Raw genomic sequence first — 57,671 nt, 5'->3', positions numbered from 1 at the left:
TGGAAGGTCGCGACCCGTCCGAGGTCGAGAAGATCTGGGACCAGATGTATTTCTCGACACAGTACTAAGGCCGCAAGGGGTTGGTCGTGAACGCCATTTCCGGCGTCGATCTGGCGCTGTGGGACCTGCTCGGTCGTCTGCGTCAGGAGCCGGTCTTCGCCATGCTGGGCGGGGCGGTGCGAGACGAGCTGACCTTCTACGCCACAGGCGCGCGGCCCGACAAAGCCAAGGAACTGGGCTTCATCGGCGGCAAGATGCCGCTGCACCACGGCCCGGCCGAGGGCGAAGAAGGCCTGCACAAGAACATCGCTGAACTTGAAGCCATGCGGAACGCCTGCGGCGACGACTTCTGGCTGATGTTCGACTGCTGGATGGCGCTGGACCTCAACTACGCCACGCGGCTGGCCCACGAAGCCCACGAACTGGGTCTGAAATGGATCGAGGAGGCGCTCAGCCCCGACGACTACTGGGGCTATGAGGCGCTGAAGAAGAACGCCCCCAAGGGGATGCTGGTCACGACCGGCGAGCATGAGGCCACCCGCTGGGGCTTCCGCATGCTGCTGGAAATGGAATGCTGCGACATCATCCAGCCGGACGTGGGCTGGTGCGGCGGCGTCACCGAACTGCAGAAGATTTCGGCCTTGGCGGACGCGAAGGGCGTGCTGATGATCCCTCACGGCTCGTCGGTCTATTCCTACCACTTCGTGGTGACGCGCCATAACAGCCCGTTCGCCGAATTCCTGATGATGGCCCCCGGCGCCGACGAGGTCGTGCCGATGTTCCATCCGCAACTGATCGGCGAACCTGTCCCCGTAAACGGCCGCCTGAAGGTTCCAGATACGCCCGGCTTCGGCGTCGAGCTGAACCGCGACATCGCCCTGCATCGCCCCTACGCGCGTTAAGACGAAAGCCCTTCCTCCACCATGAAACTGCTGCGTTACGGCCCCAAGGGCCAGGAAAAGCCGGGCACGCTGGACGCCGAGGGCCGCATCCGCGATCTGTCGGGCGTTATCGCCGACATTACGCCGGACCAACTGCATGGCCCGGCGCTCGACGCGCTGAAGGCCGTCGACCCGACCACCCTCCCTTTGGTCGAGGGCCAGCCCCGCTACGGCGTGCCGGTCAAGGGCAGCCGCAAGTTCATCGCCATCGGCCTGAACTTCGCCGACCACGCGGCGGAATCGAACCTGCCGATCCCGGCCGAGCCGGTTCTGTTCACCAAGGCCATCACCTGTCTGAACGGACCGAACGACGACGTGGTCATCCCGCGCGGCTCGGAAAAGACCGACTGGGAGGTCGAGCTGGGCATCGTCATCGGCAAGCCCGCCTCTTACGTCTCCAAGGCCGAGGCCCTGGATCACGTCGCCGGCTACGTGCTGATCAACGACGTGTCCGAGCGCGCCTATCAGACCGAGCGGGGCGGCACTTGGGACAAGGGCAAGGGCTGCGACACCTTCGGCCCCGTCGGCCCCTGGATCGTCACCACCGACGAGGTCGGCGACGTGCAGAACCTGGACATGTGGCTGGATCTGAACGGCAAGCGGATGCAGACCGGGAACACCCGGACCATGATCTTCGGGGTCGCCGAAATCGTCTCCTATCTGTCCGAGTTCATGACGCTGGAGCCGGGCGACCTGATCACCACCGGCACCCCGCCCGGTGTGGGTCTTGGCCAGAAGCCGCCCCTCTATCTCAAACCGGGCGACACGGTCCGTCTGGGCATCCAGAAGCTGGGCGAACAGGGTCAGACCTTCGTGGAGTGGACGCAATGAGCGCCTATCAGGGCCGCTTTTCGGGCCGCACCGCCGTCGTCACCGGCGGCGCGTCGGGTCTGGGTAAGGCCGCCGCCGCCCGCATCGTCGCCGAGGGCGGCAAGGTCGTGCTGTGGGACCTCAACGCCGAGGCGCTGACGGCCGCGGCCGCCGAGGTCGGGGCCGCCCATGTGATGGCCCTGGACGTCGCCGACCCCGACGCCGTCGCTGCTGCGGCCGAGGCCTCGGCCCAGGCGCTGGACGGCCGCATCGACATCCTGGTCGCCTCGGCCGGCATCACCGGCGCCACCGTCCCGGTGCAGGAGTTTCCGATCGATAGTTGGAAGAGGGTCGTCGACATCAATCTGAACGGCGTCTTCTACTGCTGTCGCGCCGTCGTGCCCTACATGCTGGAGGGCGGCTATGGCCGCATCGTCAACGTGGCCTCGGTCGCGGGCAAGGAGGGCAATCCGAACGCAAGCGCCTATTCCGCCTCCAAGGCCGGCGTCATCGGCTTCACCAAATCACTGGGCAAGGAATTGGCCGGCAAGGGCGTCATCGCCAACAGCCTGACCCCCGCCATCTTCGACAGCCCGATCCTGGAGCAACTGCCCCGGAGCCAGGTTGACTACATGCGCTCCAAGATCCCCATGGGCCGCCTGGGCGAAGTCGAGGAGAGCGCCGCCATGGTCTGCTTCATGGCCTCCGAAGAATGCAGCTTCACCACCGCCTCGACGTTCGACACGTCGGGCGGCAGAACGACCTATTAGGACGCACGCGTGGCTTCGGACCTTCGCATTGTCGACAGCCACGTCCACCTGTGGGACCTATCGCGTGCGCGCTATGGCTGGCTTCAGGACGATCCCCTGCCGAACAATCCGGCGGGAGATATGTCGCCCATCGCCAACGCAAACTATCTGCTGGAGGACTACCTGACGGACACGGCCGACTGGCGCGTGGACAAGATCGTCCATGTCGAGGCCGGTCAGCCCGTCGGTCAACAACTGGCCGAAACCGACTGGCTTCAGTCGCTTGCCGATAACAGTGGTTATCCGCACGCCATCGTCGCCGGCGCCGATATGCTGGATCCCGACCTGGACGCCCTGCTGGAGGCCCACGCCGCCAGGCCGAACGTACGCGGCGTGCGCCAGATCGTCTGCTGGCATGAAGACCCGCTGAAGACCTACACGATCCGCGATCTGTTGCGTGATCCGAAATGGGTCGAGGGCTTCGCCAAGCTGGCGCGCCACGGTCTGTCGTTCGACCTCCAGCTCTATCCGGCACAGATGGCGACCGCCGCCATCATCGCCGCGCGCCATCCCGACATCCCGATCATCGTCAACCACGCCGGCCTGCCGACCGACCGGGACGCGGCAGGGATGGAGCGCTGGCGAACCGGTCTGCGCTTGCTGGCCGCCCAGCCTCAGGTCTCGATCAAGATCTCGGGCCTGGGCATCACCGACCGCGCCTGGACGCCCGACAGCATACGCCCCATCGTTCTGCCGTGCATTGAGGCCTTTGGAACCGAGCGCGCCATGTTCGCCTCCGACTTCCCGGTCGAGAGCGTCCACGGCACCTTCCACGCCTTCTATTCCGCCTTCGACGCGATCACGACCGACTTCTCGGTCGACGAACGCGACCGCCTGTTCGCCGCCAACGCCGAGGCGATCTACCGTATCTGACCCATCCGCCTAAGTCGCATCAAGACGGCGAGGCCCGAGGAACACCAGGAGAATACCCCATGGTCATCGAGACCGACGCCGCCCACACTCCCGGAGGCTTGGCGCAGCCCGCCGGGTCGTTGAAGGGCCCGCTGGCCTTCGCCATCGCCTGCTTCCTGATCTGGGGCCTGGCCTACGGCCTGCTGGACGTGCTGAACAAGCATTTCCAGGAGACGCTGAGCATCAGCCAGGCCGACAGCGCCTGGCTGCAGATCGCCTATTTCGGAGCCTATCTGCTGCTGTCAATTCCGGCGGGCATGCTGCTGCATGCGCGGGGATACAAGTTCGGCATCGTGTCGGGCCTGGCGGTCACCGCCATCGGCACCTTGCTGTTTATCCCGGCGGCGGGCGCAGGCGCCTTCCTGCCCTTCGTCGGATCGATGTTCGTTCTTGCCGCCGGTCTGTGCATCCTGGAGACCAGCGCCGACACCTACGTCAATGTCCTGGGCGATCCGGCCAAGGCCTCACAGCGGCTGAACCTGGCCCAGTCGTTCAACGCCCTGGGCGTCTTCTTCGGCCCCCTGATCGGCGGCGCGGTCTTTTTCAGCCCGACGACGACAGAAGCCCTGGGCGGCGCGACCCGTTCGATCCAGATCGTCTATGGACTGATCGCCGTCGGCGTGGTCCTGTTCGCCCTCGCCGTCTGGCGCGCCCGTCTGCCGGAGACCGGCCTGTCCGACCACGGCGGCGCGGTGGAAGGCGACGCCCCCGCCCTGCCCCTGTCCAAACAGCCTCACTTCGTCGCCGGCGTGATCACCCAGGCCCTCTACATCGGCGCCCAGGTCGGCATCGGCGCCTATTTCATCAATCTGGTGACGCACAACTGGGAGGGCCTGACCTCGCAGCAGGGCGCCTTCATGCTGTCGCTGGCGGCCATCGGCTATCTGGTGGGCCGTTTCTTCGCCACCGCCCTGCTGTTGAAGATCAAGCCACGCGTGCTTCTGACGACCTATGGCATCATCAATGTCATGCTGACGCTGATTGTCGCCGCCGGTATCGACAAGGTCTCGCCCATCGCCCTGCTGGCCGTCTTCTTCTTCATGTCCACCATGTTCGCGACCATCTTCGCCCTGGGCACCGCCGGCCTGGGCGCCGGCACCAAGAAGGCCTCGTCCCTCATGGTCATGGCCATTGGCGGGGGGGTTCTGCTGCCTTGGCCGATGGGCCGGATCGCCGATCTGTACGGCGCCAATGTCGCCTTCTTCCTGCCTGCCGCCTGCTTCGCCGTCGTCGCCTGGTACGGCTGGAAAGGTGCGGGACTGGGGCGGAAGGCGGAGGCGAAGTGATGCGTCTTCGCACCGCCCTCCTCGGCTTCACGCTCTTGGCCGTTTCCACGACCGCTTGCGCCCAAACGGTCGCGCCCACCGCCGCCGTGGCGCCCGCCGCGCCGATCGACCGCCACGCCTTGGTCACGCACCACAACGTGACCCTGACCGCCATCGACCGCCATGCCCCGATCATGCTGGGCAACGGCGACCTAGGCTTCACCGCCGACATTACCGGGCTTCAAACCTTCCCGGAACAGTATTCGGAATTGGCGCCCCTGCTGACCATGGCCCAATGGGCCTGGCACAGCTTTCCTAACCCGCACGGCTATACTGAACAGGACGGCCTGATCGATGTTCACGTGCCGGGCCGGGGCGAACAGCCCTATGCCTGGATGAAATCGTGGACCGTCACCGAGACCCAGCCCGCCTACACCTGGCTGCGGGCCAATCCGCATCGGTTCTCGCTGAGTCGCATCGGCCTGAGCTTCGCCGACGGCAAGGCGCTGGACTTCGCCAAGATCGCTGACACACGCCAGACGCTGGACTTGTGGTCCGGCGCCCTGACCAGCCGCTTCACCTACGACGGCCAGTCGGTCGAGATCGTGACCCGCGTCCACCCGACCGTGGATATGCTGATGGTCGAGATCGCCTCATCTCTCGTTTCATCTCAGGGCCTCGGCGTCCAGGTCCGCTATCCGGGCGTGAACCCCGCCATCAATCCCGACCCGACGATGTTCCAGAGCGATGGCGACCAGAGCCTGAATATCGTCGCCTCCGACACAGGCGACGTCCACATTCGCCGCATCCTGGACGACACCACCTATTATTCCGGCATTACCGCATCCGGTAAGATCGAACAAAGCGGCCCCGACGCCTTCCGCGTGGCCGCTGCTGGTCGCGACCGGCTGACCGTCATGGTCCGCTTCGATCAGCAAGAGCCCGTTGAGAAGACGCCTGCTTACTCCGCCAGCGTCCAGGCAACGACTGGACACTGGAACAGTTTCTGGACCCAGGGCGGCGCCGTTGATTTTACGGGCTCTACCGATCCGCGAGCGGCAGAACTCGAACGTCGCGTCGTCCTGTCGCAGTACCTGTCAGCGGTGAACGGCGCCGGCGAACTGCCGCCGCAAGAAGAAGGCCTGTTCTCCAACAGCTGGTACGGCAAGTTCCACCTCGAAATGCACCCCTGGCACGCTGGCTGGCAGGCCATGTGGGGCCACCCCGACATGCTTGAACGCAGCCTGCCTTGGTACGTCGGCAATCTGGACAACGCGCGCGCCGAGGCCGCCCGTCACCACGTCAAGGGCGCCTGGTGGCCCAAGATGGTCGGACCCGAGGGCCGCAACAGCCCCAGCCTCGTCTCGCCCTTCATCATGTGGCAACAGCCGCATCCGATCCTTTTGGCCGAACTGGTCTGGCGCGCCGAGAAGGACCCGGCCGTGCTGGATCGATACGGCGAGGTGGTCGAGGCCACCGCCGACCCGTTGGCCTCCTGGCCCATCGAACACGACGGCCGCCTGAACCTGGGCACGCCGATGATCCCGGCCCAGGAGAACTACGATCCCCTGACTACGGCGAACCCGACCTTCGAGGTCGAATATTTCCGCTGGGCCCTGGAAACCGCCCAACAGTGGCGCGAACGCAAGGGTCAGGCCCGCCGCATCGACTGGGATCAGGCCTTGGCCAAGATCGCGCCGCCGCCAATGAGGGACGACCTGTATCTGCCTGTCGAGAGCGTGCCGGACTTCTGGGAGACGGCCATGTCCGACGCCTGTCGCCGACACGCGGCGGCGGCTCAGTGCAAGAATCGCGACCATCCCTCCTTCCTGATGGCCTATGGCTTCATTCCGGGCGCGCGGATCGATCCCGCCACCATGCGCCGCACGTTTGAAGCGGTGGAGCAGAACTGGGACGTCCGCCAGACCTGGGGTTGGGACTTCCCGATGATGGCGATGACGGCGGCTCGCCTTGGCGAACCGGACAAGGCGGTGAACTGGCTGTTCGCCGACCTGAAGAACAATCAGTGGGGCGTTACCGGCATGACGCCTCGCGTTCACCTGGACGAACACGCCGACGAACTGGTGCCCGTTTCGGCCGGCGCCGGCGGCGTGACGATGGCGGTCAATCCCGACGGTCCCGGCTATCGCCGCGCAGCCGAGACCTATTTCCCGTCCAACGGATCCCTGCTTATGGCCGTCGGTCTGATGGCGGCGGGTTGGGACGGGTCCAGCGGCCACGCGCCCGGCTTCCCAAAGGAAGGCTGGACCGTTCGCGTCGAAGGCCTGACGCCCGCGCCCTAATCCAGACAACCCGAGAGGACCGCCCCAATGACGACCTCGAGACGCACCGCCCTGAAGGCCCTGCTCAGCGCCCCCGCCGCAGGGGCCTTCGCCACGACGACCGCTCAGGCGCAGGCTACGCCGGCCATCCCGCCAACGTTGGGACAGACCCCCGTCTGGCCCGCGCCCAACACAGCCCCGCCCTCGACTCAAGAGACGCCGATCGAGCGGGCGCACTGGAACGGCCCCGTGCCGACCGAGTGGATCGATCCCAAGACCGGCCATCGCATCCGCCGCGTCTCGCCCGATGGCGGGGGCGGAAAGCCCTATTTCTACAAGAACATGTTCTTGCCCAAGAAGGTTGGGGCGCCCGACCTAATGGTCATCTCGACGCCTCAGGGCATCTCGACCGTCAATCTGGCGACCTGGGCCGTCGATGTTCTGATCCCCGACCATGACGCCGACCTGATGTTCACGGGCCGCAAGGGGCGCAACGTCTATTATTCGGTGACCGCGCCTGGCGAAGGCCAGTTGATGGACCGCGCCAAGACCCTGTTCGTCATCGACGTCGACACCAAGCAGCGTCGCGAGATCGGCCGGATACCGAACGGTCAGATCAATTCGGTCAATGCCGATGAGAGCCTGCTCCTGGGCTTCGTGGCCTATGACAGCCAACCGCTCCAGCCGACCGTGCCCGATCCGCGCAACCGCCGCTTCGATCAGGCCGAATACGAAGCTGATGGGCCGGACGGAAAGCCGCTGAACTTCGCCCGCGCCAAGGGCGTGCGGATGCTTCAACGCTGGGCCGCGCGCTATCCGATGGAAATCTTCGTCATCGACCTGACGACGGGCGAGCGACGCGTGATCCACAAGACCAACGAATGGATCGGCCACACGCAGTTCTCGCCCACCGACCCCCAGCAGATCATCTTTTGCCATGAAGGGCCTTGGCACCGCGTGGATCGAATGTGGGCTATCCGCGCAGATGGCACGGGCCTGAGAAAGACCCATCAGCGGACGATGAACTTCGAGATCTTCGGCCACGAATGGTTCAGCCCGGACGGCAAACAGGTGCTCTATGACCTGCAAACCCCGCGCGGCCAGGTCTTCTGGGTCGCCTCGGTCGATCTGGAGACGGGCCGCCGGGTCTATCGTCGGGTCGAGCAGAATGACTGGTCGGTCCATTACAACGTCTCGCCGGACGGCCGTCTGTTCGCTGGCGACGGCGGCGACGGCGACATGGTCGCTCATGCGCCCGACGGTAAATGGCTCGTCCTGCTGCGCCCCGAACCGATCGTCGATGAAGATCCGTCCAGCGACAAGGACAACCAGATCTTCGTCGAATATCTGCGCTCCGAGCGGCTCGTGGATCTGTCCAACCACGACTACCGGCTTGAGCCGAATCTGACTTTCACGCCGGACGCAAAATGGATCGTCTTCGTGTCGAACATGCATGGCGCCAACCACGTCTATGCTGTTGAGATCGACCGTGGCGCTTAGAAACACCGCCAATCGCTCGGACCCTAAAGCCTGAGATGTCGAGGACTTATCGACGTACTCAGCGGAATCTCTCGTCCCAACATCACCTTGTTGCAAAATGCGGGAAGCTGTTGCAATAAGCGACACGTCGCCAATCCGAATATACGCGACAGCATGCCACAAAATGACACCGGTGCCAGATGGACGCCGGGATGGGGAGAGAACGAATGCGACGGATCAACACCCGGACTCTGTGCGCGGTTGGCGTATCCTTGGCGGCCCTGATGGGTGCGTCGGCGGCTGCGGCTCAAGCGGTTCCTGCCTCAGAACCCGTCACGCAAGACGCCGCCCAAGATGCAACCGTGGTCGATGAAATCGTCGTCACCGGCTTCCGGTCCAGTCTGCAACAGGCGCTGAACATCAAGCGCCGCGAAGCCGGAGCGGTGGACGCCATCCTGGCTGAAGACATGGCCGACTTCCCCGATCAGAACCTGGCCGAAGCGATCCAGCGCCTGCCCGGCGTGACCATCGACCGCGTCAACGGCCAGGGCACCACCATCTCGGTGCGTGGTTTGGGTTCCGACTTCACCCGCACCCGGATCAACGGCCTGGAAGCCCAGGCTGCGTCTGGCGGCAACCGCAACCGCAGCTTCGACTTCTCGATGTTCGCGTCCGAATTGTTCAACAGCATCAAGGTTCGCAAGACGCAATCGGCCGAGATCGAGGAGGGCTCGCTGGGCGCCACGGTCGATCTGCAGACGGGTCGCCCGCTGGACTTCGGCGGCAGCGGCCTAAACTCCGCCCTGTCTGTTTAGGGCTCGTACAATGATCTGTCTGAGAAGACGGTGCCGCGGCTCGCGGGTCTGCTCAGCTGGTCGAACGAGAACCGAACTTTCGGCGCCCTGGTGTCAATCGCCTATTCCGAGCGGTCGCCAATCCTGGGCAGCTTCAACACGACGCGTTGGCAAAAGGGCGACCCGTCAAACGTCAACGCCGCCGGCAATCCCTATGGGCGCGGCCAGAACTTCGGCGGCTGCATTCCCTGCACCACGACGGCGCAACGTGACGCCGTCCTGAACGCCTTCTATCCCCGCATCCCGCGCTACACCTTGGGCAATACTCAGGAAGACCGCCTGGGCATGACGGGCGCGCTGCAATGGCGGCCGAGCGACCGCACCGAGGCGGTGCTGGACGTCCTGTGGTCGCGCTTTAACTCGGAACTGGAAAGCCCAAACATCGAAGCCTGGTCGTTCAGTCGCGCCAACGTCAACAGCGTCGTCGTGCGCGATTATGCGATCGACGCCGACAAGAACATCCTGTCCTACGGCGTCTTCGACAACATGCTGGTTCGCGCCGAAAACGGCTTCACCCGCAACGAAAGCAACTTCTACCAAGCCTCTCTGAACGTCCGCCACGATTTCAGCGACCGCTTGCATGGCAATCTGAAGGTCGGCGCCAACCGATCCGAAGCCCGCACGCCGCTCAATGTCGCCTATGCTTTCGAGGCCGCGGGCGTAAACGGCTATACCTTCGACTTCCGTGAGGATGATCGACGGCCGCGCATCAACTACGGTTTTGACGTCACTTCGGGTCAACGCTTCACATTGGTCAATGCGACGCGCAGCAACGCCGGCGGCAACTTTGACAATAAGGTCGGCGCCGGCTCCTTGGCCTACGACTGGTCCGACTCCCTGACCTTCAAGATCGGCGGCGAGTATCGCACCTATGGGTTCGAAACCTTCGGCCTGACGCGGACCAAGACGTCTCCGACCGGCGCCGATCGGCTTACCGGGGTCGACAGCATCGGACGCGTCGTCAGCATCGGGGACGGTGTAAGCGCCGGCGCAGGTTCGGACCTCAGCTTCATCGTTCCGGACATTTCCAAGATTGCTGACTTCCTCAGCTTCTATGACGATCCCCTTGTCCCTAATCGCAGCGAGCGTGAAGTCGACGAAACGGATAAGGGCGTCTTCTTCCAGGCCGACTTCAATACGACTGTTGGAGGTATGGTCCTGCGCGGCAATGCGGGCATCCGCTATGCCCAGACTGAGGTCACGGCCAAAGGCTGGCAAACCATCGCCGTGGGGACGCCGCCGGTCACGACCTATGACTATGTCACGACCGATAACGACTACGAGGACGTCTTGCCATCCTTCAATCTGGCGCTGGAGCCGCGTGACGACGTCGTGATTCGCCTGGGCGCCGCCAAGGTGATGTCGCGTCCGACCCTCGGCGATCTGACCCCGGGCGGCAGCGTCTCACCGACAACCCGCACCGTCTCCTACGGAAACCCGCTTCTCGACCCGTTCCGCGCCACCAACTACGATTTCTCGGTCGAGTGGTATTTCCAGAATGAGGGTCTTTTGGCCGCCGCCGTCTTCTACAAGGACATCGACAGCTTCATCACATCGGAAACCGTCGGCACCCCCTACAACCAGCTGGGCCTGCCCAACGAACTGCTTCAGGGGGCTGCAAGCCCGACCGACATCTTCCAGGTCACGCGCCGCCTGAACGGCGAAGGCGGCGCGCTGAAGGGAATCGAAATCCAATATCAGCAACCCTTCTTCTTCCTGCCTGGCCTTTGGTCCAACTTCGGCTTCACCGGCAACGTCACCTGGGTTGATTCGGAAGTCAGCTACGGCACGGCCGGCAAGAACCGCCTGACGGGCCAGTCGAAGAACACCGCCAACGCGACCCTGTATTATGAGGATGGCCCGTTCCAGGCCCGCGTCTCGGTCGCACACCGCAGCCAGTATCTGCTGTCCTTCCCCGGCGCGAACGGCAACTCCGAAGAAGGCGTCAACGACACCACCAATGTCGATGCCTCCATGTCCTACGAGTTCACGCCGAACCTGACCTTCTCGCTTGAAGGCATCAATCTGACGGACGCCTATACCGACCGTTATGTCGACGTGACCAACCGCGTGTCCGACTACCGTCACACCGGCCGAGAGATCGCCGTGGGATTGCGCTGGAAGTATTGAGCTTCCCTCCCTGACGCCTCCAGCGTGACAAACTAAAGGCCCGGAGCGAACGGCTCCGGGCCTTCTTTTTACTCAGGCAAAAAGCGACGATTGAGGTTTTCGGATCCCTCGCCGCCTCTACAAATACGCTCCCACCTGCCAGGGCACGAACTCGTTGTCGCCGATGCCGAGGGCCTCGGATTTGGACGGCTCGCCTGACGCGACATCGAGCATTTTGCGGAAGATGACCTCGCCGACCTCGGCCAAGCTGGTCCCGGTCAGGACGGGCGAGGCGTCGATGTCCATGTCCTCATCCATCCAGTTCGCCAGCCTGGCGTTGGAGGCGACCTTGATCGACGGGGCGGGCTTGGCGCCGAAGACCGAGCCCCGGCCGGTGGTGAAGACGATCAGATTGGCGCCCGAGGCGATCTGGCCCGTGGCCGAGCACGGGTCGTAACCGGGGCTGTCCATGAAGCTGAGGCCCTTGGCCTGGATCGGTTCGGCGTATCCGATCACGTCGTTCAGCGGGCTCGAACCGGACTTGGCCACCGCACCTAGCGATTTCTCAAGAATGGTCGTCAGGCCGCCCTTCAGATTGCCGGGCGACGGATTGTTGTTCAGCTCCATCTGATGGCGGTCCGCATAGTCGCGCCACCATTCCAGGCGCGCGTTCAGCTTATCCGCCACATCCTGAGACGCCGCACGCCGCAGCAGCAGATGTTCCGCGCCCCAGATTTCAGGCGTTTCCGACAGCATGGCCGAGCCGCCGTGCGCGACCAGCACATCGACAGCCGCCCCAAGCGCCGGATTGGCGGTCACGCCGGACCAGCCGTCCGAACCCCCGCATTGCAGACCGACAGTCAGGTGAGATGCGGAAGCAGGTTGGCGCTGGACCTGCGCCGCCTCGGCGAGCAGATCGCGAACGATCTCGATCCCGGCGTCGATCGCACGAGCCGTGCCTCCGGCCTCCTGGATCGTCAGGGCGCGCAGTCGCGGGCCGGATTGAAGGCCTTCATTGGCGAGCCAGGCGGGAATCTGATTGGCTTCGCAACCCAGACCCACGATCAGGATGGAGTGGAAGTTCGGATGCTTTGCATAGCCCGCTAAAGTCCGCTGCAGCAGCGTCACGTCGCTGCTCAGCGACGAGCCGCCGCAACCTCCCTGATGGGTGAATGCGACCACGCCATCGACGCCCGCAGGCAGGCTGGAGTCCGGGAAGGCGTCGGCGATGCGGCGCGCCACGGTGGCTGAACAGTTCACGCTGGTCAGGACGCCGATATAGTTGCGTGTGCCGACGCGGCCGTCCGGGCGAACGATGCCGTTGAACGTCGCGCCAGACAACGGCGCCGGCGGACGCAAGTCGGCCCCGACCTCGGCTTCACGCCCATCCTCGGCCATGGCCAGATTATGAACGTGGACGTGATCGCCGGCCGCGATGGCGACCTTCGCGCGCCCAATCACCTGACCGTAGCGCCGGATTAGACCGCCCTTATCCACCGCATGACGGGCGATCTTGTGGCCGGTGGGGATGTCGGCGCACGCCGGCGCGTTCAGACCATCGGGCGTATCGCCGCTGGCGATGTCGTCCAAGGCGATGGCGACGTCGTCGGCGGGGTTCAGGATCAGGACGCGAGACATGGATTCACTCCGCGACCAGACGCGCGGCCTCGACGGCGCCGTTCCGGCTGAGCGACAGATAGGCTGACGTGACCGCTGCGGCGAACCGGTCGTCAGCGGCCAACGCGGGCGGGAAGACGGCCGACAGGCTCAGCAAGGCCGAAACGCGCGACTGATCAGTGTCGGCGCCGGCCAACAGTTCGGAGGTCTTGGCCGCCAGAGGATCGTCGACGACGACCTGCTCACCTGTTTCGGTTACGCCCGACTGCCACTTCATCCAGGCGGCGACGCCCAAGGCCATGGCCGGAATGTCCTGCCCGGCCGCCAAACGTTCGGCGGCGCCTGCCAGCAGGCGCTGAGGCAGTTTCTGCGAGCCGTCCATGGCGATCTGGCGCGTGCGGTGCATCAGGGCCGCATTGGAGAATCGGGCCATCAGCGCCTCGCGATAGGCGGGGATGTCCAGACCCGGCGGCGGATTCAGCGTGGTTTCGGCCTCGTCCCACAGAGCCTCGACATAGGCGCGGAAGCCGGGAACGGCCACGACTTCGTGGACATGCTCATAACCCGACAAAGCGCCCAGATAGGCGATGGCCGAGTGTGCGCCGTTCAGCAGGCGCAGCTTGGCGTCCTCCCACGGTTCGACCGCGTCGGTCAGTTGCACGCCGAGGGCGGCGAAGTCTGGCCGCTCGCCGGCGAACCAGTCCTCGATCACCCACTGGGTGAAGGGTTCGGCCTTGACCATGCCCCGGTCCTCGACTCCGAGACGCGCGGTCAGGCGGACGATGTCGTCGGAGGTGGTCGCCGGGACAATTCGATCGATCATCGTCTGGGGGAAGGCACCCTCGGCCTCGATCCAGTCCGCCAGCGACGGATCGATCCGGCGCGCCATGGCGATGACCCCGGCAAGGATACGCTTGCCGTTGTGGGGAAGGTTGTCGCAACTGATGACGGTGAAGGGCTTCCGCCCCGCCGCCCTTCGCGCCTGCAACGCCGCGACGATGAATCCAGGCGCGGTACGGGGCGCGGCGATATCAACCAGATCGGCCGCGACATCAGCGTCGCTCAAAAGCAGGTCGCCGGTCGCCGGATCGAGGCGATAGCCCTTTTCCGTCACGGTCAGGGTGACGATATGGACATCGGCGTCGGCCATGGCGGCGACCAGAGCGGCGGGATCATCCGGCCCGACCATCACGCCGGCGCAGGCGCCGATCACCCGCAGATGCTCGTCCGATCCGTCACGCACGACCAGGGTGTACAACCCGTCCTGCGGGTTCAGCTGATCGCGCACGCCGGGCGATCGCAGCGAGGCGCCCAGCACGCCCCAGCGCGGATCGCCTCGCCTGATCGCATCGTCGAACACGACCGCCTGGTGGGCGCGGTGGAAGGCGCCGATGCCCAGATGGACGACACCGGTCTTCACTTCGTCGCGGTCGTAGCCGGGGACGGCGACGTCGGCGGGCAGTCCCTTCAGGGCGGCTGGATTCAGTCTGCTCACAGCTTGTACGCCGCCTTGACCAGGCCATAGGTCAGGGCGTGGGCCAATTCGTGCGCCTCGTCCTCCTCCATCCGGTGCTCGACCACCAGCTTGGCCAGGAAGCCGCAATCCATGCGCCGCGCCACGTCGTGACGCGCGGGAATGGACAGGAAGGCGCGGGTGTCGTCGTTGAAGCCGACCGTATTGTAGAAGCCGGCCGTTTCGGTGACCTGTTCGCGGAAGCGACGCATCCCCTCGGGGCTGTCGTGGAACCACCAGCTGGGCCCCAACTTCAGCGCCGGATAGTGGCCGGCGAGCGGCGCAAGTTCGCGGCTATATGTGGTCTCGTCCAAGGTGAACAGGATCAAAGACAGACGGCTGTCCGAGCCGAACCGATCCAGCAACGGCTTCAGCGCCCGGACGTAATCGGTCGGGGTCGGGATATCGCAGCCCTTGTCACGGCCGAAGCGGTTGAAGACGGTGGCGGAATGGTTGCGGAAGCTGCCGGGGTGAAGCTGCATCACCAGACCATCCTCGACCGACATGGCGGCCATTTCGGTCAGCATCTGGCCGCGGAACAGTTCGGCGTCGGCGGCGCTGGCGGCGGCGGTCGAGACACGCCGGAACAGGGCCTCGGCTTCGGCCTTGGGCAGATCGGCGGTAAAGGCGGTCGGATGGCCGTGATCGGTCGAGGTGGCGCCCATTTCGATGAAGAAGGCCCGGCGATCGCGCAGGGCCTGCAGGTATCCGTCCCAGTTCAGCGTATCGCGGCCGGTCTGCTCGGCCAGGATTTTCAGATTGTCGCGGAAGCCCTCATAGCCGGGATCCAGAACCGGATCCGGGCGATAGGCGGTCAGCACCCTTCCCTTCCAGCCCGAGGCCGCAATGGTCCTGTGATGCTCCAGCGTGTCCAGCGGGCTCTCGGTCGTGGTCAGGACTTCGATATTGTAGCGGTCGAACAGGGCGCGCGGCCTGAAGGCGTCGGTCTTCAGGGCCGCATCGATCACGTCGTAATAGTGATCCGCCGTCTCGGCCGACAGCCGCACGTCGATGCCGAAGGCCTCGGCATAGACCCAGTCGTGCCACATCCGCGAAGGCGTCCCTCGGAACAGGTGATAGTTCTCGGCGAAGCGCCGCCAGATCTTGCGCGGATCGGTCTCGACCGGCCCGCCATCGGCGCGCGGCACGCCCAGATCCTCCATCGCCATGCCCTGCGAGTGCAGCATGCGGAAGACGTAGTGGTCGGGCGTGATCAGAAGTTCGGCCGGATTGGCGAAGGGTTCATTCAACGCAAACCAGCTCGGGTCCGTATGACCATGCGGGCTGATGATCGGCAGCCCCTTGATCTCACCATACAGACGACGCGCGATCGCCCGGGTGTCGGCTTCCGCCGGAAACAGGCGATCGGGGTTCAGTTTGAGCGGATGAACCATAGCGTTCCTCATGGCCTCGTGGCGGAGGCTTGGTTCGCCTCTCGATCTTGATCCAACAAACCTACAACATGCGCCGCAAAAAGACACCGGTTACCTTCATCGAGCCTCAGCTTGTTATTGGGCGTCGTACGTCGGATTTTTCGCAAGCCTGCGCTGGCGCCTTGCGTCCGGGCGCGAGGCTGGACATAAGGGCCGCTCACCGCCCGTGCGGGCCGGCTTAGCTCAGTTGGTAGAGCGCCAGTTTTGTAAACTGGATGTCGCGGGTTCGATTCCTGCAGCCGGCACCACGCCTTTCGACCATCGGGGACATGGCCGACACCACCAACAAGCTGGGCCACAAGATCGGTGCGCGAGGCGGCAGAACCCGCCAGGCGATCCTCGACGCAACCCAACGCCTGTTGAACGAGCGGCATTACGGGGAAATCCGCGTCGCCGATCTGGCCTTGGCCGCCGGTGTATCGCCTTCCAACTTCTACACCTATTTCAAGACGGTCGAAGAACCTGTTCTGGCGTTGTGCAAGGTCGCCGCGACGGATTTCCAGGGGCTGGCGGCGCATTTCCAGGCCGACTGGCCGGGCGACAAGGCCTTCGTCATCGCGCGCGCCTTCATTCTGGACGTGATGGCCATCTGGCGCAGCCACGGTCAGGTGCTGCGTGTCGAACATATGCTGGCCGACAATGGCGACGCCGCCTTCGTCGAAAGCCGGGTGCGCCGTTTGCGGCGGTTGCACCTGTCGATCGAACGGCGCGTGGCCCAGGCCCACGCCAGCGGCCTGCATCCCAAGGATTACAATCCGCGTCTGGCGTCCTACCAGATCGCCTCCATCGCCGAATCGACGGCGGCCAGTTTCGATCTGTTGCGGCGGGCCGATACGCCAGAGGCCATTCTGGACACGGCGGCCATCATTATCGTGAAGCTGACGACCGGACGTTAGAGGCCCAACGGTCCATAAAGCCACGTCAACCAGATCCCGACGGCCAGGAAGACGCCGAAGGGCAGCTTCTCCGATCCGCTGACGCTGCGCCGGACCACCAAAATACCGAAGACGAGACTGAGCCCGACCGCGCAGGCCCACAGCAGTACGCTGGGCAGGCCCATCCAGCCGACCCAGGCCCCTGCCCCTGCGAACAGGAAGGGGTCGCCTCCCCCAAGCCCCTGGCGCTTACGGACGAGTTGGTAGAACCAGCCGACCACCCAAAGTCCGCCAAAACCGACCGCCGCGCCAATCAGATGGGAAAAGCCGAGGCCCCAATCCAGAATCAGCGCGACCGTGACGCCGGTCGAGATCAAGGGCAGCGTCAGACTATCCGGCAGCCAGAAGTGTTTACCATCGACGATGGCGATCAGCAACAGCTGCCAACCCAGAACGGCCGTGGCGGCGATCATGAATGACGAGGCGGCGCCTGTCGCGCCCCACACCCCGGCCCAGATGCCGACGCCGGCCGAAGCTAACTCGATCAGCGGATAACGCGGCGAAATCCGCGTGTGGCATCGCGCGCACCGCCCGCGCAAACCAAGCCAGCTGAAGACCGGCACAAGCTCCCAGGAACGTAGTGTCTGATCGCAGCCCCGGCATCGCGAGCGGGCGACGACGATATCCTCGTCACGCGGCAGGCGAACGCTGACGGCGGCGATGAAACTGCCGACGATCAGGCCCAGCCCGCCCATGACGGCGGCGGCGAGTACAGGATTCATCAGGACGTCCCGAAGGCGGCGAACCGGCTTGGCTTAGCCGCCTCCGAGCGCCACCGCCACATGATAGGTCACCAGCGACGCCAGATAGGCCAGACCGAACATGTAGCCGATCATGATCCAGGTCCATTTCAGCGAGTTGGTCTCGCGCCGCACGACGCCCAGGGTCGCCACGCACTGGGGCGCAAAGATGTACCAGGCCAGGAAGGACAGGGCCGTCGCCAGCGACCAGTGCGACGCCAGGGTCGAGGCCAGAAGGCCCGTCGCATTCTCTGCGTCTGCTATGGCGTAGGTCGTGCCCAGCGCCGCCACCGCGACCTCGCGCGCCGCCATGCCGGGGATCAGAGCGATCACCATCTGCCAGTTGAAGCCGATGGGCGCGAAAATGGGCTCCAGCGCCCGGCCGATCATGCCCGCGAACGAATAGTCGATGGCCGGCAGGGTCGCGTTCTCCGGCGGATAGGGGAAGGTCGCCAGCACCCACAAGATGATCACGAGCGGCAGGATGATACGGCCCGCGCGGTTCAGGAAGATCTTGGCCCGGAGCCACAGGTTGAAGCCCACGCTGCGAAGGTCCGGCGTCTTGTAGGCCGGAAGCTCCATCATGAAGGGCTCGACCGCACCGCGCCAGAACACCTTGCGGATCAGCAGGGACACGATCAGGGCGCTGACGATGCCGGCGGCGTAGAGGCCGAACATCACAAGGCCTTGCAGGTTGGCGAAGCCCCAGACCGTCTCGTTCGGAATGAAGGCGGCGATGATCAGCGTATAGACCGGGATGCGCGCCGAACAGGTCATCAGCGGGGCGACCAGGATGGTGGTCAGGCGATCGCGTCGCGAATCGATCACCCGCGCCGCCATGACGCCGGGAATGGCGCAGGCGAAACTGGACAGCAGGGGTATGAAGGCCCGGCCGTGAAGCCCCGCTCCACCCATGATCTTGTCCATCAGGAAGGCCGCGCGAGCCATATAGCCGAAGTCTTCCAGCGCGATGATGAACAGGAAGAGGATCAGAATCTGCGGCAGGAACACCAGCACGCTGCCGACGCCGGAAATGATCCCGTCCACGATCAGGCTTTGCAGCAGACCGTCGGGCAGGACGTTGGCGACCAAGCCGCCCAACCAGGCGATGCCGGCCTCAATCCCGTCCATTAAGGGCGCGGCCCAGCTGAACACGGCCTGGAACATCACGAACAGCAGGGCGAACAGGATCAGCAGCCCGCCGACCGGATGCAGCAGCACTGAGTCGATCCTGCCGGTCAGGGTGTCGGGCCGCTCGGGAGGTCGGACGCAGACCTTCATGATACGCTCGGCCTCGCGGGCGGCGGCTCGTAGCTCGGCGGCGTCCGGACTGCGCCATTGGCTTTCCGTCACGGCGGCGACGGCAGCCTGGTCCTCGATGGCGGCGACCAGATCGTCGATCCCGCGCTTGCGCGTGGCCACTGTGGTGATGATCGGCACGCCCAGTTCGGCGCGCAGTCGCTCTAGGTCGATGCGCAGGCCCTGGCGCTGGGCGATGTCGTACATGTTCAACGCCAAAACCATCGGCCGACCGACGGCCTTCAGCTCCAGAATCAGGCGCAGGACCAGGCGCAGATTGGTGGCGTCGGCGACGCAGACCACCACGTCGGGCGGCGTCTCGCCGACCAATCGCCCCAGAACGGCGTCGCGCGTGACCTCCTCATCCGGGCTGCGGGCGCGCAGGGAATAGGTGCCGGGCAGGTCCAGCACCGACATCGTGCGGCCCGAGGCGGCGCGGATCAGGCCTTCCTTACGCTCCACCGTCACGCCGGCGTAGTTGGCGACCTTCTGGTGGGCGCCGGTCAGGGCGTTGAACAGAGCCGTCTTGCCACTATTGGGATTGCCGACCAGCGCGACACGAGCCGTCTTCAGCGCAATGTCCATCAGGCGGCGCCCAGCCGGATCGACAGACTTTCCGCCTCATGACGACGCAGGGCTACGCGCATGTCGTCCACCTTCATGGCGATCGGGTCGCGTCCGAACAGACCTTCGTGCAGCAGTTCGATCTGCGCGCCTTCGACAAAGCCCAGTTCCAGCAGGCGGCGTTCCAGCTCGACCGCCTCGCTCTGATGGTGACAATGGGCGCCCACCTTAACGATGACGCCGCGATTGCCGCGTCGGGCCTGGCTCAACTTGATGGTGTCGGTCAATTCTACGCTCGCACGGGCGAGGCCGCTCCCCCACGGCTCCGCGTTTCTTTGACACTGATTATCAGGTGCGAGGGGGCTACGTCCAGCAGGACAGCTTGACCAATTGCCGCGCCGATGCGTTGCGCTATCACAAGGCAAACAGGAAGCCGCAATGACACGCCACGCCCTCGTCGCCCCCCTTCTTCTGGCCCCGCTTTTGACCCTGGCAGCCTGTGGTCAGGACGAGCCGTCCGCAACCACGCCTGCCGCGCCGGCTCATGTACTGACGGATGCGGAAAAGGCGACCCTGCTGGCATCCCTGCCCGCCCCCTACAATGCGGGCGATCTCGAGAACGGGCGTCGGGCGTTTGCGCGCTGTCGCGCCTGCCACACCATCGGCGAAAGCGGCCCCGACATGGCGGGGCCGAACTTGTACGGGGTGTTCGGCCGCAAGGCGGGCGATCGCCCGCGCTACAACTATTCAAACGCCATGCGTACGGCGACCTTCACCTGGGACGCCGAGAAGCTGGATCACTGGTTGGAAAACCCGCGCACCTTCCTGCCCGGCAACAAGATGACCTTCCCCGGTCTGCCCGACGCCACGGATCGCCGCGACGTCATCGCCTTCCTGAAGGTGGAGACGGGCTACAAGCCGGAGCCTGCGCCCGCCGCCTGATCGGTCAGGCCTCGGGCAGTTCCCTGGGGCCGCCTTCGCGCAGTTCCTGGGCTTCCCACTCCTCGATCTTGCGGGCGGTCCATTCCGGCGACTTGGTGAAGCGCGCCAGGACGCCATAGATCACTGGGACCACGAACAGGGTCAGGACGGTGGCGAAGATGGCGCCGGTGAAGATCACCACGCCGATCGTCTGACGGCTGCCGGCGCCTGCGCCTTGCCACAGCACCAGCGGCAGTGCGCCGAAGGCGGTTGCGATCGAGGTCATGATGATCGGACGTAGACGCAAGGATGACGACTCGATGATCGCCTCCCGGATCGACCGCCCCTGGTCGCGCAGCTGATTGGCGAACTCGACGATCAGAATGCCGTTCTTGGCCGCCACCCCGATCAGGATGATCAGGCCAATCTGGCTGTAGATGTTCAGGCTGGAGCCCGCCATCAGCAGGCCGAACAGACCGCCCGCCGCCGCCAGCGGCACCGTCAGCATGATGACCGCAGGCGTGATCCAGCTTTCGAACTGGGCCGCCAGAACCAGGAAGACGAGCAACAGCGCCAGACCGAACGCCGCGAACACCGCCCCGCCCGCCTCCTGCTGATCGCGCGCCGCCCCGCCCCACTGGGTGACAACGGCCCCTTGCGGCTGCTTGGCCGCCTCGGCGGTTAGGAACTGCACGGCATCGTCGATCGTGGTGCCGGGGTTGAGGTCGGCCTGAAGGGAGATCGCGCGCTGTCGATCCAGACGGCGACGGTCCGGCGTGTCGCCGCTGGTCTTGGTCGTGACCACGGCCGACAGCGGCACCAGTTGGCCGCCCCCGGTTGCAACATACAGGGCTTCCAGGTCGGCGACCTCGCGACGGTTGTCGCGCTCGGTCTGCAGGATGACATCGTATTCCTGACCGCCCTTGATGTAGGTCGTGGCGCGGCGAGAGCCGAACATGGTCTCCAGAGTGCGGCCAATGGACTGAGACGAAACGCCCAGCGCGGCGGCCTTCTGTGGATCGACATCGACCAGCAGACGCGGGGAGTTCGGCTCATAGTTCAGGCGTGGACGCGAGAAGCCGGGATTGGCCTGGGCCGCGGCCAGCATAGGCTGAAGCCAGGCGTAGATCTGCTGATAGTCGCTGCCGGTCGCGATCAGCTCGATGGAGTTGGAGTTGCCGCCGCCGCGCTGGAAGGCGCCGGGGGTCGAGGCATTGACCTGGGCGCCGGTCTGGCCGCGCAGCTTGCCGTTCAATTCCTGAGCGATCTCGGCCGCCGAGCGGTCGCGCTTGGACCAGTCGGCGAGCGTGAGGACCGCGTTGCCGGAGTTGAAGCTGCCGCCGCCGAAGCCGGGCGCGGACACCAGATAGCTGTCGGCCTCGCCACTGGTCTTGTATTCGGCCAGCAGAGGCTCCAGCCCCAGCATGATCTTGCGGGTATAGTCGAAGCCCGCGCCCTCGGGCCCGGCGACGCGCACCGTGACCCGGCCGCGATCCTCGTCCGGCACCAGTTCGTTGGGCAGGGTCAGGAAGATGCCGCCCGCCCCCGCTGCGACCAGCAGGATCAGGGCGCCGACGCCGATCACGGCGATGCGACGGCCCAACAGCATGTCCAGCGACCGGCCATAGGACGACTTCAGCCGGTCCATGCCCCAGTCGACCTTGCGCGCCACCCAGCCGCCGCCATGGGCGGGTCGCAGAATCTTGGAGGCCAGCATCGGCGACAGGCTGAGCGCCAGGAAGGCGGAGAAGGCCACGGCCGCCGCGATCGCCGCGGCCAGTTCGACGAACAGACGTCCGACATAGCCCGGCAGGAACAGCAGCGGCGCGAACACTGACAGCAGCACGATGGTGGTGGCCACGACCGCGAAGAAGACCTGGCGCGCGCCACGCTCGGCGGCGACCAGCGGCGGCTCGCCGTGGTCCAGACGACGCTGAATGTTCTCGACCACCACGATGGCGTCATCGACCACGAGGCCGATGGCCAAAACCAGCGCCAGCAAGGTCAGCAGGTTCAGCGAGAAGCCCAGCGGCGCCAGGACGATGAAGGTCGCCAGCAGACAAATCGGCGCCACGATGGACGGGATCAGCGCCGCCCGCAGGCTGCCCAGGAAGATGAAGTTCACCAGGGCCACCAGGGCCATGGAGATGCCGATGGTGATCCAGACTTCGTCGATGGCGTGTGAGGTGAAGACCGAGTTGTCGGATCCGACCTCGATGGTCACGCCCGGCGGCAAGGTCGGCCGGATTTCCTCGATCATCTTGTGAACGCCGTCCGAGATGGCGAGGTCGTTCGACTGCGCCTGACGGGTTACCGCCAGGCCGATCTGATCCATCCCGTTGCCGCGGAACAGACGCCGGTCTTCCTCTGGCGCTTCCTCGACGCGGGCGATATCGCCCAGCCGCGTCACATAGGTGGGCTGCCCCTGGATGATGGCCGAGGATCCGCTGCCCGTCCCGGTGGCGACTGTCGCCGAGGTCGAGGCCGAGCCGCGCGTGCCGATGGGCAGTTGGCGGAAGTCCTCCGGCAGGGCGTAGGTGCGCGCCACGCGGACGGTGTAGTCCTTGTCCGTCGATTCCAGCGAGCCGGCGGGCAGTTCGACGTTCTGGTTCGTCAGGGCCGTCTCGACGTCGTTGACCGTCAGGCCCCGCGCCGCCATGGCCGCAGAATCCAGCCAGATCCGCATCGAGTAGCGCTGCTCGCCATAGATGTTGACCTGGGCCACGCCGGGCACCGTCGCCATCCGGTCGATCAGATAGCGGTCGGCGTAATCGGTCAGCTGAAGCCGGTTCATGCTGGTCGAGCGCAGGAAGACGATGATGATCGGCTGGCTATCGGAATCGGCCTTAGCCACCTCGGGCGGATCAGCCTGATCCGGCAGGCGGCCGACTACGCGGCTGACGCGGTCGCGCACGTCGTTGGCGGCGTCATCGATATTGCGGTCCAGCGAGAACTCGATGTTCACGTTGGAGCGCCCGTCGCGGCTGGTCGAGTTGATGCGCTCGACGCCCTGGATGCCGGCGATCTGCTGCTCCACCGGCTCGGTGATGCGGCTCTCGATCACCTCGGCCGAGGCGCCGGCATAGCTGGTGTTGACCGAGACGATGGGCGGATCGACGTCCGGCAGTTCACGCACGGGCAGGAAGAAGAAGGCCGCCGCGCCGATGACGCACAGCACGATGGCCGCGACGGCCGCGAAGACGGGCCGCCGGACCGAGACATCGGACAGCATCATTTGGCGGCGCCCGACTTGCGACCCTGGCCGCCCACGCTGACCGGGGCGCCCGGCTGAATACGGTTTAGGCCCGATCCGACGATGCGGTCGCCCGCCTCGATGCCGGACAGGATCTCAACGAAACCGTTCTCGACGGCCCCGGTCTCGACCTCGACCCGCTGGGCGGTCGAGCCGTTCTGGCCGGGCGCGATGCGATAGACGAAGGCGCCGGCGCCTTCGTATTGCACGGCCGACTCGGGCACGGCGGCGCTCTGACGCTGGCCCTGCTGGACCGCGACACGCATCAACATGCCGGGACGGATGCGACCGCCGGGGTTGGGGAACTCCGCGCGCGCGGTTGCGGCGCGGGTCGTTTCGTTGACGCGCGTGTCGATCAAGGCGATCCGGCCCGTGAACGGCTCGTCGCCATACGCGTCTGCCGTCGCGGTCAACTGGGCGCCGGGACGCAGCAGGTTCAGATAACGCTCAGGCAGGGGGAAATCGACGCGGATCGTCGAGGTGTCGTCCAGCGTCGTGATCACCGCGCCCGGGTTGATCAGCGTGCCGGGCGTCACCGTGGTCAGACCGACACGGCCGGAGAAGGGAGCCCGGATCACCCGGTCGCCGCGACGCGCCTGGGCCGCCTGCAGCGACGCCTGGGCGGTTTCGAGCGCGGTCTCGGCCTGTTCCAGCATGACCTGGGGCGCGACGCCCCGGTCGGCCAAGGCCTTGTAACGATCGTATTCACGCTGGGCCTGATTGACGTTGGCGCGGGCCTCGATGATGGCCGCGTCTTCCTCGCGCGCCTGAAGCTCGACCAGCGGCGCACCGGCCGAGACATACTGGCCGTCCGCGAACAGGACGCGGGTGATCAGTTCGGTGGTGGAGGAGGTGACGTTCACCGACCGCTCGCCGCGCGCCACGCCCAAAACGCGAACCTGGTCCGAAAAGGGTCGCTGCGCCACCACGGCCTCGGACACCTGCTGCGCTCCGCGTCCGCGCCCCCCGCCCGGCCCTGCCGCCTTCTTTTCATCTCCCGCGGAGACTTTGACGATGGCGGCGACGACCATCAGGGCAAGCAAGACAGCGGCGGCGACGAGGAAGAAGTGACGTTTGATCACGCGGGGGTCTCTCGGTCAGGGGGACGCCGCATGCATTACCGGGTAATGAAGTGCGCGCAATGTTACGTATCAGTAACGTGCCGGATCACATTTTCCGTCGCAGAAATCTTCCCTAAAATCGTCGCCAGATCGCAATAACGGGCCCGCGGGTAATCGGGATCTCCTGGCCTGCGACGGTTTGTCTCCATCCGGCCTGCAAACTCCAGGCGCCGAAATCGCGCACGACCGAGGCTTCCAGCGACAGCCAGCGTGCGCCGCTGTCGGCCGCGCCGCCGAACGCCTGCCCCAGCACCATCCAATCCTCGCCGATCCGGGCGCCCGCCGTGGCGTCGATGCGGGTTTCATCCGGCAAGCCGTCACGCAGACGGCGTGCGGCCTGAAGCTCGACGAATGCGCCGTCCATTCCCCAGCGCTCGCCCATATCGCCAAGGGACCGGCCGACCGACACGCGCGCCTCCCAATCGTGATCGCCGACGCCCGGTGCAGCATAGCCGGCGTTGCGCCCCTCCCCAGCTTGGGTATAGCCGCCGTAAAGGCTGACGGCGTTGCGGTCGTCGCGCCAGACCTGCCAGGTTGCGCCGATCTCAATGGGGCCGCGCCCGCTGTAATCGACGAAGGCGTCCTCGCCGTCCTGCCAGTCTGCCTTCAGCTGGAGCGTCAGGCGATCCGCCACGCCGTATTCGGCGAACAGTCCCAAGGTCGCGTCGCGCCGCCGGCCAGGCAGGTCGCGTTCCTCGCCAGCAGCGTCGAAGCCTGTGTCGGCGCTCAGCCGCTCGTATTTGACGATGGCCTGGCCTTTGCCCTTCGGCTGGGCCCAAGCGCCGGCGAGCGCTTGGGTCGGCGTCAGCGCCGCGAGGACCAGCGTCCCCGCGACAACGGCATCTAGGCGTCGTAGCCCGGCGACTTGCGGTCCAGTTGGCGCAGCGCGCCCGGCCAAGCCAGCGAAGAGATGAAGCCGATGCCGCGCCCCTGCTCCTTGGTCTCGGCCTGCGCTTCCTCCGGCGCCAGCAAGATGTGCTCGCGTCCGCCGGACAACGCCGCAACCTGCTGCGCGCAGGCCCGCTCCAGGAAGAAGATGCCGATCCATGCCTGAGCCGCCGTTTCCCCGACCGCCAGCGTGCCGTGGTTTCGCAGCAGCATCAGCAGTTTGTCCCCCAGGTCGGCGACCAGACGTTCGCGTTCGTCATGGTTCAGGGCCAACCCCTCATACCCATGATACGCAACCTGGTGCTGTAGTAAACACGCGTTCTGACTGACCGGGAGCAAACCATCAGCCTGAGCGGCGACGCCCACGCCGTTCACGGTGTGTAGATGGATGACGAACTTGGCGTCCTCGCGCGCGGCGTGGACGGCCGAGTGGATGGTGAAGCCCGCCGGATTGATGAAATAGGGCGTGTCCTGGACAATATTTCCTTCCAAATCGACCTTCACCAGCGACGAGGCCGTGATCTCGTCGAAGTAGAAGCCGTAGGGATTGATCAGGAAATGATGCTCTGGCCCGGGCACGCGCGCCGAGATATGGGTGAAGATCATGTCATCCCAGCAATGCAGCGCGACGAGCCGATAGAGAGCCGCCAGCTCGACACGGACCTGCCATTCGGCCTCGGACACGCGCGACTTGATCGAGGGACTGGTGCCGTCCGCCATGATTTCCTCCTGCCTCTGGATGGGCTTTTGCAAACCGTCACCCCGCGAAGTCGCGTCGTCAAGCCGACAAGGGCGTCGTTGACGTGACGTCACCCCCACGGCGGTCTTGCTTAACCCGGTCTTCATGACGCAAGCATATGGGTAAGCATCGTCGCCGGTTCGGGGAGCCGCCTTGTCTGTCGTTCAACTGGAGCCGCCCCGCGACGCCTGGGACGACCGGACTGTGTCTGAGCTTCTGGCGCTGGCCAGCAGCCGTTCGGCCGACGATCGTCAGCGCCTGCTGTTGAAGGTCACTGCGCTGTGTGAATCCAATCCGCCGCCGCCCAAGGTCGCGCCGCTGCTCAGCGACATTTTCCTCGCTCTGACAGCCCAGGCCGAGCGGGATATTCGCCTAGCCCTGTCCGAACGGATCGCGGGCGTCGATTGGGCGCCGCCTGCCCTGGTCAACATGCTGGCGTTGGATGAGATCGAGATCGCCCGCCCGGTTATAACCTCCAGCCCGCTTCTTCAGAACGCCGACCTGATACGCCTGCTGATCGAGGCGACGCTGGAGCATCAGATCGCCGTCGCCCGGCGCCCGCAGCTGGCGCGGCCGGTCGTGGACACGATCGTCGATCGCGCCGAACCCGTCACCATGACAGCGCTGGCGTCCAACCGCACGGCCGACATCAGCGAAGACGCCATGCGCAAGCTGGTCGATCACTCCCGCCGCATCGCGGGCCTGCGCGCGCCGTTGACGCGTCACCCCAGGCTAAACGAGCAACTGGCTCAGCAGCTTTATCAATGGGTCGGCCAGGCTCTGCGCCAGTCGATCGGCGAACGCTTCCGCATCGACGACACCCAGTTGAACGCGGCGGTTCAGGACGCGGCGGCGAAGGCCGTCGGCAGCCCGGAGTGGCGCGCCATGTCCGCCCGGATGACCGAGGATCGCACACGCATCGACGCGGAACGACGACTGGTGGAAAAGCTTCAATCCGCCGGCCAGCTGCGTCCCGGCCTGCTGGTCCGCGCGCTGCGAGAACAGCGTTTCGAACTGTTCGAACAAACCCTGGCGGTCCTGGGCGGCTTCAGCGAGGCCCAGGTGCATCACGCCATCCGCGCGCCGACCGCCGAGCCGCTTTATCTGGCCTGCATCGCCGTGGGCGTGGACAAGGCCGTCTTCGCGTCCCTATTGGTCGAGGTGCGCAAGCTTTCGGGCGGAATGCCAGCCGACGGCGGCTGGAAGGCCACGCCGATGAGCGCGCACGCCGCCTCTCGCGCCTTCCATCAGATGATGCACAAGCCCGCGAACGTTTGACTCTGCGCCTAAGCTCGGGCCACGTCGCCAAGTGACTCAGTCAAGCCCCCCTCCCCTGCCGTCATCGCCCCGATTGGCCTTCGTCGCCAGCGACCGGCCCGAAGCCCAGGCGGCGCGCAAGGCCCTTATCGCCCGCTATGGCGCCGTGCCCGAAGACGAGGCCGATGTGATCGTGGCCCTGGGCGGCGACGGGCAGATGCTGGAAACCCTGCACGGTAACCTGCGCCAGCGTACGCCCGTGTACGGGATGAACCGGGGGTCGGTCGGCTTTCTGATGAACGACTACGACGACACTGGTCTGCTGGAGCGGATCGCGACGGCTGAAAGAACGGTCATCCACCCGCTTCAGATGGACGCCTGGACCGAAAGCGGCGAGGTCCACACCGGCCTGGCCATCAACGAGGTGTCGTTGCTGCGCCAGACGCGCCAGTCGGCCAAGCTCCGGATCACCGTCGATGAGCGCGTTCGACTGGAGGAACTGTCCTGCGACGGCTGCCTTGTGGCCACGCCGGCGGGATCCACCGCCTACAATCTGTCCGCGCACGGCCCGATCATTCCTCTGGACGCCCGCATCCTGGCCCTGACGCCGATCAGCGCCTTCCGGCCCCGTCGCTGGCGCGGCGCCCTGTTGTCGCACGGCGCCAAGGTGCGGTTCGAGGTCTTGGAGGCCGACAAACGCCCGGTTTCGGCGACCGCCGACAACTTCGAGGTCCGCCGTGTCGCCCGCGTCGAGGTGCGCGAGCGTCGTGACGTCACCCTGACCATGCTTTTCGATGCGGGCCGGTCGTTCGACGAACGGGTGATGGCCGAACAGTTCGCCAACTGATCGGTCACGGCTTCTTAAGCCCGCTACCGTATCTTGGCCTGAACGTCCTATGGAGCCCGCCATGAGCAATCCGGCGCAGATCACCCCTCCGACCAACTCGCTGCGGCTCAAGGTCGGCGGCGGCTTCGGCATCAACGCCGACGCCATCGCCAAGGCTGAGGAGGCGCTGAAAGCCATGTCGGCCCAGTTCGGCCAATGGCTGAACGACGAGATCGTAAAGCTGGACAAAGCCCAGGCCGACATCCGTGAGCAGGGCTACACCCCCGCCACCGCCGAGGCTCTGTATTTCCGGGCTCATGATCTGAAGGGTTTGGGCACGACCTATGAGTATCCGCTGGTGACGCGTATCGCCGGTTCGCTGTGCAAGATGCTGGACGACGCCGATCGCCGCATAACTGCGCCCATCGCGATCCTGGACGCGCACATCGACGCCATCCGCGCCGTCGTCCGCGACCAGATCAAGACCGACGAACATCCGACCGGCCGCGCTCTGGCCGAGACCCTGGAAGCCCGCGTCGCAGATCACCTCGCAAGCTGATCGTCCCTCCAGCCGTTTGCGAAAGGCCCGTCGTGTCCGGCGGGCCTTTTTTCTTAGGCTGCGTTGGCGGCAGTCAGGCTGAGCGACGGCGACTGATCCAGCCGCTCCATCAGATAGGCCAGATCGTCGCGAAGGACGGCCGGACGCTGGGTCAGGAACCGCTCCAGCATCTGATCGCGGAAATAGGCGCTCGAGGTATCGATCCCCTCCGCCGCCAGCGCACGCCAGGTGTCGACGCCCGCGCGGAAGGCCTGGAACAGGCGCGGCGGCAAACCCGCGCGATCATAGATGGCCTTCAGCCCCAACGGACCGGCGTCATGCACCATCAGCCAGGCGCGGTGATGCGGCGTGTTGGCCAGTTCGGCCAGCCCGTATTCGAACATCGCCATCTGCCCCCGCGCCAGTCCGCGCAGCAGCAGCGAAGCGTTCAGGACGCGACGGGCGTTCAGCTGAGCCATGAAGGCCGCTAGATCGGTGCTGACGCTGGCCTGATCGACCAGATCCACCGTCATCCGCTCACGAGAGTATTGGGCCAGACGGATCGCGGTTTCCGGCACCACAGCGTGATGGCTGATCAGATGTTCGCGCACCGCCTCGCTGGCCAGTTGGATCAACCGTTCGGTCACATGCAGCGGCAGCACCTGGCGATAGGCCACGGCGGTCAGGACTTCGGGCGCGTCGGCGAAACGGTCGACGACCGTCGCCAGCGCGCCTTCGGACAGGTCGGCGTTGTCGTTCGCCGCCAAAATGCGAACCGACTGCTCGCATCCTTCCGCCGCCAGCACCGTTGCGACATCGCGCGACACCCGCGCCCGTCCCGCCACGGCGACTTGGCGCACGACCGATCCGGCACGCACAATCTCGATCAGATCCTCGTCGCTGAACGCTGGCGACGAGGCGATGATCGGCAGGGCGATGCTGTCCAGATCACCGGCCAGTTTGCGCGCCACGTCATGGGGAATCAGATCGGACGCCTTCAGCGTGACGGCCATGGCGCGACGCACCAGTTCGGCGGCGTCATTAGCCAGCAGACGCAGGATTTTCTGCGCCGCCGCCCGGTCGTCCTCATTCAGTTTCGCGCGCTCCATGTTGCGGCACAGCTTGTGCGCCGCCTCGGCCCGCTCATCGTCGTCCGTCGCCTTGATCAAGCGTCGAATGTCCACTTCTGTCAGGCGGGCGCGGAAGGCGGTCATGGACGGCTCGTGATGGAATCGGACGTTGATCCCAGAATGAGACTGCCATGCTTAACGGGCGGTTTACCATCGGTTGCAATGCAACGACTCAGGTTGTTTCCTTGCCATTGGGCGAGAAAGCGCCGCCGAAGCCGCTGCTGGATGATCCATCCTGACCGAGCAGTAGCGCAAGCAGCCCTTGATCCTGCTTCAGCCGATCCAGACGCGCGGCCAGCATCTGATCCTTGTCGCTCAGATTCGGCACGGCGTATTTCGTCTCGCCGGCTCCAGCGGCGGGTGCGCCCTCGCCGGCTGTGCGCTGCAGATTGGCGTGGACCTCGGCGACCGTGGCGGCGCGTCCATTGCGATAGAAGATGCTGCGATTGGCCCGCGCGGCGTCCGGGAACAAGGCAGCGGCGCTGCCGCCCGGATTGCGATCCATCGCCTCCATCAAACCGGCGGCCCCGGCCGGCCCCAAGAAATGAGCCGCGTACAGATCACCGGCGCCCGGTTCCTTGCCGGTGCGGCCGCGCAGATAGGCGGCGTTGGACGCCGTCAACTCAGCCGCCATGGTCGAGGCCGCATGAGGATCGAACCGCAGGTCCAGCACCACATTGCGCGCCGAACCCTCGACGCGCCAACGTCCATCCGAACCGCGATGGATCAGGTCGGCGTACTGGCCATAACCGTGCTGGGCCCCGTGCTGCTTGACCGTCCCAAGCCAGGTCTGTTCGATGAACTGGAACAGGCCGGCGGCCGACGAGGTCGGGGCCTTGGCCGATGGGTTCATCGCGCTCTCGCGCCGCGCGGTCTTGACCAGGAAGTCATAGTCCACGCCAACGGCGTTCGACGCGCGCCGGATGGCCGCCTCTACTCCGCCTGTCGATGGAATCGCTCCGATACCCATGTGCGAAGGGTCGGCGAACGTAGTTAACCAACTCTTAATTCTTAACGGCCGCGTTAACGCCTCGACCTTCGTCGAACGCGAAAACTTCGCCGTAAAGCCGCCACAACCTGCGCGCTCAACTTGCAGTTACGGGCGCTGCGGGGGCGGTGAACGAGGGAGTGACGTTATGATGATCCGTGCTGCCGGTGGTCCCGGCTTGATCAGCCCGATCGACTTCGGGGAACGCAAGAAACCGATCCCGCGCTGGATGCTGGGCGCCATCGGCGTCTCGGTCGTCCTGCACGTGGCGGCAGGCGTGGCGCTGTATAATCAGCGGTTCGAGTTGAGTGCGGCGCCCATCGAAGACATCCTCGACCCGCCGGTCTCGGTGATGATGGCGCCGCCCAAACCCAAGCCCTTGCCCACGCCCGAAACGGCGGCGCCGCCAACGCCCATTCACAAGTCGGCGATCCCCGTGCCCTCGACGGTGCAGACGATCCCGCTGACGCCGCCCGAGCCCGGTGTCGTGACCGCTCAACCCGGTCTGCCGACCATCAGTGTCGCCCCCACCGGCGTCGAAGGCGGCACGGCGACCGTCGAGACGCCGCCGCGTCCGCCGTCGGTGATCAACAACCCGACCTGGGCCAGTCGCCCATCGGCGGCGCAGATGGCGCGCGCCTATCCGACCCGCGCCGCAGAGAACGGGACGCCGGGTTCGGCGACGCTCAGTTGCGTGGTCAATGCAGACGGCGGCCTGAACGGCTGCCGGGTCGTGGGTGAGACACCGAGCGGCCAGGGCTTCGGCCGCGCCGCACAGAGCCTGACATGGTCGTTCCGCATGAACCCGCGCACCGTGGACGGCCGGCCTGTCGACGGCGCAACCGTCAACTTCACCGTCCGGTTCGCGATGGAAGGCTAGAACCGACCAGGATCGAGGGCGCGGGCGTGCGGCGACGCCGCCCGCCCCTCGATCGCATCGGCGACCACGGCGCCGACCAAGGGCCCCAGCAGCCAGCCGTTTCTACGCGGAGCCAAGGCCAAATACAGACCCGCTTCACCAGGCGCCGCGCCCGCGAGCGGCAGGCCATCCGCCGTCGCGCCGCGAATGCCGACGCGCCATTCGATAGACAGCGGCTCAGGCGGCCGACCCAGCGCAGCCCAAGCCGCCTGGGTCAGGCGTTTGGACGCCTCGGCATCAGGCGCCATATCCCGCCGCCCCGGCTCCATCGTCGCTCCGATGACCGCGCCAGACGCCATCGGCGCAACATAGGCGCCCGGCCCGCGCACGACATGATCGACAAGATGTCCGGCTGCGACGCCGATCTGTCCCCGGATCGGCTGAATCTCCGCGATCAAACGGCGCGTGGTCTCGGGCAGACCCGCGATGGCATCACCGGCGCCGGTGGCCAGTACGATCGCCTCCGCATCCAGCCACTGATCGCCGACTTCGAGCCGCCAGCCGCCATCGGTGTGGGCAATCGTCGTCACTGTCCCCGCGATGACAGCCTCGCCCAGCGCCTGCCTTAGCGCCGCCAGAGCCTGTGTCGGCTCGACCTGATGATCGTCATCTGTCGTGACGCCGGCGCCATCGCGCCGCGCGTCGAAGCCCAGCGCGCGCAACCGCGTCTCCATCGCATCCACATCGCCGCCTCGCCATTCGGCGGGTCGACGCGCCAGAGCGATGCCGGCCGCCGTCGCGAACGCGGGCCACAAATCACGGCCTGCTTGAAACAGCCGCGCGCGATCAACGGACACGTCGTCGATGGCCGACTCCATCGCCGGGGCGATCATCCCCGCAGCCACGAGCGAGGCGTTCACCTCGCCCGGTTCGACCACCAACACGGTCCGCCCGCGCCAATGCAGTTCAAACGCCGTGCAAAGCCCCAGCACGCCGGCGCCGACAATCACGATGGGAGAGGAAGACGTCACGGGCCGTTTGATCGACCCGGGACGCCCCTATTGCAAGATGGCTTTCGCCTATTCGGCCGCCATCGAGGCCGCGCCGGCGTCATCCAAACGCGCGACCAGGGCCGCGTGCTGGTTCCACAGGGCGGTCGGCAAACGCTCTCCGAACTGACGATAGAAGTCGGGGATCAGCGCCGCCTCTTCTGCCCAGACGCCCGCATCGACGTCCAGCAAGATCGATAGCTGAGCGGGCGTCAGGTCCAGACCCGACAGGTCCAGCGCGGCGATTGACGGCACGCGCCCGACCGCCGTGTCGACCGCCTCGGCCTCGCCGTCGATCCGCTCGCTGATCCACTTCAGCACGCGCGCATTGTCGCCGAAACCGGGCCAGACGAAGCGGCCGTCCTGATCCTTCCTGAACCAGTTGACGAAGAAGATGCGCGGCAGTTTCGAGGCGTCTCGCCCCTGACCCATCTTCAGCCAGTGGGCGAAATAGTCGCCCATGTTGTAGCCGCAGAACGGCAGCATGGCGAAGGGATCGCGGCGCAGTTCGCCGACCTTGTTCTCGGCCGCCGCGGTGCCTTCAGACGCCACGGTCGAGCCCATGAAGACCCCGTGCTCCCAATCGAAGGCTTCGGTCACCAGCGGCACGGCGCTGGCGCGGCGGCCGCCGAACAGGATCGCGTCGATCGGCACGCCCTTGGGATCTTCCCACTCCGGCGCGATGGCCGGGCACTGACTGGCGGGCGCCGCGAAACGGGCGTTGGGGTGGGCGGCGGGTTCGCCGGACGCGGGATCGTGCGGACGCCCCTTCCAGTCGGTCAGGCCTTCCGGCGTCTCCTTGGTCAGACCCTCCCACCAGACATCCCCATCGCTGGTCAGGGCGGTGTTGGTGAAGATGGTGTTGGAGGCCAGGGTCTCCAGCGCATTGTGGTTGGTGTTGCGGCTGGTGCCCGGCGCGACGCCGAAGAAGCCGGCCTCGGGGTTGACCGCATACAGCCGCCCGTCGTCGCCGAACCGCATCCAGGCGATGTCGTCGCCGATGGTCTCGGCGGTCCAGCCCGGCAGGCTGGGTTGCAGCATGGCCAAGTTGGTCTTGCCGCAGGCGCTGGGGAAGGCGGCAGCGACGTATTTCGCCCGCCCCTTGGGATCCGTCAGCTTCAGGATCAGCATGTGCTCGGCCAGCCACCCCTCATCGCGAGCCATGATCGAGGCGATGCGCAGGGCGTAGCATTTCTTGCCCAACAGGGCGTTGCCGCCATAGCCCGAACCATAGGACCAGATTTCCCGCGTCTCGGGGAAATGCACGATCCACTTGTCGTCGTTGCAGGGCCAGGCAACGTCCGCCTGACCGTCGGCCAGCGGCGCGCCCAGCGTATGGACGGCCGGCACGAAGACGCCCGTGTCGCCCAACTGATCCAGCGCCGGTTTGCCCATGCGGGTCATCACCCCCATCGACAGGGCGACATAGCCGCTGTCGGTGATCTCGACGCCCAGGGCGCTGATCTCGGACCCCAGCGGCCCCATGCAGAACGGGACGACGTACATCGTCCGCCCGGCCATGCAGCCGTCGAACAGACCGTCCAGACGCTCACGCATCTCGATCGGATCGGCCCAGTTGTTGGTCGGGCCGGCGTCAGCCTGTTCATTTGAGCAGATGAAGGTGCGGCTCTCGACCCGCGCCACGTCGCGGGGATCGGAGGCGGCGTAGTAGCAGCCCGGCCGCTTGGTCTGATCCAGCGCCTTCAACGTGCCCTTGGCCAGCAGATCGGCGGTGATGGCCTCTTTCTCGGCCTCGGAGCCGTCGCACCAATGGACCTTGGCGGGCTTGGTCAGGGCGGCGATCTGCTCGACCCAGGCGATCAGCCCGGCATGGGCGGTGGGCGCCGGGCGCAAGCCGGGCGTGGAAGGATTGGACAAGGACGTCTCCTGAGCAAAAAGAGCCCGGCGATCTGACGCCGCCATGACCCAACACATAACGATCACGCACTGTTACAAGCGGAATGCGCCGTCGTTTCCGCCACGTCAAACCGCGCACGAAAGCGCCGATGTCCACCGGTGTCGTCGGCAAAAGATCGCAGATGCGATCGCAGCGTCGGAGCGGTAGAAGGGCCTGTGCAAACACTGGATTCGCTCACTGTCCTGCCTGACGGCGCGCTTACCTCGCCGGCCGCGCTTCGAAACGCCGAGGCGATTCTTCGCGTGCTCCGCGCCCATCTGCCGGCGCGTGGATCGGTGCTTGAGATCGCGTCCGGATCGGGCGAACACGCCGCCGCCTTCGCCGCCGCCCTGCCGGATCTGGATTGGACGCCCAGCGACCCCAGCGACCAGGCCCGCGACAGCATCGCCGCCTGGAGCCGTCAACTCGCTGTGTCGAACCTGAACCCGCCGTTGGCCCTCGACGCCGGCGATCCTATGACCTGGCCGACCGACACATTCGACGCTCTCTATTGTGCGAACATGACGCATATCAGCCCCTGGTCGGCGACCGAAGGGCTGATGGATCTGGCCGGTCGGGTCTTGAGACGCCCCGGCGGCCTGCTGGCGCTTTATGGCCCCTACCGCGAGGCCGAGGTTCCGCTGGCGGACTCGAACGCGGCCTTCGACGCCAGCCTGAGGGCGCGAAACGTAGACTGGGGTTTGCGTGATCGCGAAATGGTCGAGGCCCTTGCCCACTCGCATGGCCTTGCGGCCACGCTGCGGGTCCAGATGCCCGCGAACAACCTGATCCTGCTGTTTCGCGCCGTCTGATCAGACGATCGCGCCGACCAGCTTCGACAACTCGGCTCGCTCGTTCAGCAGGGTCACTCCCCCGTCCTTAAACACCGCGCCCTCGGCATTGGCTGACACGCCGAAGCTATCGGCCGCCAGCGCGACGCCGTCCGCGAAGGCGATGACCGTCAGGCCGTTGGCGCGCGCCAGGTCGATCAGCGACCGCACGGCCGCCAGCGACGCCTCGTCCGTCGAACCGCCCGGAACGACCAAACCCTTCAGACGGCCTTCGGCGATGTCCTTGGCCGTTGCGGTGGCCAGCACGGTCACGCCGCCGGCGATCAGGCTGGCGTCGCCCGTCGAGATCGGGGCCAGGCCCACGCCCTTGGCCCGCAACGCGCCCTCCACGTCGCCTAACTCGCCAAACGCCATGTCACGCCGCATCACCAACCCCATGCGCAGACGGGTGGGAACAGGACGGTTGTAACCGGTGCGACGGGGGCCTGCGGAAGATTTGTTTTGAGCGAACAAGAGGTCTCCTTGAGATGTTTAAATACTGAGCCAGATCCAACAAGCGACGCTGTCGAACCACCCACGCCGATGACCAGAAAAACGAAAATCGACGGGCCCGACGCGTGTCGTCCCGCACTCGGATCATTTGTGGAATGCCGGCAGATATAGTGACGATCGCGTCTGGATCAACCTGCCAGTTCGAACAGACTCGCCTTGCTGATCCTGAAAACGGCGACCCGCTTGCTCGCGATCCCGCCCGGCTTTAGACACCCGCATCGACTGGACGACGGAATCGCATGGCCTTCACCCGCACCTATGACGGCGACGAACCCGTTCGCGTGAACAAATGGCTGGGCCAGACCGGCGTCTGTTCGCGGCGCGAGGCTGATACCCTGATCGCCAATGGTCTGGTCTCCATCGATGGCGAGACGATCAGCGACGCAGGCCGCAAGATCCAGCCCGGCGAGACCCTCACCCTGAACGACACCGCCCAGGCGGCCTTGGCGACGGGCATGACGCTGGTGCTGCACAAGCCGGTAGGTTACGTCTCGGGCCAGCCCGATCCCGGCAAGATCCCGGCCGTGCGATTGCTGAAGACGCCCAATCGTATCGGCGAGGGCGACACGCCTGCCCGCGACGCCTCTCTTCCCCCGATCGGTCGATTGGACGAAGATTCGCGCGGCCTGCTGCTGCTGTCATCGGACGGCGTCGTCGCCAAGGCGGTGATCGGCCCGGCGTCCGAACTGGACAAGGAATATCTGGTCGTCGTCGAAGGCCAGATCACCGAAGGCAAGCTCAGCAAGCTGCGCCACGGCCTGTCGCTGAACGACAAGCCGCTGAAGCCCGCCCGTGTCACCCAGACGGGTCCGCAAAGCCTGCGTTTCATCCTGACCGAGGGCAAGTATCGCCAGATCCGCCGCATGTGCGAACTGGTCGGGCTGGAGGTCGTGGATCTCTATCGCATCCGCATCGGCCCGCTGGAGCTGGGCGACCTGCCTGAAGGCCGCTGGCGTCACCTGACCCATCAGGAACGCGCGATGCTGATCGCGGCCTCGACGACGCCGCCCGCGCTCTAATCGAGTGCTCTGAACCACCGGTCCAGCAGCTGGGCCTCCTGACGGCGCGCCTCAGTGCGCTCGGCGGCCTCGGCGTCCACGCCCCACTGCTCTTCCTGGAACAGCTCGTCGATCCGTGACAGGTCGAACGCCGCCCCGCCATCCAACGCCCCCTGTTCCACCGCCAAGGCCAAAACAGCCGACCCCAGCAGCGGCACGGCCGTCGCCAGACCGGTCAGGCGGAAATCGTCCAGCGACAGGGCATGCGCTTTTACCTTTGCGATGGCGTCAGGGGACTGCTGCCGATGCACGATGCCTTCAACCGGCTCCAGCACCACACCCATCTCGCGCGCGACCCAATCGCGCCACGGACCCCACTCGCGCGCCTGCCGTTCGACCAGCGGCGTCGGATGCTCAGCCAGATAGCAGACCACGTCCGATCCGGCATAGGCGGCGATCTCGTCCGCCACCGCATCGCGCGCCTGACCGATCCGATCGATCGCGGTCGAGGCCAAGCGCGTCGCCGGCATGGTCGACGGATCCAGAAACTGCCCTTGCGCCGCCCATTCGTCGGCGACCAACTGTGCCGCAGCCTGGTTCGGCAGAACCAGCGGCGCCTTAGCCGGGGTCTTGGGCTCATGGCCATCCAGCAAAACGGCCCAGCCGCCGTCTGAATGCGGCCCGACGCCCACCTCGGTCCAGAAGCGGGAGATGCGATCCGGCGACTGTTCGACGAAACGCGGGCGATGCGGGATGGGTTGATCGGTCATCAGAAGGTCCGTTGGAGTCAGGCCGGCACGACGTCGAACGCCAGCGTCAGACGCGACGCCTCGCCGCCGAACGGCTGGGCGCCATGCCACATATAGGAAGGAAACAGCACCAAAGTGCCGGGTTGGGGCTGCACATAGTGTTCTGCCGCCAAGCTCGGCAGGCCGGGCGGCGCGCCGAACCGCAACCAGCCCTCGCGCCCCTCGCCCTGCACCGCCGGCGGCAGTTCGATATGGCAGGCCGAGGACAGCCAGCCGTTCGAATGGATATGGTCGGCGTGAAATCCGTTCGGCCTCAACCGCACCGACCAACTGCCCTGGATGCGATAGTCGCCCGTATTGCGCGCTCTCATTGGATCGTCGCCACGGCCCAGCGCCGCCATATAGTCGCGGATCGGCTTGTCGATGGCCTGGAAGAAGGCGCGAATGGCCGGATCGTCGCTCTGGGCCAGGGACGCGCTGGTCTGCGATCCCCCGCGCAGCGACTGGCCTACCGGATGGGTCTTCAATGTGTGCAGATCGTGCAGCGCCTTTGCCAGATCGACCAAATAGGCCTCCAGCGACGCCCACCCTTCCGGCGCCTCCAGCCGATACGGCCGCACGAAGGCGTCGTAGTCATACAGTTCACGGTATCGAGGATCGCCCAGCATCCGCCACGCCGTCGCCTGAAAGGCCAGCACATGCTGGTTCAGCGGCTCGCGCGCCCTTAACGCTTCAATGGTAGCGAGCGCCGCCTTAGCCTCGCCCAACGCCAGCAGACATTCGGCCTGAGTGACCATGATCGCCGCGACCTCGCCGCCCGCCAGCTCAGCCGCCCGGTTCGCATGGTCCAGCGCCCGGCGCGGGTCCCGCGTCAGGCACGCCTGCGCCGCCGCCAATTCCCCCGGCCCATCCAGCGGCCCGGCGACCAGGGTGTGATAGGCCCGCTCGCCCTGCCCTGCATATTCCAGCAGCTTCGCTTTGATCTGGCGCAGCAAGGGCTTCGCTGGCGATACGGCGATGGCGGCGTCCAGCGGCGCGCAGGCGCCCTCCAGATCGGCGTCGCGCATCCAGATCAACTGGCTCAGATCGCGCAGCGCGTCGCCATAGCCGGGCCGCCGCAGCAGCGCCTGACGATAGGCGTCCTCGGCCTCTTCAAAGCGGCTCTGCGCCTGCAAAGCCCGCGCCAGCACCAGCCAGGTTTCCGGCGCGTCCCCGCCGATGGACATGGCGGCGCGACAAGCGACCTCGGCCTCGGCCGCCCGCCCGAGATCGCCGAGGGTGGACGCCAGATTATGCCACGCCGGCACGCTCTGCGGCCGAACGGCGACGAGGCGCCGCGATAGCGCCGCACTATCGTCCAGACGCCCCGCCCGTTTCGTCAGATCGGCCTGCACTGACAAGGCCTGCCACGGCGCATCGGCCTGCTGCACTATCGGCGCCAGCATATCCAAGGCCGCCTTAAGCTGCCCGGCGGCGGCCAGAGCCTTGGCCCCTTCGACCCTCGCCTGCCAAACCTGCGCTTGGAGGCCCGACGTCACCGGATTCGCTTCACGCCCAGGAAGGGATCGTCTTCGGCCTCGTCCTCGGAGAAACCGAAGTGGGCGAAGCCGGCCTTCATCTCGGGACTCAAAGGGGCGGTGACCTTGAGAACGCCGCCGCGCGGGTGGTCTAGTTCGATGCTGCGGGCGTGCAATTGCAGCTTCAGCGGGCCTGACAGTTCGCGCGATTTCTCGTCGCCGTATTTCGGATCGCCCAAGATCGGATGGCCGATCCCCGCCATATGGGCGCGCAGCTGATGCGTCCGGCCGGTGAAGGGGCGCAGCGCCATCCATGACGCCCGATGCGAGGCGCGGCTGATGGTCGAGAACGCCGTTTCGGCCGGTTCGGCGCGCGGGTCCTTGCGTTCGGCCGGTCGCATCATCTCGAAGTCGTTGATGCCGGTCTTCTTCAGCGGCATGTCGATCTGACCCGAATAGGGTTTCGGATTGCCGATGACGATGGCCCAATAGGTCTTCTTGGCCTGCCGCCGCGCAAAAGCGCCCGCCAGTCGTTTGGCCGCCTCCGGCCCCTTGCCCAGCAGCAGGACGCCCGAGGTGTCGCGGTCCAGCCGGTGGACCAGTCGCGGCCGCTCCAATTTCTCGCCCCAGGCCGACAGCAGACGGTCCACGTGACGGCTCGTCTTGGTCCCGCCCTGCACCGCCAGGCCATGCGGCTTGTTCAAGGCGATGACCATGTCGTCTTCATACAGCACCAGCGACTTGGCGTAGGCGATATCCTTTTCCGACAGAGTGTGGGCGTCGCCCGCCTGACGAGAGGTGTCGTCCGGGATCGGCGGCACGCGCACGGCGGCGCCGGCGGTCAGCCGGCCTTCGGGCTTTATGCGAGCGCCATCCACGCGGATCTGACCGCTGCGAGCCATCTTCTGCACCTGGCTGTTGGACAGGTGCGGCCAGCGCCGGCGGAACCACCGATCCAGCCGGATGCCGTCCTCATCCTCGGCGACATAGATCGTCAGGACCTCGCGTTTGGGCGCATCTGCTGCGGGCGGCTGATCGGTCAAGCGGGAACTCCAAAGGCGCGGCGCGCGACCATGAGGCCGACGAACAGGGCCGCGATCGCCAGAACCACCGAGCCAATCACATAGGCCGCGGCCAGGCCGATCTGGCGGCGCTCGATCATCTGCACCGCTCCCAGAGAATAGGACGAAAAGGTCGTGAAACCGCCCAACACGCCTACGGCGGCGAACAGGCGCACCATCTCTTGCTGCGCCCCGCCCCGGAACGCCAGCCAGCCGACGAGCAAACCCATCAGCAGACCCCCGGCGACATTGGCGGCGAAGGTGCCTACGGGCCAACCGGCATTTGGCGCGAGCCGCCCGGCAGCGAGGCCAAGGCCATAGCGCGCCATGGAGCCGATGGCGCCACCTGCCGCAACGAGAAGAAAACGTGTCATCGTGCGGCGATATATACGCCGCCCGCGCCGAAAGCGATGGTCAGCGCGGGATGGAGCTCTGGACCGCGCGCGCGTCATAGGCGTTCGGACGATCCGGCTTCTGGCCGCGTCCCAAAACGACTTCCAGCGTCGTCGAGGTTGGCTGCGGTCCGCTGAAGTTCAGACCGACGCCCACGCCGACGCCCGAGGTCGAATAGCCGCCATATCGGCTGCTGCCGCCGCCGATGGAAACGCTCGGGCTGACGCCGCCTGCGCCTCCCGGCCGCCCGTCGGTCCAGCTCTGCGTCACCTCAAACCAGTCGTAGCCTTGTTCGGTGGTCAGGTCGGCAGCGCGCACCAACGCCCAATCAGCGACACGGCCCGCGGCGCCGACGCCGTTGTAGGTAACCCGATAGCGATTGGATTCGATCCGCTGCTCGGAATACCCCTGCCCGTTCGGGCCCATCTGCGCGCCATAGGGCGCCAAGCTGGCGCAGGCGGTCAGGGCCAGGGCGGAAAGACCGGTCAGGGCGAGGGCGAGACGCTTCATCAAAGGTATCCTTTCAACGACATAGCGCCAAAACGCGCACGGCGTTCCCTGAAGCGCCCTCGCCCTAAAGACCCAGCGCCGTCTTCAGCTTCGCGAAATCCCCGGGCGGCGGCGCTTCGACCGTGGTCGTCCCACCCTCGGGATGCGGAAAAGTCAGTTTGGCGGCATGCAGCATCAGCCGCGGCGCCGGCCCGACCGGCGTGGTCAGCGCGCCGCCGTAGCGCACGTCCCCGATCAACGGCCGACCGATATGGGCCATGTGCACACGCAGCTGATGCATCCGCCCGGTCAGCGGCTCCAGCTCGACCACGGCCCCTTCAGGTCCTGCGGCCAAGGTCCGATAGCGGCTCTGCGACCCTTGCGCGCCCGGCGCGTCAAAGGCGACGACCCGCATGTAGCTTTCGCGCCCGATCTCCTCGCGGCGCAACGGCGCGTCGATGGTCGCCGCCTTGGGATCAGGCGCGGCCGACAGCAGGGCCAGATACTGTTTCCTGAAACGCCGCATCTGCAACGCCTTGCCCAGAAAACTGGCAGCCGGCTTGGTCTTGGCCGCCAAGATCACGCCCGAGGTGTCGCGATCCAGCCGATGCACCAACTCCGGTCGCTTGCCGTTCGAACGCGCGAACGCCCAAAGCAAGTCATCTAGCGTATGGGCCTTGATCCGCCCGCCCTGACTGGACAGGCCCGGCGGCTTTGAGAAGGCGATGACGTGCGCATCCTCGTGGATCACCCACGACCGGACGGCGGCGATATCATCTGATGATAGATCGGCAGGAACGCGGGTCACAGCGCGTCCATACGCGACGGCGCGCCCTGCGTCAGCCCATCAGCGCAGCACGCCGCGTTTGCGCATATTGAACGCATAACCAAACAGCAGAACCGCAATCAGCAGGATGACGATCGGCATCCAGCTCATGGCCGCCAGTTCGGGCGGCGCCGGCGGCGGAGGATCGATCAGCTTGCTGTAGATCAGGCTGATCAACGCGCCCAATAACGACAGGCCGAAAGCCGGAACCGCCCAGCGCCGGCGCAAAAGCAGCATCACCGAACCGATCACCGCACCCCAGACCCCCAGCGTCCACGGCACATACATCCAGCCGGGCATGGCCTCGTAATAGGCGACCATGGCGTCGTCGAAACCCGCCGCCCGCATGTAGGCCTCGCCCCGCGTCGTAGCCTGGATGAAGTCGAACGCGCCGAACCCATTCCACAACAAGGACAACACGCCCACCAGCCACAGATGCCAGGGCGTTTTCACCGTCTCGATCATCGTCCCCTCCCAAGGATGTCAGGCCGGAACGCTAACCGCCTTATCAACTGGCGACAATGAACAGCGTTCAGTCAGTCGCCGGACGCGTCCGCCGCCAGCCGTGCTCGCATCTCGGCCCAGCGCTCCAAACGCGCCTTGACCTTCTCCTCGTGCCCCTCGCCCTTGGGCTTGTAGAAGGTGCGACGGTCCATCTCGTCGGGAAAGAAGTTCGCGCCCGAAAAGCCCTCGGGCGTGTCGGGGTCGTATTGATAGCCCTTGCCGTACCCCAGCGACTTCATCAGCTTGGTCGGGGCGTTGCGGATATGGGCGGGCGGCATCAGCGAGCCCGTCTCATAGGCCGCCTTCCTGGCCGCCTTGAACGCCTCATAGACCCCGACCGACTTGGGCGCGGTCGCCAGATGCACCACCGCCTGGGCCAGGGCCAGCTCGCCCTCGGGACTGCCCAGAAAGTCGTAGGTGTCCTTGGCGGCATTAGCGACCAGGATCGACAGCGGATCGGCCTCGCCGATGTCCTCGACCGCCATCCGCACGATCCGCCGCGCCAGATAAAGCGGATCCTCACCCCCGTTCAGCATCCGCGCCAGCCAATAGAGCGCCGCGTCGGGGTCCGACCCCCGCACCGATTTATGCAGGGCGGATATGAGGTTATAGTGTTCTTCTCGGCTCTTGTCGTAGGCGGGCGCACGGCGTTGCAGCACGCCCGCCAGCCCCTGTACGTCCAGCTTTTCGCCCTCAGGCAGGTCGAACAGCACCTCCGACATGGTCAGCAGATAGCGCCCGTCGCCGTCGGCCAGGGCCAGCATCGCCTGACGGGCCTCCGGCGTCAGCGGCAGGGTCCGGTCCATATGCGTCTCGGCCCGGCTCAGCAGCTGATCCAGGGCAGGATCGTCCAGCCGCCTCAGCACATAAACCTGACTGCGCGACAACAAGGAGCCGTTCAGCTCGAAGCTGGGGTTCTCGGTCGTGGCCCCGACCAGGGTCACGACGCCTGCCTCTACAAACGGCAAAAACCCGTCCTGCTGAGCGCGGTTGAAGCGGTGGATCTCGTCCACGAACAGCAGCGTGCTCTGTCCCGCCGCACGCCGCATCCGCGCCGCCTCGAACGCCTTCTTCAGGTCGGCGACGCCCGAGAACACCGCGCTGATCGCCTGATATTCGTATCCCGCCGCCTGCGCCAGCAGCCGCGCAATCGTGGTCTTGCCCGTCCCCGGCGGTCCCCACAGGATCATGGATCCCAACCGCCCGGCCTCGATCATGCGCCGGATCGGCCCGCCTGGCCCCAGCAGATGATCCTGCCCCACCACCTCGTCCAGCGTGCGCGGACGCAGGCGGTCGGCCAAGGGGGCGTCGGGAGGCAGAATGCCGGAGGCTTCGAACAGGTCGCTCATGGGTGCGACCTATGTAGGCGTTCGCCAACGGCTTTTCACGCGCTAGTATCGCATTCCGACACGGAGACCGCCCTCATGACCGACGCCAAGCCCAATCAGGGTCCGACTTCCGGCGTGACGCCCCACCTGACCATCCCGTCGCGCGGCGCCTCTGCGGCGATCGATTTCTACATCATCGCTTTCGGCGCCGAGGTGCTGGACCGTCGACTGGCGGACGACGGCGAGCGGCTGATGCACGCCCACCTGAGGATCAACGGCGCCAGCGTCATGTTGAATGACGAGTTTCCGGAATATGGCGGCTCGCAGAATGTCCGCCCTGCCGGCGTGACCCTGCACCTTCAGGTCGCCGATCCCGACGCCTGGTGGACCCGCGCCATGACCGTCGGCGGCGCCGAACCCGTTCTGGACATGGCCGACCAGTTCTGGGGCGATCGCTACGGCGTCCTTCGCGACCCCTTCGGCCACACCTGGTCGATCGGCGGGCCGACAAAGGCCTGACGATCTATCGCAACACGCCGCGGATCTGACGGCCGCCACGGTTGACGACGACCTCCCACGGCCCGCGACCGGAACTGGCGGCTTCGACATCACGAGCCGAGCCGATCGCGCGGCCATTGATGCTGACGATCAGGTCGTTCTGGCGGAAGCCCGCACGGGCCGCATAGCCACGGCCGGACACGCCGGTCACGATGACGCCCGTCGCGAACGGATCGCCGCCCAAGCGGTCCGCCAGAGCGGGGCTGAGCGCCACGACCTCGGCGCCGGCGAAGGGGCCGGACTGGATCGTCACCCCCTGCTTGGGGTCGGCGTCGCCCGGCAGGGTCTGCACCCGCGTGGTCAGGGTCTGCGCCCGACCGTCGCGCAGAATGGACACCTGCACCTGATCGTTCGGATTGCGCGAGCCGACGCGGTAGTTCAGCCCGTTCTGGTCGTTGATCTCCTGACCATCGACGGCGGTGATGACGTCGCCCTGACGAATGCCGGCGCGCGCGGCCGGACCGTTGGCGTAGACGTCAGTGACGACCAGTCCCTGCGGCCGGCTCAGGCCCAGGCTGCCGGCGATGTCGCCAGTCACAGTGTCGCCCTTCACGCCCAGCCAGGGCCGAACCACAGCCGTCGCGCCGCCCAGGGCGCTGTCGACGACCCGCTTGACCATGGCCGCCGGCACGGCGAAGCCGACCCCGGCCGAGGAGCCCGAGCGCGAGAAGATGGCGGTGTTGATGCCGATCAGGTCGCCGTCCATGTCCACCAGCGCCCCGCCCGAGTTGCCGGGGTTGATGGCCGCATCGGTCTGGATGAAGGAGCCGCTGTCGGAAATGCCGGTCTCGGTCCGGTTCAGGGCCGAGATGATGCCGTTCGTCACCGTCTGACCCACGCCGAACGGATTGCCGATGGCCAGGACCAGATCGCCGACCTGCTGCTCTTCCTGATCGTCGATGGCCAGCACCGGCAGCCGATCGCTGACGTTTTCCAGCCTCAGCACGGCGATATCGCTGCGCTCGTCGGCCAGGATGACGGTGGCGGGAAACTCTCGCCGGTCGTTCAGCACCACCTTGATCTGCTGGGCGCCGTCAATGACGTGGTTGTTGGTCACCACGATCCCGTCCGAACGGACGATGACGCCGGAACCCACGGATTCCGCCACCCGCGCCTGGGGAATGCCGCCGCCAAAGAACTGGAAGAAGGGATCGGCCTGCACTCGCTGCACGCTGCGCGCCGAGATATTGACCACGGCTGGCGCAGCCGATCGCACCACGGGCGCGAAGCTGGACTTCATCCCCGCCGCATCGGCCGGGGCGGTGCGCGTCGGCTGGGCGAACTCGCCCTCCTGCGCCTTGGAGTTCGAGGGATTGCCGCACGCCGACAGGGCGAAGGCGGCGGCGAGCACGATCGATCGGGTCTTCATGGGCATCCGAGACTGGGGCATCCGAGACTGGCAAGCGTAGAATGACGCCATTCCGCACCCGGTTTCGGGCCGGATCAAGGCGTGGGATTGTCATCAACGGACAAGCTTTACAGCCGTTCCGTCCGGCCGCCTGCCCGCCATATTTGCCCTTCTCGCGCAGGATCGCTACATCCGGCCAAACCTCCCAATCCGACGAAACCCGAAGGGCGCACCGCACCTCATGGCGCAGCAATATATTTTCCAGATGCAGGGTCTGACCAAGACCTTCCCCGGCGGCCGCAAGATCTTCGAGAACATCTGGCTCAGCTTCTACAACGACGCCAAGATCGGCGTCGTCGGCGTGAACGGTTCGGGTAAGTCCACCCTGCTGAAGATCATGGCCGGCCTGGACAACGAGTTCAACGGCGAGGCCCGCGCCGCCGACGGCATCAAGCGCGGCTATCTGGAGCAGGAGCCCCAACTCGATCCGGCCCTGAACGTGCGTCAGAACGTCGAGGCCTGGTGCGAAGAGAAGCAGTGGGTCAACCGCTTCAACGAAGTCGCCGCCGAACTGGGCGAGAACTACACCGACGAACTGATGGAGGAGATGACCTCCCTTCAGGAAAAGATCGACGCTGGCGACGTCTGGGACATCGACGCCCGGATCGACCAGGCCATGGGCGCCCTGCGCTGCCCGCCCGACGACTGGGAAGTCACCAACCTGTCAGGCGGTGAAAAGCGCCGAGTGGCCCTGGCCCGTCTGCTGCTGTCCAAGCCCGACATGCTGCTGATGGACGAACCGACCAACCACCTGGACGCCGAATCCGTCGCCTGGCTGCAGCACCACCTGGAGAACTTCCCCGGCTGCGTCATCCTGGTCACCCACGACCGCTACTTCCTGGATCAGGTGACCAAGTGGACGCTGGAGCTGGACCGCGGCAAGGGCCACCCGCACGAGGGCAACTACTCCAGCTGGCTGGAGGCCAAGCAGAAGCGCGTCGTGCAGGAGCAGTCGGAATCCGAAGCGCGTCAGCGCGCCCTCACCCGCGAACTGGAATGGGTCCGTTCGGGCGCCAAGGCCCGTCAGGCCAAGTCCAAGGCCCGTCTGGCCGCCTACGAGCGGATGGTCGAGGAACAGGAATCGATGCGCGGCGCCCAGACGCACGCTCACATCCAGATCCCGCCCGGACCGCGCCTCGGCAACGTCGTTCTGGAAGTCGAGGGTCTGCAGAAGTCGTTCGGCGACAAGGTCCTGTTCGACAACCTGACCTTCAAACTGCCGCCCAACGGCATCGTCGGCGTCATCGGCCCGAACGGCGCCGGCAAGTCGACCATGTTCAAGCTGATCACCGGCCAGGAACAGCCAGACGGCGGTTCGATCCGCGTCGGCGAGACGGTCAAACTGGCTTATGTCGACCAGTCGCGCGACGACCTGAAGCCAGACGAAACCATCTGGCAGGCCATCTCGGGCGGCACCGACGTGATGATGGTCGGCAAGCGCGAGATCAACACCCGCGCCTATGTCGGCAGCTTCAACTTCAAGGGCGGCGACCAGCAGAAGAAGGTCGGCCAGCTGTCCGGCGGTGAGCGCAACCGCGTCCATCTGGCCAAGACCCTGGCTTCGGGCGGCAATCTGATCCTGCTCGACGAACCGACCAACGACCTTGACATCGAAACGCTGCAGAACCTCGAAGAGGCTCTGGAAGAGTTCGCGGGCTGCGCCGTGGTCATCTCCCACGACCGCTGGTTCCTCGACCGCCTGGCCACCCACATCCTCGCCTTCGAGGGCGACGGCCATGTGGAATGGTTCGAGGGCAACTTCGAAGCCTACGAACAGGACAAGATGCGTCGCCTGGGCGCCGACAGCATCATTCCCAAGCGCATCCAGCACCAGAAGTTCGGCCGCTGATCGAACTGTGATAGGATGCGGGACATGAACGATCTTCTGTCCCGCATCACTATCGACCCCGCCCAATGCGGAGGCCGCCCCTGCATACGGGGCATGCGTATCCGTGTGCAGGACGTGCTGGACATGCTGGCCGGCGGATCGAGCGCCGAGGAGATCCTGGCGGATTTTCCCTACCTTGAAGCAGACGATATCCGCGCCAGCCTCGCATACGCCGCAGCCAGCATCGGCGACACCGGCGTAATCGCCGCGTGAACTTCGTCGTGGACGCTCAACTGCCCCTCGCCCTGACCGATTGGTTACGAGCGAAGGGACACGCGGCGGATCATGTTTCAGAAATTCTGACCGTCAACGCGACCGATCAGGCGATCTGGTCTCTGGCCAAGACCGAGGAACGGGTCATCCTGACCAAGGATCGCGATTTCGCGATATGGGCGGCGGACCGTCGATCAGGCCCACAGGTCGTCTGGCTTCGTTTGGGAAATGCGACCCGACGTGCGCTGATCGATTGGCTTGACCCGAAATGGCCTCAAATCGAGCGATGCCTGTCTGAAGGCGTCCACCTCGTCGAGGTTCGCCCATGACCCAACGCCCCGCCGTTCTCATCATGCAGCGGCATCTCGCCCCGCTCTCGGGATTTCTGGAGAGCGCCTACGACGTCTATCGCTTCTGGGAAGGCCCGCCGATCGAGGCCGCCCACGACATCCGCGTCATGGTCGTCGCCGGCGAGGCGCCGCTGGACACGGCGCTGATCGAACGCCTGCCCAATCTCGACCTGATCGCCTGTTTCACCTCCGGCTATGACGGGATCGACATCGACTGGTGCCGCCAGCGCGGCCTGCCCGTCACCCACGCGCCAGGCGTCAATCACGAAGATGTCGCCGATCACGCCCTGGGCCTAATCCTGGCCGCGCGTCGCCAGATCGCCTCGGGCGACCGTCAGGTCCGCGCTGGCGGCTGGACCTTCGAGACCCGCACCATCACGACGTCGCTCGCCGGACAGAAGCTGGGCATCGTCGGCTTGGGCCACATCGGCAAGGCCGTCGCCGACCGCGCCGAGGCCTTCCGCATGGCGGTCAGTTGGTGGGGGCCACGTCCCCATGACGCCAAATGGCCGCGCGCCGACAGCCTGCTGGCGCTCGCCAAGGCCAGCGACACCCTGGTCGTCGCCTGCAAGGCGGACGAGACCAATCGCGGCCTGATTTCGCGGGACATCATCGAGGCGCTCGGCCCCGACGGCCTGCTGGTCAACGTCTCGCGCGGTCAGGTCGTGGACGAGGACGCCCTGATCGCCGCACTGAGATCAGGGACATTGGGTCAGGCGGCCCTGGATGTCTTCATCGAGGAGCCGACAGATCCAGCCCGCTGGGCCGACGTTCCCAATGTCATTCTGACGCCCCACACCGCCGGGGCCACGACCGCCGGAGTGCAGGGCATGCTGATGCTGCTGATCGAAAATCTTCAGGCGCATTTCGCGGGCGGGCCGCTGAAGACGCCCGTCGTCTGACTTCAGCGGGGACGCTGCGGCCGCTCGTCCGCCGTCACCACGCCGTCGCCGTTCTTGTCCATCGCCTTGAAGGCGGCGGCGAGGCCCACATCGAATTCCTCGCGAGTAATGCGTCCGTCCGCATCGGCGTCGAAGCGCGCCAGCATCCGACCGCCGCGTGCATTGGCCAATTCGCTGGCATCGACCACGCCGTCTTCATTGGCGTCCAGACGATTGAACATCTGGGTCATGCGCGCCTGCATCTGGGCCAGGTTTTCGCGCTCCGGCGGCCGCATCTGACCGCCCATAGGCCGCCCTGACATTTCAGCGGCCGGCGCCTCGGGAAAGTCGCTTTGAGCCAACGCCGGACCGGCAGCGGCGAAAGCAAGAGCGGCGATAAACAGGCTACGCATGAGATCACTCCAAGACAGGTCTGCTGGCTTTAACGCGCGCACGAACCATTCCCGTCGACGCGCTTCCAGGAAACCGATTTCACTTGCCAAATCATATAAGGATATCTTTATATGAGCATATGAGCTTGTCCGCCGATCAGACTGTCGAAGCCCTCCGCGCCGCCGGCGAACCCACCCGTTTGCGCCTTCTGTCGCTGCTGGCGGGCGAAGAGCTGTCGGTCATGGAAATGTCCCGCATTCTGGACCAGAGCCAACCGCGGGTGTCGCGCCATCTCAAGCTGATGACCGACGCCGGGCTGATCGAGCGCTTTCCCGACGGCGCCCGCGTCTACTATCGCCTGTCGCACGACGCCCAGGCGCGCCGATTGATCGACACGGTGCTGGACATCCTGGCCGAGGATGCCGGCGAGGCCGATCATCGGCGGCTGGACGAAGTCCGCAAGGACCGCGAAGAAGCCGCCGCTAGCTATTTCGAACAGGTCGCGCCCCAGTGGGACCGTCTGCGTTCGCTCTATGTCAGCGAAAGCGCTGTGGAGGCGGCGTTGGAAAAGGCTGTGGGGCCCGGCCCCTTCGAACGCGTCGTCGATCTGGGCACGGGCTCGGGTCGGATGCTGACCCTGTTCGGCAAGAAGGCCAAGATGTCGGTCGGGCTGGACCTCAGTCAGAATATGCTCAACATCGCCCGCACCAACGTTACCAAGGCGGGCGTGGAGCAGGTCGAACTGCGCCACGGCGACATCTTCGCCACCCGCCTGCCCGCCGCCAGCGCCGATCTGGTGATCGTGCATCAGGTGCTGCACTACCTGTCCGATCCGTCCGCCGCCGTCGCCGAGGCCGCGCGTCTGGTCAGCCCGGGCGGCCGCCTGGTCATCATCGACTTCGCCCCGCACGACTTCGAACATATGCGTGAGGCGCATCAGCATCGCCGCCTGGGCTTCGCCGACAGCGAGATCAACGGCTGGCTGGTCGACGGCGGCCTGACGCCATCGGCCCCCATCGCCCTGCCCCACGACGCCGAGGGCCTGACCGTGACCATCTGGACGGCGGAACGCCGCGTCCAGGACAGAAAGACCGCCTGATGGCCTCCTCCGCCTCCCTCAACCTGGCCGATGCTCGCGCCCTGCTGCTGTCGCCGCTTGGCCCCGTCGCCCGCGCCGGATCGAACCGCGACGCCGTACGCGTCTCGTTCGAATTCTTTCCGCCCAAAACCGATGAGGCCGAGGCCAATCTGTGGAAGGCGATCCGCCGTCTGGAGCCTCTCAACCCCGCCTTCGTCTCCGTCACCTACGGCGCCGGCGGTTCGACCCGCGAGCGGACCCACCGCACAGTCCAGCGCATCATCACCGAGACTTCGCTCCGCCCTGCCGCCCACCTGACCTGCGTCGAGGCCAGCCGGGAAGAAGTCGATGAGGTCATCGAAGGCTATAAGGCGATCGGAGTCGATCACATCGTGGCCCTGCGCGGCGATCCGCCCGGCGGGGCTGGCATCGGCGGCATCTATCAGCCGCGCGGCGACGGCTACGCCAACGCCACCGAACTGACCGCCGCCATCAACCGCATCGGCGGATTCGACGTCACGGTCGGCGCCTATCCCGAACGCCACCCTGAAAGCCCCTCCATCAATCACGACATCGAGGTGCTGAAGGCCAAGGTCGATGCTGGCGCGACCCGCGCCGTCAGCCAGTTCTTCTTCGACATCGACGCCTTCCTGCGGTTCCGCGATCGGGTGCGGGCGGCGGGCGTCACCATTCCTCTGATCCCCGGCGTCATGCCGGTCTCCAACTTCACCGGCCTTCAACGGATGTGCGGCGCCTGCGGCGCCAGCATTCCCGACTGGCTGAAGGCGCATTTCGACGGCCTGGACGACGATCCTGAGACCCGCAAACTGCTGGCCGCCTCGGTCGCCTCCGAGACCTGCGCACGCCTGCAGGAAGAGGGCTTCTCCGACTTCCACTTCTACACCCTGAACCGCGCCGACCTCGTCTATGCGATCTGTCGCGTTCTGGGCGTGCGCGAGGTCTCGCAATGATGCCGACGAGCAAATCCTCCCCCGCCCCCTTGCGGGGGAGGGGGACCACGAAGTGGTGGAGGGGGCGACCCCATACACCTGCGTGTGAAGTCGCCCCCTCCACCACCCTTCGGGCGGTCCCCCTCCCCCGCTTCGCTTCACTCGCAGGGGAGGATCACACATGACCCGCGCACAACGCATCGCCGCCCTGCATCAGGCGGCCAAGGAGCGCATCCTGGTCCTCGATGGCAGTTGGGGTGTCATGATCCAGCGTCGCGGGTTGGACGAAGACGACTTCCGCGCTGACCGCTTCGTCGCCGCCAACGGCTATGACGAGAAACATCAGATGAAGGGGAACAACGACATCCTCTGCATCACGCGGCCCGATGTCATCGCCGACCTGCACGACCAGTATTTCGCCGCCGGCGCCGACATCAGCGAAACCAACACCTTCTCGGGCACAACCATCGCCCAGGAGGACTACGCCCTGAACGGGCAGGCGGTGTGGGACATCAATCTGGAGGGCGCGAAACTGGCCCGCGCCTCCGCCGATCGTTGGACCGCCAAGGAGCCGCACAAGCCCCGCTTCGCCGCCGGCTCCATCGGCCCGCTGAACAAGATGCTGTCGATGTCGTCGGACGTAAACGACCCCGGCGCCCGCAGCGTGACCTTCGACCAGGTCTATGAGGCCTATCGCCATCAGGTGAAGGCGCTGAACGAAGGCGGCGTCGATCTGTATTTGATCGAAACCATCACCGATACGCTGAACTGCAAGGCCGCGATCAAGGCGATCAAGGACCTGGAAGACGAAGGCATGGACGTCCTGCCTATCTGGATCAGCGGCACCATCACCGACCGCTCGGGCCGCACCCTGTCGGGCCAGACGGCCGAGGCCTTCTGGAACAGCGTGCGCCACGCCAAACCGTTCGCCGTCGGCTTCAACTGCGCCCTGGGCGCCGACCTGATGCGGCCCTTCATCGCCGAGCTGAGCCGCGTCGCCGACACCCTGGTCGCCGCCTATCCCAACGCGGGCCTGCCCAACGCCATGGGCCAGTACGACGAAGAACCGCACGAGACCGCCCACTTCATCGAGGAATGGGCCGCCTCCGGCTTGGTCAACATCGTCGGCGGTTGCTGCGGCACGACGCCGGATCACATTCGTCACGTCGCCGAAGAGGTCGCGCCGCTGAAGCCCCGCGCCATCCCGGAACGGCCGGTGGCCTTGCGTCTATCCGGCCTCGAACCTTTTGAATTGGTAGCGTAAGTGCGTCCTGTCTTCATCAACGTCGGCGAACGGACCAACGTCACCGGCTCAGCCAAATTCCGCAAGCTCGTGGTCGAGGGCGACTATTCGGCGGCGCTGGACGTCGCCCGCCAGCAGGTGGAAGCCGGCGCCCAGATCATCGACGTCAACATGGACGAAGGGCTGCTGGACGGCGTCGTCGCTATGCGGACCTTCCTCAACCTGATCGCGGCCGAGCCCGACATCGCCCGCGTGCCGGTCATGATCGACAGCTCCAAATGGGAAGTGATCGAGGCTGGCCTGAAGTGTGTCCAGGGCAAGCCCATCGTCAACTCGATCAGCATGAAGGAGGGCGAACAGGCCTTCCGCGACCATGCGATCAAATGCCTGCGCTACGGCGCCGCCGTCGTGGTCATGGCCTTTGACGAAGTGGGCCAGGCCGACACCGCCGCGCGCAAGATCGAAATCTGCACCCGCGCCTATGACATCCTGGTCAACGAGGTCGGCTTCCCGCCCGAGGACATCATCTTCGACCCCAACATCTTCGCTGTGGCGACGGGGATCGAGGAGCATGACAACTACGCCGTCGACTTCATCGAGGCGACGCGGGAGATCAAACGCACCCTCCCCTACGCCCGCGTCTCGGGCGGGGTGTCGAACGTCTCGTTCAGCTTCCGCGGCAACGAGCCGGTGCGCCGCGCGATCCACAGCGTCTTCCTGTACCACGCCATCAACGCCGGCATGGACATGGGCATCGTCAACGCCGGCGACCTGCCGGTCTATGACGACATCGACGCCGAACTGCGCGAGGCGGTCGAGGATGTGATCCTGAACCGGCCGCAGCGGACCAATGTCTCGAACACCGAGCGGCTGGTCGACATGGCGCCCCGCTACAAGGGCGAGAAGGGCCAGGCCCGCGTCGTCGATCTGAAGTGGCGCGAACAGCCGGTCGGAAAACGGATCGAACACGCCTTGGTCAACGGCATCACGGAGTTCATCGAGGCCGACACCGAAGAGGCGCGCCTGGCGTCCGAGCGCCCGCTTCACGTCATCGAAGGCCCGCTGATGGACGGGATGAACGTCGTCGGTGATCTATTCGGCTCCGGCAAGATGTTCCTGCCGCAGGTGGTGAAGTCCGCCCGTGTGATGAAACAGGCCGTCGCCTGGCTCGAGCCCTTCATGGAGGCCGAGAAGGCAGGCAAGCCGCGCGAGCAGGCGGGTCGAATCCTGATGGCCACCGTCAAGGGCGACGTCCACGACATCGGCAAGAACATCGTCGGCGTCGTGCTGCAATGTAACAACTACGAGGTCATCGACCTGGGCGTCATGGTCCCGGCCGACCGCATCCTGGACGAGGCCAAGGCTCACAACGTCGACATCATCGGCCTGTCGGGCCTGATCACCCCGTCGCTGGACGAAATGGTCTTTGTCGGCGCCGAGATGGAGCGGCGCGGCTTCGACATCCCCCTGCTGATCGGGGGCGCCACCACCAGCCGCACACACACGGCGGTCAAGATCGAGCCCGCCTATCGCCGGGGCTCGACCACCTATGTCGTCGACGCGTCGCGCGCCGTCAGCGTTGTTTCGGGGTTGCTGTCCAAGACCGAGCGCGCGAAAAACGAGGCCGCCACCCGCGACGAATACATCCGCATCCGCGAGCAATATGCCCGCGGCCAGGAGGTGAAGGCCCGCGCCACCCTGGCTCAGGCGCGCGAGAACCGCTTCCGCATCGACCCCGACCAGCCCATGCCCGGCAAGCCGTCCTTCCTCGGCGTGAAGGCGTTCGACTCGTGGGACCTGCAGGATCTGGCCGACCACATCGACTGGACGCCCTTCTTCGCCAGCTGGGAGCTGATCGGCCGCTATCCGCTGATCCTGGACGACGAGATCGTCGGCGAGGCCGCGCGTGACCTGTTCGCCGACGCGCAGGTTATGCTCAAGCGGATCATCGACGAGAAGTGGTTCACGGCGAAGGGCGTCGTCGGCTTCTGGCCCGCCCGCGCCGACGGCGACGATGTCATCGTCTACGCCGACGAAGGCCGCGACACAGAGGTCGCCCGCTTCCACACCCTGCGCCAGCAGATCAAGAAGTCGAACGGTAAGCCGAACTTGGCTCTGTCCGACTTCATCGCCGATGAGGGGGACGACTATATCGGCGCCTTCGCCGTCACCGCCGGTCACGGCGAGCTGGAATTCGCCAAACGGTTCAAGGACGCGGGCGACGACTATTCCGCCATCCTCGCCACCGCCCTGGCCGACCGCCTGGCCGAGGCCTTCGCGGAGCGTCTCCACAAGGAAGTCCGCACCACCCTGTGGGGCTATGCCGCCGACGAAACGGCCGATATCGATGCTCTGATCGCCGAACAATATCAGGGTATCCGCCCTGCCCCTGGCTATCCGGCCCAGCCCGATCACACAGAAAAAGCCACCCTCTTCCGCCTGCTCGACGCCGGAAACCAAGCCGGCATGGCCCTGACCGAAAGCTATGCCATGACGCCGCCGGCGTCAGTGTCGGGCCTCTACTTCGGCCATCCGGGCAGCCACTATTTCGGCGTCGGCAAGATCGATCTGGACCAGGTCGAGGACTACGCTCGGCGCAAGGGCTGGGACGTCGCCACGGCTGAGCGCTGGCTAGCCCCCATCCTCAACTACGATCCCTACGCCCCCAAACGCGAAACGGCGGCTTGAGCCGGGCTCAAGCCGCCGTTTGTCATCCGGTAACCGGCTAACCGATCAGTTGATGCCGACGCTCTCCAGCGTGGCGGGCGGCGTGGTGATATTGTCGCGCAGGCGGCGCGCGGCGTGCTCGCACCGGCCCGGCAGACCGAAGAACAGGCCGAACGACTGACTGCGCGCCTCGGCGTCGGGATTGGCCATCAGCGGCGCCCACTGCGCCTTGACGGCGGCGACGGCCTGCTCGGCCTCGGCCTTCGAAGCCGCCGATTGGCGCGGCGCGGCTGCCGCCAGGGCGCTGCGGAAATCCTGGGCTTCGAGACGACCCAGACGCACCAGCTCGACATCCTCCGGCGCGCGCGACGTCAGCGTCTCGCCCAAATCGGCATGTCCGGTCACCAGGGCATCGCACCACGCCACCAGCGGATAGTCTGCGCTCGGCGCGCCGCGCGGCAGCGGTCGTGCATAGGCGATGGCCTCGCGCGTCTTCAACGCATCGGCCGTCTCGCCCGAGCGATTGCCCGTCACGATCGGCCCATCCTGCGTTTGAGCGACCGCCGCGCCGGCGGCCAGCAGCGACAGGACCGACAGTCCGGAAACGACAAATTTCAGCATAATCTTCCTTGAAGGAGCGCGCCGCAAACAGGCGACGATCCGTAACGCTCGCCCGCCCGAATGGTTTTTCTACGGCGCCGCTTAAACGAAAAAGGCGGCGGAGCGTTGCTCCGCCGCCTCAGTTTCGATGACCCGATAAGGATCAATACTTCAGGCGTGCACCCACGAAGAAGTAGCGGCCGACCACGTCGAAGTTGTTCGGGTCGGTGTTGCCGTCGTTCGCGTTGTCGAACACAGGCGGGGCCTTGTCCGCCAGGTTGCGAACGCCGCCGAAGATCTCGACATTGTCGTTGAAATCATACGAGGCGCTGACGTCATGGTACCAGTAGGAGTCGGTGCCGACATAGCCGCCGTCCTGGAAGTCAGGGATGTTGCCCTGGTTGTCCATGGCGTCAATGTAGGTGCCGGAATAGTTCACGCGGACCGGACCGAAGTCGTAGCCGAGCGAAACGTTTGCCTTCCACTCCGGCAGGCTGGCGCTGATGTTGTAGGCGCCAACCGTGCCCTTATACTCGATGCCGTCCAGCTCGTAGCTGTCCAGGTAGGTCAGGTTGACCGCGACATCCAGCTTCTGACCCCAGAAGCCGCCGCCCCACGGCACGTTCCAGCCGTAACGCGTCGAGAAGTCCACGCCGCTGGTTTGCAGTTGCGAGACGTTGCCCAAGGGGGCGCGCGCCTTCAGGTTGCCAGCCGGATCACGATAGATCAGAGGCAGACCGATGCCGGCGTTGTTGCACTCTGCAACTGCCGAGACCGGAGCGCCCGTCGTGCCCGAAGCTGCCGCGCCAGCCGCGAAGCACTGGTTCACGATGCCGGAAACGCCGCCGAAGATGGTGCCGATGTAGTCCTCGACCTTTATGTCATAGTAATCGAGCGACATCGACAGGCCCGGAACGAAGGTCGGCTGCCAGACGGCGCCCAGTGTGACCGTGTCCGACGTTTCTTCGGTCAGGTTCGGGTTGCCGTAGAAGAACGACTCCGTTTGCGTGTTCTGGGCAACGAAGCCGGTGGCCACCGGATCGAAACCGAGTTGCGCGGTGCAGAAGTTGCGCACGCCGGTCGACAGGGTACGAGTAGCGCCCGACGAAGGGTTACGCGTGGTGCAAGGGTCCAGAACCGCCGGGAAGCCTTGGTCGTTGGCTTGGAACAGCTCAAAGACGTTCGGCGCACGCACGGCGCGTTGAT

General features: G+C 65.8%; 51 protein-coding genes, 1 tRNA gene and 2 pseudogenes (2 of these 54 cut by a window edge). 27 read left to right on the top strand and 27 right to left on the bottom strand.

The features are described from left to right. From rhmD to HF680_RS08935, 9 genes and pseudogenes are all read left to right on the top strand, one after another. Positions 1–902, top strand: a pseudogene (rhmD, locus tag HF680_RS08975) (L-rhamnonate dehydratase); it begins 292 nt to the left of the window's first position. A gap of 21 nt (positions 903–923) precedes the next feature. After that, entirely contained in the window at positions 924–1,772 is an 849-nt protein-coding gene (locus HF680_RS08970) for a fumarylacetoacetate hydrolase family protein (protein ID WP_185224804.1), read from the top strand. Next, the gene (locus HF680_RS08965) at positions 1,769–2,521 is read left to right on the top strand and encodes an SDR family NAD(P)-dependent oxidoreductase (RefSeq protein WP_185224803.1); all 753 of its coding nucleotides are present in this window, start codon (positions 1,769–1,771) and stop codon (positions 2,519–2,521) included. The genes HF680_RS08970 and HF680_RS08965 overlap by 4 nt, the downstream gene beginning before the upstream one ends. Before the next feature lie 9 nt (positions 2,522–2,530). Beyond that, complete coding sequence (locus HF680_RS08960) at positions 2,531–3,433, top strand: amidohydrolase family protein (protein ID WP_185224802.1); 903 nt, start codon at positions 2,531–2,533, stop codon at positions 3,431–3,433. Positions 3,434–3,492: 59 nt separating this feature from the next. Beyond that, positions 3,493–4,758 carry an MFS transporter gene (locus HF680_RS08955; protein WP_185224801.1) on the top strand — a complete coding sequence of 422 codons (1,266 nt, stop codon included), beginning with the start codon at positions 3,493–3,495 and terminating at the stop codon, positions 4,756–4,758. Then, positions 4,758–7,040: a hypothetical protein gene (locus HF680_RS08950; RefSeq protein ID WP_235968897.1), complete on the top strand. Its 2,283-nt coding sequence runs from the start codon at positions 4,758–4,760 to the stop codon at positions 7,038–7,040. Before HF680_RS08955 ends, HF680_RS08950 begins: the two co-directional genes overlap by 1 nt. Positions 7,041–7,067: 27 nt before the next feature. Next, a complete protein-coding gene (locus HF680_RS08945; RefSeq protein WP_185224800.1) occupies positions 7,068–8,519 on the top strand; it encodes an oligogalacturonate lyase family protein in 1,452 nt (483 codons plus the stop codon). Between the two features lie 206 nt (positions 8,520–8,725). Further along, positions 8,726–9,313, top strand: a complete 588-nt coding sequence (locus HF680_RS08940) for a TonB-dependent receptor plug domain-containing protein (RefSeq protein WP_156146816.1) — start codon at positions 8,726–8,728, stop codon at positions 9,311–9,313. Positions 9,314–9,325: 12 nt separating this feature from the next. After that, positions 9,326–11,482, top strand: a pseudogene (locus tag HF680_RS08935) (TonB-dependent receptor); the annotation flags it as partial. A gap of 117 nt (positions 11,483–11,599) precedes the next feature. Here the strand turns inward: HF680_RS08935 and HF680_RS08930 are convergent. The 3 genes from HF680_RS08930 to uxaC are packed head-to-tail and all read right to left on the bottom strand — an operon-like array spanning position 11,600 to position 15,985. Then, positions 11,600–13,099 (bottom strand): UxaA family hydrolase, encoded by a 1,500-nt coding sequence (locus HF680_RS08930; RefSeq protein ID WP_045811459.1) that lies wholly within the window; start codon positions 13,097–13,099, stop codon positions 11,600–11,602. 4 nt (positions 13,100–13,103) lie between these two features. Then, entirely contained in the window at positions 13,104–14,573 is a 1,470-nt protein-coding gene (locus HF680_RS08925) for a mannitol dehydrogenase family protein (protein ID WP_045811458.1), read from the bottom strand. Further along, positions 14,570–15,985: a glucuronate isomerase gene (uxaC, locus tag HF680_RS08920; RefSeq protein ID WP_185224798.1), complete on the bottom strand. Its 1,416-nt coding sequence runs from the start codon at positions 15,983–15,985 to the stop codon at positions 14,570–14,572. Before uxaC ends, HF680_RS08925 begins: the two co-directional genes overlap by 4 nt. A gap of 211 nt (positions 15,986–16,196) precedes the next feature. Between uxaC and HF680_RS08915 the strand changes: the two genes are divergently transcribed. After that, a tRNA-Thr gene (locus HF680_RS08915) sits at positions 16,197–16,272 on the top strand. A gap of 21 nt (positions 16,273–16,293) precedes the next feature. Further along, positions 16,294–16,920, top strand: coding sequence for a TetR/AcrR family transcriptional regulator (locus tag HF680_RS08910; protein ID WP_045811456.1), 627 nt, complete (start codon positions 16,294–16,296; stop codon positions 16,918–16,920). Here HF680_RS08910 and HF680_RS08905 read toward each other — a convergent pair. The 3 genes from HF680_RS08905 to HF680_RS08895 are packed head-to-tail and all read right to left on the bottom strand — an operon-like array spanning position 16,917 to position 19,849. Beyond that, complete coding sequence (locus HF680_RS08905; protein ID WP_235968896.1) at positions 16,917–17,654, bottom strand: prepilin peptidase; 738 nt, start codon at positions 17,652–17,654, stop codon at positions 16,917–16,919. The two genes, HF680_RS08910 and HF680_RS08905, sit on opposite strands and share 4 nt — an antisense overlap. A gap of 60 nt (positions 17,655–17,714) precedes the next feature. Next, positions 17,715–19,583, bottom strand: coding sequence for a ferrous iron transporter B (gene feoB / locus HF680_RS08900; RefSeq protein ID WP_045811454.1), 1,869 nt, complete (start codon positions 19,581–19,583; stop codon positions 17,715–17,717). Continuing rightward, positions 19,583–19,849: a FeoA family protein gene (locus tag HF680_RS08895; RefSeq protein WP_045811453.1), complete on the bottom strand. Its 267-nt coding sequence runs from the start codon at positions 19,847–19,849 to the stop codon at positions 19,583–19,585. The genes feoB and HF680_RS08895 overlap by 1 nt, the downstream gene beginning before the upstream one ends. A 151-nt stretch (positions 19,850–20,000) precedes the next feature. On the opposite strand from HF680_RS08895, the gene HF680_RS08890 reads away from it, so the two are divergent. Beyond that, positions 20,001–20,504 carry a c-type cytochrome gene (locus tag HF680_RS08890; protein WP_185224797.1) on the top strand — a complete coding sequence of 168 codons (504 nt, stop codon included), beginning with the start codon at positions 20,001–20,003 and terminating at the stop codon, positions 20,502–20,504. A 4-nt stretch (positions 20,505–20,508) separates the two neighbouring features. On the opposite strand, the gene HF680_RS08885 is transcribed toward HF680_RS08890, so the two are convergent. From HF680_RS08885 to HF680_RS08870, 4 genes are all read right to left on the bottom strand, one after another. After that, entirely contained in the window at positions 20,509–23,715 is a 3,207-nt protein-coding gene (locus tag HF680_RS08885) for an efflux RND transporter permease subunit (RefSeq protein ID WP_205196188.1), read from the bottom strand. Continuing rightward, entirely contained in the window at positions 23,715–24,818 is a 1,104-nt protein-coding gene (locus HF680_RS08880; RefSeq protein ID WP_039247238.1) for an efflux RND transporter periplasmic adaptor subunit, read from the bottom strand. Before HF680_RS08880 ends, HF680_RS08885 begins: the two co-directional genes overlap by 1 nt. 112 nt (positions 24,819–24,930) lie before the next feature. After that, positions 24,931–25,755, bottom strand: a complete 825-nt coding sequence (locus tag HF680_RS08875) for a hypothetical protein (protein WP_317134031.1) — start codon at positions 25,753–25,755, stop codon at positions 24,931–24,933. Then, on the bottom strand, positions 25,701–26,465 hold the full coding sequence (locus HF680_RS08870) for a class II aldolase/adducin family protein (RefSeq protein WP_185224795.1): 765 nt from the start codon (positions 26,463–26,465) through the stop codon (positions 25,701–25,703). The genes HF680_RS08875 and HF680_RS08870 overlap by 55 nt, the downstream gene beginning before the upstream one ends. Before the next feature lie 172 nt (positions 26,466–26,637). On the opposite strand from HF680_RS08870, the gene HF680_RS08865 reads away from it, so the two are divergent. From HF680_RS08865 to HF680_RS08855, 3 genes are all read left to right on the top strand, one after another. Then, positions 26,638–27,762: a DUF2336 domain-containing protein gene (locus HF680_RS08865; RefSeq protein ID WP_185224794.1), complete on the top strand. Its 1,125-nt coding sequence runs from the start codon at positions 26,638–26,640 to the stop codon at positions 27,760–27,762. 31 nt (positions 27,763–27,793) lie between these two features. After that, positions 27,794–28,588 (top strand): NAD kinase, encoded by a 795-nt coding sequence (locus HF680_RS08860; protein ID WP_449374900.1) that lies wholly within the window; start codon positions 27,794–27,796, stop codon positions 28,586–28,588. A gap of 61 nt (positions 28,589–28,649) precedes the next feature. After that, entirely contained in the window at positions 28,650–29,126 is a 477-nt protein-coding gene (locus HF680_RS08855; RefSeq protein ID WP_185224792.1) for an Hpt domain-containing protein, read from the top strand. A gap of 53 nt (positions 29,127–29,179) precedes the next feature. Here the strand turns inward: HF680_RS08855 and HF680_RS08850 are convergent, their stop codons facing one another. Together HF680_RS08850 and HF680_RS08845 are read right to left on the bottom strand one after the other, a co-directional pair. Beyond that, a complete protein-coding gene (locus HF680_RS08850) occupies positions 29,180–30,319 on the bottom strand; it encodes a DUF2336 domain-containing protein (protein ID WP_185224791.1) in 1,140 nt (379 codons plus the stop codon). A gap of 88 nt (positions 30,320–30,407) precedes the next feature. Beyond that, positions 30,408–31,205: a transglycosylase SLT domain-containing protein gene (locus HF680_RS08845; RefSeq protein ID WP_026108427.1), complete on the bottom strand. Its 798-nt coding sequence runs from the start codon at positions 31,203–31,205 to the stop codon at positions 30,408–30,410. Positions 31,206–31,371: 166 nt separating this feature from the next. Between HF680_RS08845 and HF680_RS08840 the strand changes: the two genes are divergently transcribed. Further along, on the top strand, positions 31,372–32,103 hold the full coding sequence (locus tag HF680_RS08840; RefSeq protein WP_185224790.1) for a TonB family protein: 732 nt from the start codon (positions 31,372–31,374) through the stop codon (positions 32,101–32,103). Here HF680_RS08840 and HF680_RS08835 read toward each other — a convergent pair. After that, on the bottom strand, positions 32,100–33,113 hold the full coding sequence (locus HF680_RS08835; RefSeq protein WP_317134029.1) for an NAD(P)/FAD-dependent oxidoreductase: 1,014 nt from the start codon (positions 33,111–33,113) through the stop codon (positions 32,100–32,102). The two genes, HF680_RS08840 and HF680_RS08835, sit on opposite strands and share 4 nt — an antisense overlap. Positions 33,114–33,161: 48 nt before the next feature. Continuing rightward, the gene (locus tag HF680_RS08830) at positions 33,162–35,009 is read right to left on the bottom strand and encodes a phosphoenolpyruvate carboxykinase (GTP) (RefSeq protein WP_185224789.1); all 1,848 of its coding nucleotides are present in this window, start codon (positions 35,007–35,009) and stop codon (positions 33,162–33,164) included. Positions 35,010–35,291: 282 nt separating this feature from the next. Here HF680_RS08830 and HF680_RS08825 point away from each other — a divergent pair, with 282 nt between their 5' ends. Beyond that, positions 35,292–35,840: a DUF938 domain-containing protein gene (locus HF680_RS08825; protein WP_394353526.1), complete on the top strand. Its 549-nt coding sequence runs from the start codon at positions 35,292–35,294 to the stop codon at positions 35,838–35,840. Here HF680_RS08825 and HF680_RS08820 read toward each other — a convergent pair whose 3' ends face one another. Beyond that, positions 35,841–36,245, bottom strand: a complete 405-nt coding sequence (locus HF680_RS08820; protein ID WP_205196158.1) for a hypothetical protein — start codon at positions 36,243–36,245, stop codon at positions 35,841–35,843. It lies immediately after the preceding gene. A gap of 365 nt (positions 36,246–36,610) precedes the next feature. On the opposite strand from HF680_RS08820, the gene HF680_RS08815 reads away from it, so the two are divergent. Next, a complete protein-coding gene (locus HF680_RS08815; protein WP_185224787.1) occupies positions 36,611–37,390 on the top strand; it encodes a pseudouridine synthase in 780 nt (259 codons plus the stop codon). On the opposite strand, the gene HF680_RS08810 is transcribed toward HF680_RS08815, so the two are convergent. The 8 genes from HF680_RS08810 to HF680_RS08775 all read right to left on the bottom strand — a co-directional run bounded on the left by HF680_RS08810 (position 37,387) and on the right by HF680_RS08775 (position 44,257). Further along, on the bottom strand, positions 37,387–38,139 hold the full coding sequence (locus tag HF680_RS08810; protein WP_185224786.1) for an ATP12 family chaperone protein: 753 nt from the start codon (positions 38,137–38,139) through the stop codon (positions 37,387–37,389). The genes HF680_RS08815 and HF680_RS08810 overlap by 4 nt on opposite strands. Positions 38,140–38,156: 17 nt before the next feature. Continuing rightward, entirely contained in the window at positions 38,157–39,656 is a 1,500-nt protein-coding gene (locus HF680_RS08805; RefSeq protein ID WP_185224785.1) for a putative 2OG-Fe(II) oxygenase, read from the bottom strand. Continuing rightward, a complete protein-coding gene (locus tag HF680_RS08800) occupies positions 39,653–40,678 on the bottom strand; it encodes an RluA family pseudouridine synthase (protein WP_185224784.1) in 1,026 nt (341 codons plus the stop codon). The genes HF680_RS08805 and HF680_RS08800 overlap by 4 nt, the downstream gene beginning before the upstream one ends. After that, complete coding sequence (crcB, locus tag HF680_RS08795) at positions 40,675–41,070, bottom strand: fluoride efflux transporter CrcB (RefSeq protein ID WP_185224783.1); 396 nt, start codon at positions 41,068–41,070, stop codon at positions 40,675–40,677. The genes HF680_RS08800 and crcB overlap by 4 nt, the downstream gene beginning before the upstream one ends. A gap of 40 nt (positions 41,071–41,110) precedes the next feature. After that, entirely contained in the window at positions 41,111–41,599 is a 489-nt protein-coding gene (locus HF680_RS08790) for a CC0125/CC1285 family lipoprotein (RefSeq protein WP_185224782.1), read from the bottom strand. Between the two features lie 64 nt (positions 41,600–41,663). Then, complete coding sequence (locus tag HF680_RS08785) at positions 41,664–42,386, bottom strand: RluA family pseudouridine synthase (RefSeq protein WP_185224781.1); 723 nt, start codon at positions 42,384–42,386, stop codon at positions 41,664–41,666. Between the two features lie 39 nt (positions 42,387–42,425). Continuing rightward, positions 42,426–42,869 carry a hypothetical protein gene (locus HF680_RS08780; RefSeq protein ID WP_185224780.1) on the bottom strand — a complete coding sequence of 148 codons (444 nt, stop codon included), beginning with the start codon at positions 42,867–42,869 and terminating at the stop codon, positions 42,426–42,428. Positions 42,870–42,940: 71 nt separating this feature from the next. Further along, positions 42,941–44,257 carry a replication-associated recombination protein A gene (locus HF680_RS08775; RefSeq protein WP_185224779.1) on the bottom strand — a complete coding sequence of 439 codons (1,317 nt, stop codon included), beginning with the start codon at positions 44,255–44,257 and terminating at the stop codon, positions 42,941–42,943. A 75-nt stretch (positions 44,258–44,332) separates the two neighbouring features. Between HF680_RS08775 and HF680_RS08770 the strand changes: the two genes are divergently transcribed. Then, positions 44,333–44,755, top strand: a complete 423-nt coding sequence (locus HF680_RS08770) for a VOC family protein (protein WP_185224778.1) — start codon at positions 44,333–44,335, stop codon at positions 44,753–44,755. 4 nt (positions 44,756–44,759) lie between these two features. Here HF680_RS08770 and HF680_RS08765 read toward each other — a convergent pair whose 3' ends face one another. Next, positions 44,760–46,163: a Do family serine endopeptidase gene (locus tag HF680_RS08765; protein WP_185224777.1), complete on the bottom strand. Its 1,404-nt coding sequence runs from the start codon at positions 46,161–46,163 to the stop codon at positions 44,760–44,762. Between the two features lie 220 nt (positions 46,164–46,383). Between HF680_RS08765 and ettA the strand changes: the two genes are divergently transcribed. The 4 genes from ettA to HF680_RS08745 are packed head-to-tail and all read left to right on the top strand — an operon-like array spanning position 46,384 to position 49,555. Continuing rightward, entirely contained in the window at positions 46,384–48,051 is a 1,668-nt protein-coding gene (gene ettA, locus HF680_RS08760; protein ID WP_161639376.1) for an energy-dependent translational throttle protein EttA, read from the top strand. A 24-nt stretch (positions 48,052–48,075) separates the two neighbouring features. Then, on the top strand, positions 48,076–48,303 hold the full coding sequence (locus HF680_RS08755; RefSeq protein ID WP_045811482.1) for a DUF433 domain-containing protein: 228 nt from the start codon (positions 48,076–48,078) through the stop codon (positions 48,301–48,303). After that, positions 48,300–48,632, top strand: a complete 333-nt coding sequence (locus HF680_RS16250; RefSeq protein WP_045811438.1) for a DUF5615 family PIN-like protein — start codon at positions 48,300–48,302, stop codon at positions 48,630–48,632. The genes HF680_RS08755 and HF680_RS16250 overlap by 4 nt, the downstream gene beginning before the upstream one ends. After that, positions 48,629–49,555, top strand: a complete 927-nt coding sequence (locus tag HF680_RS08745) for a 2-hydroxyacid dehydrogenase (protein WP_185224775.1) — start codon at positions 48,629–48,631, stop codon at positions 49,553–49,555. Before HF680_RS16250 ends, HF680_RS08745 begins: the two co-directional genes overlap by 4 nt. Positions 49,556–49,557: 2 nt before the next feature. Here the strand turns inward: HF680_RS08745 and HF680_RS08740 are convergent, their stop codons facing one another. Next, complete coding sequence (locus HF680_RS08740) at positions 49,558–49,947, bottom strand: EF-hand domain-containing protein (protein WP_185224774.1); 390 nt, start codon at positions 49,945–49,947, stop codon at positions 49,558–49,560. A 119-nt stretch (positions 49,948–50,066) separates the two neighbouring features. Here HF680_RS08740 and HF680_RS08735 point away from each other — a divergent pair, with 119 nt between their 5' ends. From HF680_RS08735 to metH, 4 genes are all read left to right on the top strand, one after another. Further along, the gene (locus tag HF680_RS08735; protein WP_161639379.1) at positions 50,067–51,026 is read left to right on the top strand and encodes an ArsR/SmtB family transcription factor; all 960 of its coding nucleotides are present in this window, start codon (positions 50,067–50,069) and stop codon (positions 51,024–51,026) included. Then, positions 51,026–51,976 carry a methylenetetrahydrofolate reductase [NAD(P)H] gene (gene metF, locus HF680_RS08730; protein WP_185224773.1) on the top strand — a complete coding sequence of 317 codons (951 nt, stop codon included), beginning with the start codon at positions 51,026–51,028 and terminating at the stop codon, positions 51,974–51,976. Before HF680_RS08735 ends, metF begins: the two co-directional genes overlap by 1 nt. A gap of 160 nt (positions 51,977–52,136) precedes the next feature. Continuing rightward, entirely contained in the window at positions 52,137–53,219 is a 1,083-nt protein-coding gene (locus tag HF680_RS08725) for a homocysteine S-methyltransferase family protein (RefSeq protein WP_185224772.1), read from the top strand. Beyond that, a complete protein-coding gene (gene metH / locus HF680_RS08720; RefSeq protein ID WP_185224771.1) occupies positions 53,220–55,886 on the top strand; it encodes a methionine synthase in 2,667 nt (888 codons plus the stop codon). It begins immediately after the preceding gene. A 45-nt stretch (positions 55,887–55,931) separates the two neighbouring features. On the opposite strand, the gene HF680_RS08715 is transcribed toward metH, so the two are convergent. After that, the gene (locus HF680_RS08715) at positions 55,932–56,486 is read right to left on the bottom strand and encodes a hypothetical protein (RefSeq protein WP_039247936.1); all 555 of its coding nucleotides are present in this window, start codon (positions 56,484–56,486) and stop codon (positions 55,932–55,934) included. Between the two features lie 142 nt (positions 56,487–56,628). Then, a protein-coding gene (locus tag HF680_RS08710) for a TonB-dependent receptor plug domain-containing protein (RefSeq protein WP_185224770.1) crosses the window boundary here: on the bottom strand, positions 56,629–57,671 show its end. 1,831 nt of this gene lie beyond the right edge of the window; only the last 1,043 of its 2,874 coding nucleotides appear in the window; its start codon lies beyond the right edge, outside the window; its stop codon occupies positions 56,629–56,631.

Origin of the sequence: Brevundimonas huaxiensis (genome assembly GCF_014218725.1) — a bacterium.
Classification (GTDB): Bacteria; Pseudomonadota; Alphaproteobacteria; order Caulobacterales; family Caulobacteraceae; genus Brevundimonas; species Brevundimonas huaxiensis.
This window is presented reverse-complemented; position numbering and strand designations above follow the sequence as displayed.

Coding starts and splice junctions, on each gene's coding strand:
- HF680_RS08745 (WP_185224775.1), top strand. CDS start 48,629: ATGACCCAACGCCCCGCCGTTCTCATCATGCAGCGGCATCTCGCCCCG.
- feoB (WP_045811454.1), bottom strand. CDS start 19,583: ATGGACATTGCGCTGAAGACGGCTCGTGTCGCGCTGGTCGGCAATCCC.
- HF680_RS08775 (WP_185224779.1), bottom strand. CDS start 44,257: ATGAGCGACCTGTTCGAAGCCTCCGGCATTCTGCCTCCCGACGCCCCC.
- HF680_RS08740 (WP_185224774.1), bottom strand. CDS start 49,947: ATGCGTAGCCTGTTTATCGCCGCTCTTGCTTTCGCCGCTGCCGGTCCG.
- HF680_RS08765 (WP_185224777.1), bottom strand. CDS start 46,163: ATGAAGACCCGATCGATCGTGCTCGCCGCCGCCTTCGCCCTGTCGGCG.
- HF680_RS08810 (WP_185224786.1), bottom strand. CDS start 38,139: ATGACCGATCAACCCATCCCGCATCGCCCGCGTTTCGTCGAACAGTCG.
- HF680_RS08940 (WP_156146816.1), top strand. CDS start 8,726: ATGCGACGGATCAACACCCGGACTCTGTGCGCGGTTGGCGTATCCTTG.
- HF680_RS08965 (WP_185224803.1), top strand. CDS start 1,769: ATGAGCGCCTATCAGGGCCGCTTTTCGGGCCGCACCGCCGTCGTCACC.
- HF680_RS08725 (WP_185224772.1), top strand. CDS start 52,137: ATGACCCGCGCACAACGCATCGCCGCCCTGCATCAGGCGGCCAAGGAG.
- HF680_RS08890 (WP_185224797.1), top strand. CDS start 20,001: ATGACACGCCACGCCCTCGTCGCCCCCCTTCTTCTGGCCCCGCTTTTG.
- HF680_RS08845 (WP_026108427.1), bottom strand. CDS start 31,205: ATGGGTATCGGAGCGATTCCATCGACAGGCGGAGTAGAGGCGGCCATC.
- HF680_RS08735 (WP_161639379.1), top strand. CDS start 50,067: ATGAGCTTGTCCGCCGATCAGACTGTCGAAGCCCTCCGCGCCGCCGGC.
- HF680_RS08930 (WP_045811459.1), bottom strand. CDS start 13,099: ATGTCTCGCGTCCTGATCCTGAACCCCGCCGACGACGTCGCCATCGCC.
- HF680_RS08910 (WP_045811456.1), top strand. CDS start 16,294: ATGGCCGACACCACCAACAAGCTGGGCCACAAGATCGGTGCGCGAGGC.
- HF680_RS08955 (WP_185224801.1), top strand. CDS start 3,493: ATGGTCATCGAGACCGACGCCGCCCACACTCCCGGAGGCTTGGCGCAG.
- HF680_RS08850 (WP_185224791.1), bottom strand. CDS start 30,319: ATGACCGCCTTCCGCGCCCGCCTGACAGAAGTGGACATTCGACGCTTG.
- HF680_RS08945 (WP_185224800.1), top strand. CDS start 7,068: ATGACGACCTCGAGACGCACCGCCCTGAAGGCCCTGCTCAGCGCCCCC.
- HF680_RS08715 (WP_039247936.1), bottom strand. CDS start 56,486: ATGCTGAAATTTGTCGTTTCCGGACTGTCGGTCCTGTCGCTGCTGGCC.
- HF680_RS08755 (WP_045811482.1), top strand. CDS start 48,076: ATGAACGATCTTCTGTCCCGCATCACTATCGACCCCGCCCAATGCGGA.
- HF680_RS08790 (WP_185224782.1), bottom strand. CDS start 41,599: ATGAAGCGTCTCGCCCTCGCCCTGACCGGTCTTTCCGCCCTGGCCCTG.
- uxaC (WP_185224798.1), bottom strand. CDS start 15,985: ATGGTTCATCCGCTCAAACTGAACCCCGATCGCCTGTTTCCGGCGGAA.
- HF680_RS08855 (WP_185224792.1), top strand. CDS start 28,650: ATGAGCAATCCGGCGCAGATCACCCCTCCGACCAACTCGCTGCGGCTC.
- HF680_RS08815 (WP_185224787.1), top strand. CDS start 36,611: ATGGCCTTCACCCGCACCTATGACGGCGACGAACCCGTTCGCGTGAAC.
- HF680_RS08840 (WP_185224790.1), top strand. CDS start 31,372: ATGATGATCCGTGCTGCCGGTGGTCCCGGCTTGATCAGCCCGATCGAC.
- metF (WP_185224773.1), top strand. CDS start 51,026: ATGGCCTCCTCCGCCTCCCTCAACCTGGCCGATGCTCGCGCCCTGCTG.
- HF680_RS08905 (WP_235968896.1), bottom strand. CDS start 17,654: ATGGGCGGGCTGGGCCTGATCGTCGGCAGTTTCATCGCCGCCGTCAGC.
- crcB (WP_185224783.1), bottom strand. CDS start 41,070: ATGACACGTTTTCTTCTCGTTGCGGCAGGTGGCGCCATCGGCTCCATG.
- HF680_RS08950 (WP_235968897.1), top strand. CDS start 4,758: ATGCGTCTTCGCACCGCCCTCCTCGGCTTCACGCTCTTGGCCGTTTCC.
- HF680_RS08780 (WP_185224780.1), bottom strand. CDS start 42,869: ATGATCGAGACGGTGAAAACGCCCTGGCATCTGTGGCTGGTGGGCGTG.
- HF680_RS08770 (WP_185224778.1), top strand. CDS start 44,333: ATGACCGACGCCAAGCCCAATCAGGGTCCGACTTCCGGCGTGACGCCC.
- HF680_RS08870 (WP_185224795.1), bottom strand. CDS start 26,465: ATGGCGGACGGCACCAGTCCCTCGATCAAGTCGCGCGTGTCCGAGGCC.
- HF680_RS08820 (WP_205196158.1), bottom strand. CDS start 36,245: ATGCGGCGTGACATGGCGTTTGGCGAGTTAGGCGACGTGGAGGGCGCG.
- HF680_RS08970 (WP_185224804.1), top strand. CDS start 924: ATGAAACTGCTGCGTTACGGCCCCAAGGGCCAGGAAAAGCCGGGCACG.
- ettA (WP_161639376.1), top strand. CDS start 46,384: ATGGCGCAGCAATATATTTTCCAGATGCAGGGTCTGACCAAGACCTTC.
- HF680_RS08885 (WP_205196188.1), bottom strand. CDS start 23,715: ATGCTGTCCGATGTCTCGGTCCGGCGGCCCGTCTTCGCGGCCGTCGCG.